Here is a 57,671-nt window from a genome sequence, read left to right as displayed (position 1 = left end):
CCCTTGAAGTGAAGGGGAACCAATTGGGACAATTGCTTCAAATACCAGGCGTAGTCAGTGTCTATCCTGACTATGAAGTGAAGCTTGCCCCAGATAAAGGCGAAGTGAATCCACACATGAAAGATACAGCTCCATTTATCGGAGCACCTGAAGTATGGGATTTAGGGTATAAAGGAAAAGGTGTAAAAGTTGGCGTTATTGATACCGGGATTGATTATACACACCCGAATCTTCGCGATGCTTATAAAGGCGGGTGGGATTTTGTAGATAACGATAATGATCCATATGAAGCCACCTACCAGGATTGGAAAGCATCGGGCCAGCCTGAGTTTGATGACAGAGGAAGCTCTTATTATACTTCTCATGGTACACATGTCTCAGGAACAGTAGCTGCTCGTGAAGCAGGGGACTATGGCATTGTGGGTATCGCTCCTGAAGCGGATATTTATGCTTACCGTGTTTTAGGGCCATATGGCAGTGGACAGACATCCTGGGTACTGGGCGGAATTGATCGTTCGGTAGCCGATGGAATGGATGTTATTAACCTGTCCCTTGGTGCTGCAAACAATGATCCTAGCTATGTCACTTCGGTTGCATTGAACAACGCGATGTTGTCTGGTGTAACTGCGGTTGTCTCCAGTGGTAACAGCGGTCCTAATCGTTATACCCTGGGTTCTCCGGGTGCTTCGGCTATGGCAATTACCGTAGGTAACTCTACAGGGCCTAGTCAGGTCATTACGGCGAATACACATTTCTGGATTGGTGAAATAGGTGAGGAAGCGGCGCCTGAGCAACAGCCAGCTCCAGAAAATGAGCAAACTCCAGAATTGGGAAATGCAACTGATACGCAGGAACCTGCCGTTACACCAGTAACCGCACCAGAAGGTGAAGCGGAAGCGACTACATCGGGAGACGAAGTGGGAGATGCTGCATCTGCACAGCCTGAATCTGATCAAGCTGAGACCCCAGTAGTCAATGCTGGCAATGAAACTGTGGACGAAGCGGCTGCTCCCGCAACAGGAGCTCCAGCGAATACAGAGCAAATACCTTTAGCTGTTACTGAATCTGTATACCGTCTGGATGTGATGGGATGGAGCCTTGCGGCTGATCCTGAAGTGGTTTTAACAGATCGGTATAACGTTCAATTTGCTGCTCTGGGTAAACCTGCTGATTTCGAAGGGAAAGATTTTACAGGCAAAGTCGCGTTGATTCAACGTGGAGAACTTGCTTTTGTCGAGAAAATTGCCAATGCCAAAGCGGCGGGAGTCGTGGCAGTTATTGTGTATAACAATATTCCTGGCCCGATTGGCGTAAGTCTTGGTGACAACTTCGACCTGATTCCGACACTGAGCATGTCGAAGGAAGATGGTGAAGTGGTTAAAGCTCAATTAGACGCAGGGCAACCTGTTGAAGTAAGCTTCAGTGATTTTGAGCGCAGTCAGACACCAGGGGATGAGATGAGTTCTTCCAGTTCCCGCGGGCCTGCAAAAGTAACGTTGGATATCAAACCGGATGTTGTTGCACCAGGCTCCAACATTTTATCCACCATTCCTGCTTATGGTAAAGATGAGCCAGGAGCCGACTATTCCCAAGCGTACGATCGCAAAAGTGGAACAAGTATGGCTGCACCGCACGTAGCGGGTCTGGCTGCACTGTTGCTTGAAAAGCACCCGGACTGGACACCTTTTGATGTCAAGGTTGCTTTGATGAATAATGCCAAGATCATGGATACAGCTAAATATGATGTGTTTGATCAAGGTGCAGGCCGGATTCAAGCGGTGAAATCCATTGATCCAGCCGTTTTCGTTAAAGTCATGGATGTGACCCAGTATACCGAGAGTGGAGCAATTGTCGAGAAAGAAAACATCACAGGAAGCATTAACTACGGTAACTTCTTAAGTACGGATGAGAAAACAGTAACCAAAACGATCCAGGTCCAGGCTTTGAACGGAAGTGGCGGCGAGTACACAGTGAATGTGAATCCGACTCGTACCGTTCCTGGAGTAACTGTTGCCGTTGATAAAACTTCATTCACACTGAATGGGGAAGAAGAGCTCGCTGTAACGGTTACGGTTCCTCGCGGTGTCACTGCACTAACCGAGGCACAGGGCTACATTGAAATTACAAATGGAACCAACACGTTTACTGTACCGTATGTGGCTCACTTTAATGTGACTTCAAGCGGCGTGAAATACATTGAAACGGTAAAAGGAACTGCAAAAAATCCGTTTTATTATCCGTTGAAGGCAGACGGTTCCCTGGATACGTTGAACGTTGCAATGGAATTCCATAATCCAATGACGTTTGCACTCATTGAGATTTATAACGGCCTTGATCCTGAAGGTGGTCACTATCAGGATGGATACATTGGCTCGATCTTTGGTAATTACTATAACTTCAACGCAAATGCCAGATACACGCTGGCCTGGGATGGTCAGTATTCGGATTACACAACGGAAGAAGTCACCGAACTTGCGGATGGTTTGTATACCGTAGATATCACAACCATTGGCACGGATGGCAAGACGTATAAGGAAGATACACCTCCATTTTTGGTTAAAAAGACAGCTCCGGCAGTAACTGCTCCGGAATCATTGGAGTTCAAGGCGGAGGATGCTGTTGTAATCGGTGGTACGGTAGATGATCTCTATTTCCGTGCTGCGCCTGCACTGGCTAAAGGGTGGAGCATTACGCTCGATCCGACGACAGCGCTTAAAGCATCCTACATGGTGAAAAAAGAAGATGGCTCAACGTTGAAAGAAGGTACGTTTAATGTTCAGGCGGACGGTAGCTTCCAATATCCATTGGAAGGTGTTGAAGGCGGCACGTACACGGTGGAAACAACGGTAAAAGACGAGCAAGGTCTTGTTGGTACGGCTAGCACAACGATTACAGTGGAATCTGCACAGACTGAACCTGAAACACCAGCTACGAAAGTGCCTGGAACACCTACGTTGTCCCACAATAACGGCTTTGTGAACGGTCTGTTAGGGGGCGATTATACGGTGTCCATGAACATGTGGTGGGGTGAGAATGCGACGAGTTACAAGTTGTATGAGGATGATGTATTGGTTGATACGCAAAAATTGACTTATAACGCACCTTGGGCTCAGTTTGCTCAAACGAAAATTAAAGGTAAAACCAATGGTACCTACACGTATGTTGCCGAGTTGGCCAATGACAAGGGCGTAACGCGCAGCCAGACGCTGACTGTACGGGTAACCGATGCTTTGCCTGGCAAAGCAGTACTCTCTCATGATAACTGGGATGTGGACGGCAACTACAAAGTGATGATGAACTTGTGGTGGGGAACCAACGCAACCGAATATCGTCTCTATGAGAATGATGAGTTGATTGATACACAGTCACTCAAAGCTACCACGCCGCTGCCTCAATTTGCGGTAACCGCAGTAAAAGGCAAAGCATCTGGTACGTATACGTACCGTGCCGAGCTGCTTAACGCTGCAGGAGTGACAACTACCAATACCATTACGGTGAAGGTGAAGTAAGGGCAGTACGCATTTATGGTAATCAGGTAAAAGTATTGGTTTTGAGCTAAAGCTGTTACTTCAAGCGGATAGTTTGGGAAAAGTAGTGCCTCGTCCCCTGACCGGCGTGAAGCCGGTAATCGGGACATAGGAAAAAAACGGCCTCCCCCTGTTAAGCGTACAGGGGGAGGCCGTTTTTTGTTGTTGCTTCCAGGGAAGGATAGGTATCCGATCTCCTGGTGAACTTTTTTTATAAAACTATGAAACGGTTCGGTCTTTGCTCGCCTGAAGTCCTGTCATAAGCAGTCCGATCGCAAGCAGTACCTGAATGAGCAATGGAAGTGTCCATCCTTTCGTCCAGTCGTGCATTAAACCGAACAGTAATGGGCCTCCTGCCGCAAGCATATAACCGAAGGATTGAGCCATTCCGGAAAGACTTGCAGCCTCTCGCGCATGTTTGGTGCGAAGTACAAAAAACATCGTTACCAAACCAAAGGAGGCCCCGGCACCAATACCGGCTAGAGCAACCCCGATGGTGACGAGTGCAGGTACTTCGCTGAAAAGTAACGCATATCCGATAATGAGGCACAAACACGTTATGGTGGTGAGCAACCGTTGATCTCGTGTTTTTCCAGCCAGAATCGGCACGATAAAGGTAGCGGGTACGCTAACCATTTGCATCAGAGACAACATCCAGCCAGCCGAAGCAGCACTGAAACCCTGATCCGCGAGAATCTCGGGAAGCCAGGTTATCGTTGTATAGAAGATCAACGATTGAATGCCCATGAACAACGTCACAAACCAGGCGAGAGAAGAAGTACGTAAACGTGTAGGTGCGTTCTTGCTCTGGAAAGTGACATAGAGCATCTGTTTGCGCCCTCTCCGTGCCTGCGGAAGCCATAGAAAGACAGCCAGTAGGGATAGCATGGCCCACACTCCTAATGAAGCCCGCCAACCAAGCGAGGAGGCTTCTGCCACGGGTACACTAAGACCGGAGGAGATCGAGGCAAACATATTCATCGAAACGGAATACAGTCCGGTGACAATGCCGACTCGTAACGGGAAATCACGTTTGATCAGACTTGGCAGGAGTACATTGCTAAGGGCAATACCGCATCCTAGAAGCGCTGTTCCCGCATAAAGAGCCAGAACGGAGGGGAGTAAGCGCAAGGTGATTCCGCTGGTAACAATAATGACAGCAAGCAGGAGGGCAGTCTCCAGCCCAAAACGTTTGGCAAGGCGCGGAGCAAAAGGGGAGACAGCTGCAAAAGCAATCAAAGGCAATGACGTTAGTAATCCAGCCATCGTATGTCCGATGCCGGTATCTGAACGAATTAAGTCCACGACGGGACCAGTGGCTGTAATGGGCGACCGCATCGTAGCGGCGATAACAATAATTCCAGTGAGTAACAGCCCGAATTTTTGAGATGTTTGTTCAGACTGTTGTTCCTTCCCGGAAGGGACAAAACGCTGTTGTTGTGTAGGTGAGGACATCATTAATCTCCTGATTCTGAATATATATTTAAAGCAAGTTATTGAACCAACAAAGTACAACTTCAGCTTCTAAGGAAGATGATATGTATGGATTGGTACAATGTTCATTAAGCAAGCATAACATTGTGTGTCATATCGGGCAATGGAGAGTAAAACTTAACAAAGAGTCGGTCTGCTCTTTCTGATCGTTTTAAATTAATATTACTAGTTGGATTAAGTGGTGTGATAGATGATTTTAGTATGATGTAAGTACTTGGCACGCCCTGTCCCTAGCATGACTTGAGTGATTGTGATGGAGCCGGAGTAGAATCGTAATTGGCTCAATATGGACACTTTATTCTAACGATTACGAGAACCCTTATTTGGAAGAACAAGACTTTCTCGAATTCTAACGATCCCTAGGAACGCTATTTAGACAATTTAGGGCGAAAAAACACAAAAAAAGCACGAAATCGATGAAATAAGCCCTCTGGTGACCGTTAGAAAATAAAAACGGTGAAAATGGGAGAAATAAGCTTCATGGTGATCGTTAGAGGTTTTGGTACGATGGCGAGGTGTTGATGTATTTGTTAAATGGTTTAATAGCTTTCAGGAACGGTTTGCTTCCTTGAGTCAGAGCCAGGAGGTAAGGGGTGACGAAGTGAATACCTTAGAAACAAGGCAACCGAACCTAATGCTCCGACGAACCATCTGGGGTTCTCATCCCCAGAACGCAAAAAAGCTTCCCGAAGGAAGCTTCCTTTTTGACGTCCCAGGAGGGATTCGAACCCCCGACCGACGGCTTAGAAGGCCGTTGCTCTATCCTGCTGAGCTACTGAGACATGAAATTTTTCAAGCAAAAATGATTTTATCATAAATAAAAAAATATATCAAATATTTTATTTTAGGCTTGTTTTCATATATGATATTTGGCGGCCGCAACGTTTTTTTCTTTCTAATTAAGGTTATGTTAGAATATCAGAAGAAATCAGAAAATAGATCCGTATTTCCTTGATATATATCTATTCACGGTCGATTCGGGCTGGAGATTCAGGAACAGAGGAGGTGCTCCTATCAAGGAATCCACAACCCCGGAAACCGAGCGCAACAACAAAATTGTGCTGTTTCCAAAAACGCTGGACTATTACCAGATACAGTTGACAGTTATGCTTGAAAATGAACGTTACGGTGAAGCAATGGACTTGCTTCGCTTTTTGTTGCAATGCCAAGGGCAGGAAGAACGTCACTATGACGAGTGGAGGGCGTTGCTGGAGTGGCTGCAGGCTGCTTTCCCTCAATATGAAGAAGCAGAATTGCAGACCATTCGAGAAGAAGAGGAAGACATCAGCGAGGAAGACATGGCAAGGCAACACGCCAAGTCGAAACTTGCTCAGGACGATGGTTACGCGGATAAATTGCTTCGGACAGTAATGGAAGGCCCGCTTTCTGAACAGACGATGCTAGCTCTCGAACAACTGGCATTTTTGGACGTTCCGAAAGTGGATGAAGAGCTGATTGGGTGGCTGCAAACAAAGGTGCTTCATCCACTATTACAGTTCAGAGTGATGCAAACCCTGCGTCGTAGAGGAGTACAAGACATCATTCATTTCACTAGAGGTGACGAAGAAGTAGAGGTTGATATCGCTAACGTTCCACTTAAACCGGAAGAATTTCCGCTTCAGATTGTGCAGATTCTGGAACGGGTGGCAGACCAGACGGAGGTTCATGAACCTACGCTGTTTTATTTTGCCCAGGAACTGTGGATACAATATGTTATGGCGGTTTATGGAACACGGGATTACCAGTCAATGCTCGAGCAAAATGATGCTATGGCGGACATTTGGGCGGCTGCGCTACATATGACGGTTGCAGACAGTCTGGGAGGCTCGCACGATGAGGAAAATACGCGTTCGATGTACGCTGTGACAGGTGCAATGAGGTTTCGACTGGAGCAGGCGTATCGTTCTATGAAACAGTTTGTTTCTGCCGGTTTGGACGGTCATTAAGAGCCGGAAACGTTTACCTTAAACCGTATCAAGGGATTCCCCTTGAAAAAGAATGTAAACTTGTTTATACTAAAATGGTTATTTTGTACGTGATCGCCTACGTGAACATGTGAATTTTGGAGGGGAAAGTATACAATGAAAGCAACTTGGGAAAAGATAGAGAAGAACCTTGGGGTTCTTGAGGTTGAAGTCGGTGCAGAGCGCGTAACAGAAGCACTCGACAAAGCTTTTAATAAAGTAGTGAAACAAGCAAACGTGCCTGGATTCCGTAAAGGTAAAGTGCCACGTCCAATCTTTGAAGCTCGTTTCGGAGTGGAAAGCCTTTATCAAGAAGCAATCGACATTTTGCTTCCAGAAGCTTATACAGAAGCAATCGATCAAACGGATATCTTCCCAGTGGATCGTCCAGACGTAGACATCGAGCAATTCGGTAAAGGACAATCCTTCAAATTTAAAGCGAAAGTAACTGTGAAACCAGAAGTTACCCTGGGTGACTATAAAGGAATCGAAGTTGCTGTAGCTAAAGGTGAAGTAACGGACGCAGAAGTTGCAGAAGAGCTTGAGCGTTTGCAACAGCGTCATGCTGAACTGGTTGTAGTTGACGAAGGTGCTGCGGCGAACGGCGATGTTGCTGTAATCGACTTCGACGGTTCTGTTGATGGTGTACCTTTCGAAGGTGGACAAGCTGAGCGTTATTCCTTGGAACTGGGTTCCAACACATTCATTCCAGGTTTTGAAGAGCAAGTAGTGGGTCTGTCCACTGGCGACTTCAAGGACGTGGAAGTAACTTTCCCAGAGAGCTACCATGCAACTGAGCTGGCTGGCAAACAAGCGGTATTCAAAGTGAAAGTTCATGAAATCAAACGCAAACAACTTCCAGAATTGGATGATGAGTTTGCCAAAGATGTTAGCGAATTTGATACTCTGGAAGAGTACAAAGCCGACCTCAAAACACAACTGGAATCCCGTAAAGCAGACGAGTTCAAAGCTGCACAGGAAAATGCAGTTGTAGAAAAAGTAGCTGAAAACGCTGAAGTGGACATCCCTGCAGCAATGGTTGACAGTGAAGTACAGAACATGATGCGCGATTTCGACAACCGTCTTCGCAGCCAAGGCATGAACCTTGAAATGTTCATGAGCTTCTCCGGTCAGACTCAAGCTGACTTGAGAGCACAAATGCAAGACGATGCTTCGAAACGTGTTCGCAACAACCTGGTGCTTGAAGCAGTAGGCAAAGCGGAAAACATCGAAGTTTCTGACGAAGAAGTGAACCAAGAACTCGAGAAAATGGCTGAATCTTACAAGCGTCCTGCTGATGAGATCCGTGGCATCCTCGAAGGTAACGGTTCCCTGGAAAGCCTTCGTGATGAAGTTAAATTGCGCAAAACAATCGAAGTTCTCGTTGAGAACAGCAAAGTTGTTGAGCCAGTTGAAGCTCCAGCCGAAGAAGCTACTGCAGAAGCTGACAAAAAATAAGACAAGCTGTGTGATTTTGACAGCAATATAAACGATAAGGCACGTGAGTCATTGCGTGCCTTATTTTTAAATTAAAGCATCCATTTTATAGAAAAATGAGTGTTGATATGGGATTCTCATTCGTTTATTTGCAAGGTGCCCATTTTCCGTTGATTTCAAACCTTTGTTCTTGGGTGGAAATAAAAAAACACCAAGACGGCATAGGATGGATGTAATTTGCACATACATAGAAAACATGGTTAAATATGATCAGGCTAAATCGTAAATATCCCTAAGATAACGTGTTTTCTGAAAAATGACATTGTCACAGGAACATGTTAAAATGATTTTGGGTTTGCTTTACAGTCAGCCTATGTCTAATTACATGTAGAAAAGAGGTTGGTCTCATGAGTCTGGTGCCAATGGTTGTTGAACAAACCAATCGAGGCGAGCGTTCTTACGATATATATTCACGTTTGCTGAAGGATCGCATTATTTTTCTGACCAGTGCGATTGATGACGATGTAGCCAATCTTGTCATAGCTCAGCTTTTGTTTTTGGCAGCTGACGATCCTGAAAAGGATATCAGCTTGTATATTAATTCACCTGGTGGTTCTGTTACGGCAGGGATGGGTATATACGATACGATGCAATTTATCAAGCCGGATGTATCGACCATTTGCGTAGGCATGGCAGCAAGCATGGGCTCTTTATTGCTGACCGCGGGCGCTCCAGGCAAAAGATATGCGCTTACGAACAGCGAAGTCATGATTCACCAGCCGCTTGGCGGCGTTCAAGGACAGGCTGCGGACATTAAAATTCACGCAGAATGGATCATTAAAACTCGTCAGAAACTGAATCAAATATATGTTGATCGTACAGGTCAGCCCCTTGATAAAATTGAGCGGGATACAGACCGTGACTTTTTCATGAGTGCGGAAGAAGCAAAAACGTACGGCATTATTGACCAGGTGCTCAGCAGACCGATCAATTCCTAAAGGGGTGGTTTCATGTTTAAATTTAACGATGAGAAAGGGCAACTGAAATGCTCTTTTTGCGGTAAATCTCAGGAGCAAGTTCGCAAGCTGGTCGCTGGACCAGGCGTATACATCTGTGATGAATGTATTGAACTTTGCACCGAAATCGTAGAGGAAGAACTCGGTCATGATGAAGAAGTAGACCTGAAAGATATTCCGAAACCAAAAGAAATCCGTGATATTCTTGATCAATATGTTATTGGTCAGGAACAAGCGAAAAAATCTTTGTCTGTAGCTGTGTACAACCACTACAAACGGATTAATACGCAAAGCAAGATTGAGGACGTAGAACTGTCGAAGAGTAACATTTTGCTGTTAGGACCTACGGGTTCCGGTAAAACGTTGCTTGCACAAACGATGGCGAAAATTCTGAACGTTCCTTTTGCTATTGCGGATGCAACTTCATTGACAGAAGCGGGATACGTGGGTGAGGATGTCGAGAACATTCTGCTTAAATTGATCCAAGCGGCTGACTATGATGTAGAAAAAGCAGAACGCGGCATTATCTATATCGATGAAATTGATAAAGTAGCACGTAAATCGGAGAACCCGTCCATCACTCGTGACGTATCCGGTGAAGGGGTTCAGCAAGCTTTGCTGAAAATTCTTGAAGGTACAGTTGCTTCGGTGCCGCCACAAGGTGGTCGCAAGCATCCACACCAAGAGTTCATTCAGATTGATACGACCAATATCTTGTTCATCTGCGGTGGTGCCTTTGATGGTCTGGAGCAAATGATCAAACGCCGGATCGGTAAAAAAGTGATTGGCTTTAACGCCGCAACGGAGCAAAAAGATCTGAAACCGGGTGAGTACCTCGGTATGGTATTGCCAGAAGATTTGCTGAAATTCGGTTTGATTCCCGAATTCGTAGGTCGTCTGCCAGTAATCTCTACTTTGGAGCCGCTGGATGAGGATACATTGGTACGGATTCTATCCGAACCGAAAAATGCGCTGACGAAGCAGTACCAAAAACTGCTTGAGCTTGACAATGTCAATCTGGTGTTTGAACCGGGTGCATTGCTTGCGATTGCCAAAGAAGCAATCAAGCGTAATACGGGTGCACGTGGTTTACGGGCGATCATCGAAGGTATCATGCTGGAAATTATGTATGAAGTGCCTTCACGTGAAGACGTAACCAGCTGTGTTATTACCGAAGAAGTTGTTGAGAAAAAAGTTGTGCCTGAACTTGGCCAATCAAAGGACGATAAGCAGGAAGAGAGTGCCTAATTGGTGCTACTTCAGCTGAGCTTTGAAATATAGACTTGTCAGTTCTCCACTTGGGCAGAAGGCGTATATATGGTCTTTTGTCAGAGTGGAGCTTTGACGTTGTGGGGAGAGAAATCACTCATGTATTTAAGACAGGACACCCGTCCCGTAAAAGTAGGGAATTTGACCATTGGTGGCAGTAACGAAGTTATTATTCAAAGCATGTGTACAACTAAAACAGCAGATGTCGAAGCGACAGTTGCAGAAATTTTGCGATTGGAAGAAGCCGGATGCCAAGTGGTACGTGTAACGGTGAATAATGAGGAAGCTGCGGCAGCGATTAAGGAAATCAAGAAGCGGATTCACATCCCGCTCGTGGCAGACATTCATTTTAACTACAAGCTTGCCTTGCTTGCTATCGAGAATGGCATTGATAAAGTTCGGATCAATCCAGGTAATATCGGTAAACGTGCTAAAGTCGAAGAGGTTGTCAAAGCATGCAAGGAAAAGGGGATTCCGATTCGAATCGGGGTAAACGCGGGTTCACTAGAGAACCATCTGCTTGAAAAGTACGGCTATCCTACAGCTGATGCTATGGTCGAAAGTGCGTTGTTCCACATTGGCATTTTGGAAGAACTGGATTTCCACGATATCATCGTGTCACTCAAAGCGTCGGATGTACCGATGGCCATTGAAGCTTATACGAAAGCAGCTCAGATTATTCCGTATCCGTTGCACCTTGGCATTACAGAAGCGGGTACATTGTTCTCAGGCACGATCAAAAGTTCCGCGGGCATGGGCGCACTGCTCTCCATGGGGATTGGCTCGACGATGCGTATCTCGCTTAGTGCCGATCCGGTAGAAGAGATTAAAGTTGCGCGTGATCTGCTCAAAACGTTTGGACTCATCTCCAATGCGGCTACACTGATCTCTTGCCCAACTTGCGGGCGTTTGGATATTGATCTCTTCTCCATCGCCAACGAAGTGGAAGAGTATATCTCCAAGCTTAAGGTGCCGATCAAAGTATCTGTACTGGGCTGTGCGGTAAACGGCCCAGGAGAAGCAAAAGAAGCGGATATTGGCATTGCCGGTGCCCGTGGAGAAGGTCTTTTATTCCGTCATGGACAAATGATCCGTAAAGTGCCGGAAGAGATCATGGTAGAGGAATTGAAAAAAGAAATCGACAAAATTGTTGAAGCGTATGAAGAAACAGGGGTTATCCCTGGGCGTTCGCACTAATTTTTTTGTACAAGTGTTCCCAAAAAGAAATGGCTCCTATCATCCAAGCGATAGTGATACGTTTAAATAGTTGTAATGTGAAAGCCTGCCATACGTGGGGGGCTTTTTGCTTGCTCATGAACAAATTATCAAGCACAAATTCGTCTTGTTCCGTTTACGTCTCGTCGAAAAGGCTATACTACCAAGTATTAGCATGATTACAGATGAGAAGAAGGACAGAACAGGAGGATGTTGAGATATGGGTGAGTTTGGCATGGTATTCATGTTGATACAGTTATTTTTTGGCGTGGTGATCGGATTATACTTCTGGAACTTGCTACGAGGCCAGAAAACGAATCGAACTGCTGTTGAGCGTGAATCGCGAAAAGAACTGGAGAAGCTGCGCAAGCTACGTTCGATATCACTGACGAAGCCACTGGCGGAGAAGACACGTCCAGCCACCATTAACGATATTGTTGGGCAAAAAGACGGACTACGTGCACTCAAGGCCGCTTTATGTAGTGCCAATCCGCAACATGTGATTATATATGGCCCGCCGGGAGTAGGGAAAACGGCAGCCGCAAGGGTAGTGCTGGAAGAAGCGAAAAAAAACCCGACTTCTCCCTTCAAAGCCGATGCTAAATTTACGGAGCTGGATGCCACAACGGCTCGTTTTGATGAGCGAGGTATTGCGGACCCACTCATTGGTTCCGTTCATGATCCGATCTATCAGGGAGCAGGAGCTATGGGCGTCGCGGGAATCCCTCAACCGAAGCCGGGTGCTGTGACCAAGGCACATGGTGGTATGCTTTTTATTGATGAAATTGGAGAATTACATTCCATTCAGATGAATAAACTGCTCAAAGTGCTGGAAGACCGTAAGGTCTTTTTGGAAAGTGCGTACTATAACTCCGAAGACACGCATACTCCTGCTTATATCCATGATATTTTTCAGAATGGGTTGCCTGCTGATTTTCGTCTGGTTGGAGCGACGACACGTTCCCCGCATGAGCTCCCTCCTGCCTTACGATCACGGTGTATGGAGGTCTATTTCCGTCCATTGTTACCAGAGGAGATTGGAAGGATTGCGGAAGATGCTGTACAGAAAATCGGGTTCAGTCCTTGTCCGGATGCCGTAGATGTGGTCAAGCGATATGCGACCAATGGGCGTGAAGCGGTCAATATCATTCAGCTAGCCGCTGGACTTGCACTCACTGAAAAGCGTGAGACACTTCAGGCTTCTGATGTCGAGTGGGTTGCCGGGAGCAGTCAGATCCAGCCAAGGCCGGATCGTAAGGTGCCTTCACAGCCGCAGGTCGGGTTTGTCAATGGGCTCGCTGTTTACGGACCGAATATGGGTACCATCTTGGAGATTGAGGTGTCAGCGGTTCCTGCACCGAAAGACCAGGGCCGCATCAATATCACAGGCGTCGTGGATGAGGAAGAGATTGGAGGCGGTTCCCGTACACTTCGGCGGAAAAGTATGGCTAAAGGTTCGGTTGAAAATGTGTTAACCGTCTTGAAAGCGATGGGCATCCGCACGAGTGATTATGATTTACATGTGAATTTCCCGGGAGGTACGCCGATTGATGGTCCATCGGCCGGAATTGCCATGGCTACAGCAATCGCTTCAGCCATTCAAGGACGCCCTGTAGACCACGAGATTGCTATGACAGGCGAGATTAGTATCCATGGCCGCGTTAAACCGATTGGCGGTGTACTGGCGAAGGTGGAGGCGGCTTTCCAGGCTGGGGCGAAGACGGTCATTATACCGGCGGAGAATTGGCAGTCCATTTTTGACAATCTGGATGGCTTGCGGGTGATCCCAGTAGATACGGTTCAGGATGTATTCCGTGAAGTCTTTGGTTGGGAACCGGGAGCGCAACAAGTGGAACAGCAGGTAGTTGCAGAAGAGACGGCATTACCTAAACCGGAGATCTTTCCTCCGGCATCCGCCTCCTTTTTAAGGGCAGAGTCACCTCGTCCAGGGCGAGTTACAGATTCGGGAAGCTGCTAAGCGCTTCCCTTCATTGGTTTTTTATGTGAACATTTGATAGAATAATGAATGACTACAACCTGAGAGCCATTGGAGGTGCGAAAGCGATGGGACCGAGCAAATCGAAAGGTCGTCGTTTTCCTTTACTGCCTTTAAGAGGACTTCTCGTCTACCCGAGTATGGTGCTGCATCTCGATGTGGGCCGGGAGAAATCGGTCAAGGCTTTAGAAAAAGCGATGGTAGAAGAACATTTGATTCTCCTATGTTCCCAAGCCGAGGTAAATATTGAGGAACCTACACGAGAGGATATTTTCCGCATTGGAACCGTAGCTAAGGTAAGACAGATGTTAAAGCTACCCAACGGAACGATCCGAGTACTTGTGGAAGGCTTGGAACGGGCTGAAATTATTGAATATACGGACAACGAAGAATACTACGAGGTGCTGGCGCTAGAACTGCCTGAGGAAGAGAACGCTCATCCCGAGACAGATGCCCTCATGCGTACCGTTCTGAACCAGTTCGAGAATTATATCAATCTGTCCAAAAAAGTAACCCCCGAGACACTCGCTGCCGTATCAGACATTGAAGAACCGGGGCGTCTTGCGGACGTTATTACAAGCCATTTGTCTCTGAAAATCAAGGACAAACAGGAAATTCTGGAGACCATCGACGTTCGGGAACGTCTGGAGAAACTGCTGGACATCCTGAATAATGAGCGTGAAGTGCTGGAGCTTGAACGCAAGATCAGCCAACGTGTAAAGAAACAGATGGAGAAAACCCAGAAAGAATACTATTTGCGTGAGCAGATGAAGGCGATTCAGAAGGAACTCGGTGAAAAAGAGGGCCGTGCGGGCGAAGTGGAAGAACTTCGTAATCAGATGGAAAGTCTGGGCCTGCCGGACAAGGTGAAGGAGAAGGTCGAGAAGGAAATTGATCGACTGGAGAAAATGCCTGCAAGTTCTGCCGAGGGTGGTGTCATCCGCAACTATGTGGATTGGCTACTTGCGTTACCTTGGAGCCAGGTGACGGATGATGATCTGGATATCCAGAAGGCCGAAGATGTGCTAAACGCCGACCATTACGGTCTGGAGAAACCCAAGGAACGTGTATTGGAGTATCTGGCCGTGCAGAAACTTGTCAAAAAACTCAAAGGTCCGATCCTTTGCCTAGTTGGCCCTCCAGGGGTAGGTAAAACTTCTCTGGCCCGTTCAATCGCAAGATCACTCGGTCGGGAATTTGTGCGTATCTCCCTCGGTGGCGTGCGGGATGAAGCAGAGATTCGTGGACACCGCCGTACCTACGTAGGTGCGATGCCTGGACGTATTATTCAGGGGATGAAAACAGCAGGATCACTTAACCCGGTATTTTTGCTGGATGAGATCGACAAAATGGCTTCAGACTTCCGTGGAGACCCTTCGTCTGCATTGCTGGAGGTGTTGGATCCGGAGCAGAACAATACGTTTAGTGATCACTTTGTGGAGTTGCCTTTTGACTTATCTAACGTTATGTTCATAACTACTGCGAACACGGTGCACAACATTCCGCGTCCATTATTGGATCGTATGGAAATGCTGAATATTCCGGGTTACACCGAGCTGGAGAAGTTGCAAATCTCCAAAAGCTATTTGTTGCCCAAACAGAAGAAGGATCACGGTCTCGAAGAAGACCAACTGGAAGTGCCAGAGGATAGCTTGCTAAAAGTCATTCGTGAGTATACGCGTGAATCGGGTGTGAGAAATCTGGAACAGCAAATGGCATCACTTTGCCGGAAGGCGGCTAAAAATATCGTATCCGGTGTAGAGGGTCAGATTGTGATCTTGCCGGATGATGTTAAGGACTATCTCGGTCCGGGCAAATTCCGCTATGGCATGGCTGAGCTGGAAGATCAGATTGGTACGGTAACCGGGCTTGCATGGACTGAGGTGGGCGGAGACACGCTTGTGATCGAAGTAACCGTGGTGCCGGGAACAGGCAAGCTGACGCTTACGGGTAAGCTCGGAGACGTTATGAAAGAATCTGCTCAGGCAGCTTTCAGTTATACACGTTCGAAAGCAGCACAGCTCGGCATTGCGTCTGATTTCCATGAGAAGAACGACATTCACATCCACGTACCAGAAGGTGCCATCCCTAAAGACGGCCCATCAGCCGGTATTACGATGGCAACAGCCTTGATCTCAGCTCTGACGAATAAACATGTGTCGAAAGACATTGCTATGACAGGTGAAATTACATTACGCGGACGGGTGTTGCCGATTGGCGGCTTGAAAGAAAAGTCACTTGCAGCCCACCGTGCGGGTTACAAAAAAATATTGTTACCAAAGGATAACGAAAGAGATCTGCGCGACATTCCGGATAGCATCAAGGAAGATGTGGAATTTGTGCCCGTAGCTCATATGGATCAGGTGTTGCAGCATGCTCTTGTGGAACAGGCAGGCATTCATCTGTAACCGACACTTATCCGCAAAGATTAAATGGAGAGTAGACCGTTCGGCGGGGGCTTCGGCGTCCGCTTGAACGGTTTTTTTCGTGATAATCTGATGTTTTTCGAGTACAAAAGTTGTTTTTTTGGGTACAGGAGAGGTTTTTTTTGATATGATAGAAGGAATGATGGCATAATACGGGATGAAAATGTGGAAATGTTATGCTTGCAAGACAGGAGTTCAAGAGAGGAAAGATGCAATTTGAAAGTCAATCAATCTGAATTTATAATTAGTGCCGTTCGGCCTGAACAATATCCAGATGACGGTCTGCCGGAGATTGCCCTGGCGGGGCGCTCCAATGTGGGCAAGTCATCACTGATCAACCGTTTGATCAATCGTAAAAATCTGGCGCGTACAAGTTCAACTCCGGGTAAAACCCAGCAACTGAACTATTATAAGATCAATCAGGATCTGTATTTCGTCGATTTTCCGGGTTACGGGTACGCCAAAGTATCCAAAGAGCAACGTTTTGCCTGGGGTAAAATGATGGAAAAGTACTTGCTACAACGGGATGAATTGAAGCTTGTCATGCAGATGGTGGACATGAGACATGAGCCATCCAAGGATGACAAAATGATGAATGAATGGCTACGCCATCATGGTCTGCCGCTGGTCGTTGTGGCTACGAAAATGGACAAGATTCCCAAGACACGCAGAGCCAAGCACATTAAAGTCATCAAGGAAGCACTCGGTCTTCGATCAGGCGACTTGTTTGTCCCTTTTTCATCCGAGGAAGGTCTGGGCAAGGAAGAACTGTGGGATATTATTACCCGCCACGCCCGCGTAGACAAGTACGCACCAGTTGAAGAAGAGACGGATCACGAGGCTGGAGAAACTGTTCAAACAGCTGGGGATGACAATTACTAACCTATAATATTTGAAAAACACATCATGTATCCCGCACCTAGATAGTCATGGAATGATTCCATGACTATTTGTTATAAGCAGTCTTGAACAGGTTTGCAGAAATCTCAGTTTTCTCAAATATTCACTATTCGTTCCATATAACGAATAAGGGTGTACATTCGTGAGACACTACAATATATCACAATGCATATGATAATCATCATGTTGATTTCATAAACATTTCATAAAAATGGGCGAGTGATGGACTTGATGTGTGATATAATTAACTATGTCAATCTGAACTGGATAGAGATATACAGTAAGCACTTTGATTGGAAATTTATTAGGCAGGTGAACTTGCAATGCACATCGTTGTTGTTGGTTTGAATTATCGCACGGCGCCTGTAGAGGTCAGAGAACGATTCACATTTGCAGAAAAGGACTTGTCTGAAGCGCTGCAGCAGCTCAAGCTGACCAAGAGTGTATTGGAAGGTGTAATCGTAGCCACTTGTAATCGTACGGAATTGTACGTTGTGGTTGACCGTCTTCACATGTGCGGTTATTTTATTCGAACATTCATGGAGCAATGGTTTAACGTTCCGCGGGAAGAATTTACGCAACACTTATATATATATGAGGATGATCAAGCCATGCGCCATCTGTTCCGGGTCATTTGCGGACTGGATTCGATGGTCATTGGAGAGACTCAGATTCTCGGCCAAGTGAAACAGGCTTTTTTCAAAGCACAGGAAGAGAAAACTACCGGAACTTGGTTTAACCAATTGTTTAAACAGGCGGTTACCTTGGGCAAGCGGGCACATTCGGAAACTTCCATCGGGGAGAGTGCCGTTTCTGTCAGCTATGCTGCGGTTGAACTGGGCAAGCGGATTTTTGGTATGTTTACAGACAAAAAGGTACTTATTTTGGGTGCCGGCAAAATGAGTGAACTTACCGTAAAACATCTGTATGCCAACGGTGCATCCGAAGTTATCGTGGCAAACCGGACGCTCGCCAGAGCCGAGGAACTTGCCAGCAAATTCCGGGGAACGCCGTGTACGATGGAGCAGGCACTCACGAGACTGGGTGAAGTAGACATCGTCATCAGCTCTACAGGAGCAGAACGTTATATTCTCGATGCAGGTATTGTCCGGGAGAGCATGAAGCGCCGGCAAGCACGTCCGCTGTTCCTGATTGATATTGCCGTACCACGCGATATTGATCCGGCAATTGGCGAAATCTCTAACGTATTTCTCTACGATATTGATGATCTGGAAGGCATTGTGGAGAGCAATCTGGAGATGCGTAAGGTCGAAGCTGCGAAGATTGAGAGAATGATTGAACTGGAGATGGAAGATTATTACCAGTGGCTCAGAACACTTGGCGTTCGCCCAGTTATTCGGGCGTTGCAAGAGAAAGGCGTATCCATTCATGAAGAAACAATGGATAGTCTGTTCAACAAGCTTCCGGAGCTGGATGAGCATCAGCGTAAAGTCATTCGTCGTTTGACCAAAAGCATTGTCAACCAAATGACAACCGATCCGATTAATCGGATTAAGGAAATGGCAGGTACGAAGCAAGGTGATGAAGCACTGCGCATGTTTACGCAGATTTTCGCGCTGGAGGATGCAGTGGAAGTGGCTGCAGAAAAAGTGAATCAGAGCGATGCAACAGCTCTGGGCAAACCAGCGATTCACCTGAACGAAAACCGGCAAGACCCCGTGCCGGCTTATGTCCCGGCAGGCGTATAAGGCAGGTGGGCAACTTGACCCTTGCTGAACAAGTCTATGAAGCTTTAATTTATATGTATGCCCTGAGCCTACTGTTCTATTTCTCGGACTGCATTCGACGCAATGCGGGGGCGAAGCGGACAGGCACAGGGTTTCTTGTTGTTGTTTGGGGACTGCAAGTGACCCATGTTATCATGCGAATGTGGGCTGAAGGTCACTTCCCGATCTATACTACATTTGATTTTTTGTTTATTTTTTCGTTCAGCATTGTGCTGATGTCATTGATTATGACCCGGGTTCAACGCTCAGAGTTTGTTATCCTGCTACTCAATATCGTTGGATTCTCGGTAACGGTTTTGAACCGGCTATGGTTTACAGCGGGCGAGATATCATTGCACAACTGGCAGACGGTTCACGGTTTGTTAATTATGCATATTACACTGGCTAATCTGGGCTTTGCAGCTCTAACGGTTGCTTCGGTGTTTGCACTGTTGTACCTGTTCTTACATCATAAGTTGAAAAACAAAAAATGGAATGATACGGTACGGCGTTTACCCAGCCTGGAGGTCATTGGAAAATATATGGATGGGGCCACCTTGATTGGTACTCCGCTTCTGGGAGTATCGGTTGTACTGGCTGTACTGTCCATCGTTGCGGAACGACGGTGGCATCTGTTGCTCGATCTGAAGGTGATTGCGACGGGGCTCGCGATTGCCATCTATGTTGGTTATTTTATAGTTAAAAAAAGAAAGCAATTTTCGATGATGATTATGTCGAGATGGACATTGATTGGATATGCGCTTGTCATCATCAGCTTTTTATCCAATGCGTATTCGGCGTTTCATCGCTGGACGGGAGAGTGAGGACATGGAACATTACACGCCGATTTATGTGAATACTTCAGACAAATCTGTTCTCGTGATCGGTGGAGGACGTGTTGCTGAGCGTAAAGTAAGAGGGTTGTTGCAGACTGAGGCCCGAATTACGGTCGTCAGTCCTCTGCTCACGCCCACTCTCGAACAATTGCATCAGGAATCCCGAATCGAGTGGATAGCCCGGTCCTACCGCAATGGAGATTTGCGGGGGGCCTTTCTCGTATATGCAGCAACGGACGACCTGCAAGTTAACGATGCAGTAGTTCAAGAAGCTGAAGCTGGGGCAATACTGGTGAACGATGCGATGTCTTCCGGTAATAGCAGTTTTATTACGCCGAGTGTGGTGAGGCGAGGTCGGTTAAGCATTGCCATCTCGACTGCCGGTGCAGGACCTGCGGCGGCGGCCGAGATTCGTGCTTTGCTTGAACAACAGTTTGGAGATGAATACGAGACGTATCTTGATTTTTTACATCAGATGAGAATGGAGATCAAATCTCGCGGCTTGCCTCCAGCTGTAAGAAGTACGCTGCTGCGCCGTTTAACGGAAATGGACATTTTGGATATGATCCGCACGGGTCAGTTTCAGTGGTGGAGCGAAGAAAAAATCGGGAACTGGATATCCCGTAATCAGGAGGAAATGTAGATATGCGTACAATTAAAGTGGGCAGCAGACAAAGTGCCCTGGCATTAACCCAGACCGGATATGTGATTCAAGATTTACGTGATATTTGTGAGCGGGAAGGTTTAGCTTTTGATTTTGAGGTACATAAGATCGTGACAAAGGGAGATCTCATTCTGGATGTAACCTTATCCAAAGTGGGTGGTAAAGGCTTGTTTGTTAAAGAGATTGAACAGGCGATGCTTGATCACACCATCGATATGGCCGTGCACAGTATGAAGGACATGCCTTCCGAGCTTCCTGAAGGACTTGTTAACGGTGCCGTTCCCCGCCGAGCTGATCCTCGGGATGCGTTAGTCTCTCGCGGCGGGCTTACGCTGGATCGACTGCCAGAGGGTGCACGGGTTGGAACAAGCAGTCTGCGGAGATCAAGTCAGTTGAAGGCGTACCGACCTGATCTTCAGCTGGAATCGATCCGTGGCAATATCGACTCACGTCTGCGGAAGCTCGAAACCGAAGGTCTGGACGCCATTATTTTGGCAGCAGCAGGCTTGTATCGGATGGGCTGGGAGGATCGAATTACCGAATATTTGTCTGAGGAAGCCTGCCTTCCGGCTGTGGGCCAAGGTGCTCTTGGCATTGAGTGCCGTGTGGATGACGAGGAGCTACTACATTTGCTCACCCTCTATAACGATCCAGCAACAGCTGCGCCGGTCATGGCAGAGCGTCGTTTCCTGAGTGTGTTAAACGGAGGGTGTCAGGTGCCGATCGGGGCACATGCGGTGTGGGTGCCGGAAGATGATTCCCTGAACAGTGAAAACAAGTTACAATTAACGGGAATGGTTGGGATGCCGGATGGCAGACTGATTTTAAAGGAAACATTGAGCGGTAAAGATCCGGTTCGCCTGGGAGAAGAAGTGGCTTGGAGATTAATTGATCGTGGGGCTGAACAGATACTGGCAGAAGTTAGGGGATGAAGGCATGGCGGGGAAAGTCTTTTTGGTAGGTGCGGGTCCTGGGGATGCAAGGCTGATTACGGTAAAAGGTTGGGAAAGCATAGGCAAGGCTGACGCCGTGGTTTACGATCGGCTCGCGAGTCCGCGATTGTTGAAACTGATGAAACCCGGTGCAGTCAAAATTTATGTGGGGAAACGACCGGATCGACATACGATGAAACAGGAAGAGATTAATCAGCTGCTTGTGGACTTGGCGCTTGAAGGCAAAGTGGTTGTACGTTTGAAAGGCGGAGACCCGACCATATTCGGACGGGTAGGGGAAGAAGCGGAGTTGCTGCACAAAAACGGCATTCCGTTTGAGATCGTACCTGGAGTAACCGCAGCAATCAGTGTACCTGCTTATGCGGGTATTCCGGTGACGCACCGGGATTATGCTTCCTCTATTTCGATCATTACCGGACATGAAAGTCCAGACAAGCTGGATCGCAGTATTCAATGGGATAAAGTAACCAACGCTACGGGCACACTGGTGTTTATGATGGGGGTTGCCAAGATCGGCTATATTAGCGAACAGCTCATTCGTCATGGCCGTCCGGCCAGCACACCTGTGGCGCTTGTACGTTGGGGAACTCGGGCAGAACAGGATACCATCACGGGTACGCTGGAAGATATCGAAGCCAAAGTCATTGCGGCGAATTTTCAGCCACCAGCTGTCATCGTTGTTGGAGATGTGGTCAACCAGCGGGAGCAATTGAAATGGGCAGAGGTGCTGCCGCTGTTCGGCAAACGAATTCTGGTTACCCGTGCCCGCAGTCAGGCGAGTGAACTGGTGAATCGTATTGAAGAACTCGGCGGTGAGCCCTATGAGTTCCCAGTCATTGAGACGGTTATGCCGTCCAGCGAATCTTCCAAACAAAGTGTCAAAGATGCGCTGCATGCGTTAAATACGTTTGATTGGGTCTTTTTCACAAGTGTCAATGGGGTGGAGTTTTTCTTCCGTCATCTGGAAAACGAAGGTAAGGACATTCGCTCGCTTCATCAGGCAAGAATTGCAGCAGTAGGACCATCTACGGCAGAGGCACTTCGCAAGCACGGTATTGCACCCGAAGTTGTCAAAGGGCCTTTTCAGGCAGAAGGCATGCTCGAAGCTTTTGAAAGTGAGTTGAAGGCAGGCCAGAATGTGCTGATTCCACACGGCGATCTCGCACGGTCGTGGTTGCCGGAGCAATTGTCAGAACGCGGACTTCACGTTACCGAGGCGATCATCTATGACACCATTCTTGCAGGTGAGGATGATGACGAATTACTTAAGCTTCTTGAAGAGGGCGGTATTCATGCAGTGACCTTTACAAGCTCATCCACCGTGAAAAACTTCATGAAGATGCTGAAACGAATGGGTGTGGAAGATCCGTTGCCGTTGCTGGAGGGAGTAGAGGTTGCTTGTATTGGTCCGGTTACCGCGAAGACTGCGGAGGCTGCTGGACTGGAGGTTACTCTTATGGCGAAAGAAGCCACAATGACTAGCCTGGTCGATGTTTTGTGTGAGTGGAAACGTGCTGGCAGTGTCGGTATTGTCAACAATTAGGGTGGATTAGCTTCGGCTGAACATATGAAGCGTGCTGAATTCGAGAAGAACCAGCGCGCTTCCCTTTTTACAAAATGGAATTTTAGGAGGTATAGGTTAAATGGGTTTTCCAATCGTACGTCATCGCCGTTTACGTCAATCGGCAGGCATTCGCAATATGGTGAGAGAGACACACTTGACTGTGGATGATTTTATTCAACCGATCTATGTCACATACGGTGAAAATGTAAAATCCGAGATCAAATCGATGCCGGGTGTATTCCGTTTCTCGCTGGATCGTCTGCAAGAAGAAGTCAAAGAAATCGCAGAGCTTGGCATTCCGGCTGTACTGCTGTTCGGGATTCCGGAAACAAAAGACAGTGTAGGTTCATCCGGTTTTGCAGACGATGGCATTGTGCAGGAAGCGACGAGATTGATCAAATCCTGGTATCCCGAATTGCTGGTGATTGCAGACACTTGTCTATGTGAATTCACCGATCATGGTCACTGCGGCATGGTGCATACTACGGAGATTGATGGACATATCTGCGGTGATGTTCTGAATGACGAGTCGTTGGAGTTGCTGGTGCAAACGGCCGTATCGCAAGCGAAGGCTGGCGCAGATATTATTGCACCTTCGAATATGATGGACGGTTTTGTACAAGCGATTCGTGCAGGGCTGGATGAGAATGGTTTTAACCATATTCCGATTATGTCTTATTCCGTCAAATACGCTTCGGCATTTTATGGTCCTTTCCGTGAAGCAGCAGATTCCACACCGCAATTCGGAGACCGGAAATCCTATCAGATGGACCCGGCGAATGCTCGAGAAGCGTTGCGCGAAGCGGAAACGGATGTGCTTGAGGGAGCGGACATGCTGATGGTGAAACCATCACTATCCTATCTCGATATTATGCGTACCATCAAGGATCAGTTTGATCTTCCGCTCGTGGCGTACAATGTGAGCGGGGAGTATGCAATGGTCAAGGCAGCCGCAATTCAAGGATGGATTGATGAGCAAAAAGTAGCCATGGAGATCTTGCTCAGCATGAAACGTGCCGGGGCAGATATGATTATTACGTATTACGCCAAAGATGCATCAAGGTGGCTGACTGAGAAGTAAACCAATGACTACCAACGAGTAACCATATATGTTGTTTATCTATGCCAATAAAACCTATAGACCTTGCTTTTTTAGAGAGTGGTGCGGCAGACTATATAAGTTGAACAGATCATTTACACTGAAACGGAGAGGACAGAAAAAACCTGTAAAAGCGGAGCTGAAAGCTTTCTGAAAGAAAGCTACTTCGGAAGCATTGGCTCAGTCTTTATCACCGGATTTTCCCCTTATGAAAAATAGAATCAAAAAATCTGGGGATAACCGCTACTCTCCAGGTTATTCTGTCATCGGAGTGTCTGTCTAAACATCTTTAGTTCAACTTATCTAGTCATTAAATGCATCAGTCTCTCTGCAAGCGAGGCCTTTACATTAAGGAGGATGTTCATGACTGCACAACAAGGCAATCGTCGCAATGATGAGCGCTCACGTAGCGCATTTGAGGAAGCCAAGCAGTACATACCTGGAGGGGTGAACAGCCCGGTTCGGGCGTTCAAATCCGTCGGACTCACGCCGATCTATGCCGAGCGAGGCGAGGGCTCCAAAATTTACGATATTGATGGCAATGTGTTCATTGACTACGTAGGTTCATGGGGTCCGCTGATTATGGGACATGCTCATCCTGAAGTTGTGGAAGCACTCCGGGAGACAGCCCTTAAAGGCACAAGCTTTGGTGCACCAACCCTGCTTGAGACAGAGATGGCAAAGCTGGTGTGTGAGCGTGTGCCTTCCATCGATATCGTGCGCATGGTGAATTCCGGAACGGAAGCAACCATGAGTGCTATTCGATTGGCACGTGGGGCAACCGGACGCAGTAAAATTTTGAAGTTTGAAGGCTCCTACCATGGTCATGCAGACAGTTTGCTGATCAAAGCTGGATCAGGAGTAGCCACCCTGGGACTGCCGGACAGTCCTGGAGTGCCTGAAGGTGTGGCCGTAAATACAATTACGGTTCCTTACAATGATTTGCAGTCCGTGCGTCTTGCCTTTGAACGATTTGGAGAAGAAATAGCGGGTGTAATCGTGGAGCCAGTTGCCGGGAATATGGGTGTCGTACCTCCCGCTACTGGTTTTCTGGAAGGATTGCGTAGTGTGACTACGGAGTATGGAAGCCTGCTCATCTTTGATGAAGTGATGACGGGGTTCCGTGTAGGACTTCACTGTGCACAAGGTCGTTTTGGCGTTACACCGGATTTAACGTGCCTAGGTAAAGTCATCGGCGGCGGATTACCTGTAGGAGCATATGGCGGTCGCCGGGATCTGATGGAACAGATTGCGCCGACAGGGCCAATCTATCAAGCTGGTACGCTAAGTGGTAATCCGCTGGCTATGGCTGCAGGTTATACGACGCTGAAACTTTTGACACCGGAAGTTTATGATCGTCTGGAGATGTTGTCTGCACGTTTGCAGGCTGGATTCGAGAAAAATGCAGCAGAAGCAGGTGTGGCGGTAACAATTAACCGTGTCGGTTCAATGGTGTGCCCATTCTTCAGTGCTGTACCGGTAACGAATTATGATATTGCCAAAGAAAGCAACCTGGATCAGTTCCGCCGTTATTTTGCAGCGATGATTGATCAAGGCGTTAGCGTGGCGCCGTCCCAGTATGAAGGGATGTTTGTGTCCGGTGTGCATACGGAGCAGGATATCGAGGATACCATTGAGGCCAACCGTAAGGCTTTGCAGTCGCTATGAGTATAAAAAGCTGGAAACGTCGCGGTCAATGGCTTGAGCTGATGCCAGGCAAGGCGGTGACTGGAAAAGAGGACAGACAAGCTGCTGCTGAACAGTGGCTCCTGTCTGAACTCAAGTTCCCGGAGAAGTTGCTGCGTCAGCTCAAGGCAACCCAGGGAGTACAGCTAGCAGGGGACCGGCTTCGGCTGGCCCTTTTTGCTGTGCAACCGCTGGGTGTGGAGACACGCTGGGCTGATCTGGATGTATTGTATGAGGATGATTTCTGTCTCGTCGTGCACAAACCGGCCGGTATGAAGCTTCATCCGGATGGAAGTCGTGAAGAACAGGTCGTTACGCTGGATCATGCGGTAGCTTCGTATTATGAGATCAATGGGATCGAGACCAGTGTACGTCATGTTCATCGTCTGGATGAAGATACGACCGGACCTGTTTTATATGCCAAAAATGCATTTTCGCTCGCCAAACTGGATGAAGCGATGCGTCTCAAAGCGATTGATCGTCAGTATGTTGCTATCACAGGCGGACAAGTACCCAGTGATCTCCGCAAGATTGATGCGCCGATTGGTAAGGACAGACATCACAAGCAACGCAGACGTGTCTCCGAAGGAGGCCAGGATGCAATTACTCATGTGGACATCGTGCATGCATGGGAGAGGGCAACGCTGGTACGTCTGAAGCTGGAAACGGGGCGTACACATCAGATTCGCGTGCATCTCAGCTATGCCGGCTACCCTCTTGTCGGTGACAAACTGTATGGGGGCCGTTCGGACATCATAGGCAGGCAAGCATTACATGGCGAGGTGCTGAGATTTAACCATCCTTTAACCGGAGCCTTAATTGAAGTACAAGACCCGTGGCCAGCGGATTTTGAACAATTGGCAACGAGGGAGAGTCATAGCGTAGAAAGGACAGACCTGATCTAGTGGGTCTGTTTTTTGTTTTCGGCTTCCTAAGGTGCTTAAAAAGTGTTGTGACTATATAAGATAGCTATATTTTTTACACAGAAACGGAGAGGACAGAAAAAAACCTGGAAAAGCGGAGCGCTCGCCTGAAAGCTTTCTGAAAGAAAGCTACATCGGAAGCCTACGCTTATCGCCGGATTTTTCCTTTTGGAAAAGCGAATTCAAAAAATCTGGAGATAACCGCTACTCTCCAGGTTTTTCTGTCATCGGAGTGGACTGTGTAAACTCTTAGTTCAACATATACAGAACGGGCTTTTTCAACAAAGGTGGCATGCCCACCCTAGTTCAGGCATATAGATGGGTAACGAAGGATTGGACCATGGATCAGTCCCATGAGAAGGATCATGGTGAACATATGCCGAAAGGAGGACGCCACCTTTGTTGAATCAACCATATGGTTTGCGGTTCGATATTTATGAGCGCGTTCATTTGTCTGAGGGAGTGCCTGCCATTGAGGAACTGGAGGAAATTGAACTCTATCCGCGTATTCAGGTGATTGGACAGGACGACCATGCCACCTTGAGGGGGCATCTGTTACTTACAGGAACGTACCGGGGGGAAAGCGAGGATTCGGAGGAGTTAAAGCATTTTATTCCTGTCGAAATTACCGTGCCCTTAAACCGCGTCAGATCCATTGATGATATTTCAATCGAGATTGAAAATTTTGATGTAGACCTGTTATCCAGCCGGAGTCTGAATATTACAGGTGTACTGTCCCTGCGTGGTATCGAAGGTTTCCCGGCAGAAGAGCCACAAGTGTGGTCGGCAGACGAATTCACGGTTGTTCATTCCCCCGAGACTCAGTCTGACAGCAGGGAGAGCGAATTGGGTCAGACAAAGCAGTTCGAGATATCGGAACAAGCCGAGTTGCATAACGAAGAGCAAGAGCTGGCGGACACGGCCGAGCTTGTTGCATATGGTTCACCAGAATCTGCTGATTTGTCTCCAAGAAGTGAACAGCAATCAGGGTATGAAGAACTATCGCAAGCTTACTGGAACCAGTCATCCACCGAGCCGTTAACATCTGATGTTGCCTCAACCGATGAATGGAATGAAAATAGATTGCCTGATTCGGATGCGGATATTGTACCATCACAGGCATCACATGAAATGCATGAAGTCCCTTCTCCAATCTCGTCATTCATGGCTGAAACGGCTGACAGATTAGCCTCTTATCCTGAAGCGGAGCCATTGCTTCCGATAGAGGACGAAAACTCGGCATGGTCCGAACCTTCGGTTAATCATGTATCCGAAAATTCAGGACCATGGAACTCAGAAGCTTCTGAGCAAACGCGTTCTGAAGCAGCCTGGAAACCACTTGAAGAGACCACGCCTGAAGTATGGCACTTTGAAGAAGCGCGGTCAGGTGGTTCGAAAGGAGAGCAGTTCATTTCAAATGCTTCGGCGCAGCCGCAGACCGAGAACTGGCAAGAAGTATTTGCTGTATCTGAAACGGATCAGCCCGAAGAAGATCGGCCTTCACTTGAAGTGGCAGAGGAAGCCTCTCTTTTACAGAATGAGGAATTCCTCCCTGAGGCAATAGCTGAGGCGGAAGACAAGCCAGAGCTTAAGGTTGCTTTTGGTAGCAAGAAAGAATCGTCACGAAGAGAAGAAGAAGGCGTGGGCATTTCTTCTCTGTTATCATCCGGCCGGGCAGTCCGTGGAGTTGAGGGTGAACGCAGTGAGGAGGTTTCAGATGGAGTTGTTTCGGAAGAGGATCGTCAGGCAGAAGATGTAGAATGGAAAAATCTGTTCCTGGGTACGATTGTGGATCAGACGCCTTTCCGCAAAGTCAAACTGTGCATCGTACAGCGCGAAGAAACACTGGATGCCATTGCAGATAGATATCAGCTTAGCACCAGAGAGCTTCAGTTATATAATCGATTGACTGAACAGGTTGTTGAAGAAGGACAGATTCTATATATTCCTTAGTCAATGATTACAGGATACCGTATCCTATTGAAACAGCCCGTAATTCCTTATAGGGATTGCGGGTTTTACTTGTTTTTCAATATTCCGGTTGTCTAATAACCTCGTTCCGCTGTTGTCAGGTTGACTATCACGCATGAGCAAGGTATGATGTGTTTAGGATTTTTGATTAATGACGTAGATCGGGAGTAGTAGACAGTATGACCTTTCAGAGAGTGGGATCGAATGCGCTGTGAGATTCCGCAGGAACCAACTGATCGAAGTCGCCCGGGAGTTGCCTGTTTGAGTACTGGAGGTGAATGTATTACATTCATTAGCCTCGGAGGTAGGATAGGCCGGTCGCAGCCGTTATCTGCTTGAAGTGTCACGCCGTCAGATTCAGAGCATGAACCATGATGTCTGTTATCAGCGTGAAACAAAGGTGGTACCGCGAAAGCTAACCTTTCGTCCTTTGATGGATGAAAGGTTTTTTGTTTTTTTTAGAGATGAAGATGACGTAACGGAGGAATGACACATGTCTGAACAAAAAAAAGCAACAACTGAAATGCCGACGACTTACGATCCGAAGGCGGCAGAAGATAAATGGTACTCCATCTGGACGGAGCGCGGGTATTTCCAAGCGGGTAAACGCATGGATGCCGAGCCATATACCATTGTAATTCCACCACCGAACGTAACAGGTATGCTTCACATTGGTCATGCACTTGACTTTACCCTGCAAGATATCCTTATTCGTACAAAACGGATGCAGGGTTATGATGCACTTTGGCTACCGGGTTCTGACCACGCAGGGATTGCGACTCAGACGAAAGTGGAACAGAAGCTGCGTGAAGATGGATTGACGCGTTATGATCTGGGACGTGAGAAATTTCTGGAGAAAGTCTGGGATTGGAAGGACCAGTACGCTACAACCATTCGTCAGCAATGGGGCAAAATGGGACTGTCTCTGGACTACTCCCGTGAACGTTTTACGCTGGATGAAGGTCTGTCCAAAGCGGTGCGCAAAGTATTTGTACAGTTATATGAGAAAGGTCTTATTTATCGCGGTAAACGCATCATTAACTGGGATCCGGTGAATCGTACGGCGCTCTCGGATATTGAGGTTGAATATAAGGAAGTTCAGGGTCATCTCTATCATCTGCGTTATCCACTCAAAGACGGGAGTGGTCACATTACTGTGGCAACGACACGTCCAGAAACGATGCTGGGTGATTCTGCTGTTGCCGTTCATCCTAAAGATGAACGTTATGCAGACATGATCGGTAAAACACTCGTATTGCCAATCATCGGTCGTGAGATTCCAGTCATTGCGGATGACTACGTAGACAAAGAGTTCGGTAGCGGTGCAGTGAAAATCACACCTGCGCATGATCCGAATGACTTTGAAGTAGGTTTACGTCATGACTTGCCTCAAATTACCGTTATGGATGAAAGTGGAACAATGAATGCGGAAGCTGGCAAATATCAGGGGCTGGATCGTAGCGAATGCCGCAAACAGATCGTGGCTGATCTGAAAGAACAAGGTGTCCTGATTAATATTGAAGATCATATGCACCAGGTTGGACACAGTGAGCGCACCGGAGCAGTAGTGGAGCCTTACTTGTCCACACAATGGTTCGTAGAGATGAAACCACTCGCGGAGAGAGCCATCAAAAAGCAGCAAAGCGGCGAAGGGGTTAACTTTGTTCCGGATCGTTTTGAGAAAACGTATCTGAACTGGATTGAAAACGTTCGTGACTGGTGTATTTCCCGTCAACTGTGGTGGGGACATCGTATTCCTGCTTGGTACGACGAAGAAACAGGTGAAGTGATTGTATCCGCAGAAGATCCAACAACATTGCCTGAATATGCAGGGCGCAAGCTGAAACAGGATGAGGACGTTCTGGATACGTGGTTTAGCTCGGCACTATGGCCGTTTTCTACATTGGGCTGGCCTGAAAATACAGATGATCTGAAGCGTTATTATCCAACCAATGTACTCGTTACAGGTTATGACATCATTTATTTCTGGGTGGCGCGTATGATCTTCACTGCCCTGGAATTTACGGATGAAATTCCGTTCAAGGATGTACTGATGCATGGTCTTGTACGTGACGCTGATGGACGTAAGATGTCCAAGTCTCTTGGGAACGGTGTAGACCCGCTGGATGTTATCGAGAAGTACGGTGCAGATGCGATGCGTTACATGATATCGACCAGCAGTACTCCGGGACAGGATTTGCGTTTCCGCTGGGAGCGGGTTGAGCAGGCTCGTAACTTCGCCAACAAAATCTGGAATGCTTCCCGCTTTGCGTTGATGAATCTGGAAGGTTTCACTTATGAAGATCGTGACATCAGCGGTGAGCTTGGAACAGCGGATTATTGGATTTTGCACCGCCTCAACGAAACTTCCCGAGATATTACGCGTCTAATCGATGCGTATGAGTTTGGGGAAACAGGGCGTGTATTGTACAACTTTATCTGGGATGATCTGTGTGACTGGTACATCGAATTCGCCAAGCTGTCATTCTACGGAGAAGATCCGGTTGCGAAAAAGAAAACACAATCGGTGCTGGCCTACGTGCTGGATCAGACCATGCGCCTGATTCATCCGTTCATGCCGTACATCTCGGAAGAGATCTGGCAACATCTGCCTCATGAGGGAGAGACCATTACACTTGCTTCCTGGCCAGTATACGACCCTGCGCTGGAGAATCCGGGAGCTGTTGCGGAGATGAACTTGCTGATGGATACCATTCGCGCTGTTCGGAACATCCGTGCCGAAGTGAATGTGCCGATGAGCAAAAAGATCGAATTAATGGTCAAAGCGAACAGTGAAGAAGCATCTAGTATTATCGAACGCAACAGTCATTACATCAAACGCTTCTGTAATACATCCGAATTCGAGAGCGGATTGGATCTGAGTTCACCAGACAAAGCCATGACAGCGATCATCACGGGAGCGGAATTGTACTTGCCGCTCGCAGGTCTGATTGATATTGAGCAGGAAGTAGCTCGTCTGGAGAAAGAACTTCAGAACCTTGAAGGTGAAGTACTCCGTGTAGAGAAAAAACTGGCGAATGAGGGATTCGTAGCGAAGGCTCCTGCTAAAGTTATCGAGGAAGAACGCGCTAAACAAGCGGATTATTCGGATAAACGGGATAAAGTCATCGCACGAATCAAAGAGCTCAAAGGTTAATATCAAAAAGGGTCGGATGGAACGCTTTTGGCGCCATCCGGCTGCTTTTTTCAATCTTCAATCAAACAGGAAACTGAAGGTGAATCAGATGACGGAATTAAACGGGACAGATAAAGCTACTCCTTTACAGACGTATGATGAGGCCGTGGATTGGATCAATGGCCTTATTCCTTTTGGTATCAGGCCTGGACTTGAACGTATTGAAAGCCTGATGTCACAGCTTGGTAATCCGCACCAACGGCTCAAATTCATTCATGTCGCGGGAACGAACGGTAAAGGTTCGACTTGCGCTTTTTTGACGTCAGTACTGCTTCAAGCGGGATATGACGTTGGAACGTTTACATCACCTTATATCACCAAGTTTACAAACCGTTTTCAATATAACGGTGAAGACATCCCAGAAGAGACATTGTTAAAGCTGTCGAATCGTTTGCTTCCTCTCGTAAAAGAAATGGCGTCAACACCGCTCGGATCACCTACGATGTTTGAAGTATCGACGGCACTGGCATTGCTATATTACGCGGAAGAGTGTTACCCCGATATTGTAGTATGGGAGACTGGGCTTGGGGGAAGGATGGACGTAACGAATATTGTTACTCCCGTTGTGTCCGTCATCACCAATATCGGTATGGATCATACGGATATCCTTGGAGATACCGTTGAGCAGATTGCACATGAAAAGGCGGGCATCATTAAGCCGGGTGTACCCGTTGTAACCTGTGCCGTACAACCTGAAGCCGTAAAGGTCATTCAGGAGAGAGCGAAGCGATTGCGATCAACGGTGTACTTGGCTGGGGACCAATTTTCATACCAAAGGCTTGAAAGTAGCAAGGATGGACAAACTCTTCAGTTCTCCGGTCCATTCCGTGATCTGAATATTCACATTCGTATGCAAGGTGTATATCAATGTGATAATGCTGTTGCTGCATTAATGTCTCTTGAATTACTAAGACAATATATGGCATTTATGCTGGATGAAGACGATATTAAACTTGGTTTTGAGAATGCCTTCTGGGCGGGAAGATTTGAGAAAGTCAGTGAAAATCCACTGATTGTACTCGATGGAGCGCATAATCCTGAAGGGGCAGAATCGCTTGCCAAGAGCATTATCGACGGTTATCCTCAAAAAAAGTTAATTTTGATGATGGGTATGCTGGCGAATAAGCATCACGAAGCATATTTGCAGCATATACTGCCACTAGTGGATACGCTGATCCTGACCGAGCCAGATTTCCGCCGTAAAATGTCTGCAACCGAATTGTTGCAGATTGTCGAACGGGTACGTCCCGCCATTGCGAAGCAGGAACTGGATATCATCGTCGAGCCGAACTGGGCAAAGGCACTTGATCTATTGAAGTCACGGACGGAAGCGGAGGATCTGGGGGTGGTTTCCGGCACGCTTTATCTGATTGCGGACGTGCGGGCGGCCCTTTTGCATCAAACCGATTCTGAAAAAGGTTGGTGAAAGTTTTGTTAAACACATCGGAACATGTTCATTTTATAGGGATTGGCGGTTATGGCATGAGTGCCATCGCCCGGGTTATGCTGGAGATGGGATATACCGTTACCGGATCGGATGTCGCTTCACAGGAGTTGACAGAGAAGTTGGCAGCCAAAGGGGCGAAAATATATATTGGACATACCGCGGAGCATGTGAACGGAGCGGATCTTGTCGTTTATTCTACAGCAGCTCCTGCGGATAATGTGGAACGTGTGGCTGCGGAGCAGCTAAACATACCTATTCTTCATCGCGCACAGATGCTGGCGCGTTTGTTAAATGAGCGCAAAGGCGTGGCTGTTGCAGGGGCGCATGGCAAAACGACAACATCTTCCATGATTGCACTGGTTATGGAGCAATGCGAAATCGATCCGACCTACATTATTGGTGGAGAGATCATGAATTTGGGCACGAATGCCAAAGCAGGTCAAGGTGAGTGGGTTGTCGCTGAAGCGGACGAGAGCGATGGATCTTTTTTACAGTACCATCCTTGGCTTGGCATCGTAACGAACATTGAAGCTGACCATCTAGAGAATTATAACAGTGACTTTGAGGAACTAAAGAAAGCCTATGTACAGTTCCTCAGTCAGATTCGCCCAGAGGGCACAGCCATTGTATGCGCTGATGATGAAAATGTGCAGGCTATTTTACCGCACCTCAAATCTCGCATCACAACTTATGGTATCGAGCAAGCTGCTGATTATACAGCTACAGATATCATACTCGGGGATCGCCGTATCTCTTTCACTATGAATCATCAAGGGGCAGCAATGGGAACAGTGGAGTTGTCTGTACCTGGCAAGCACAATGTCTACAATGCGATGGCTACAGTTATTACCTGTCTCGAAGCAGGTATTCCATTTGAGAAGATTACAGCAGCGATCGTGCAATTCCATGGGGCGAAGCGCAGATTTCAAGTGTTAGGCGAGAAACGTGATATGTTGATTATTGACGATTATGCTCACCACCCTACGGAAATCGAAGCTACAATCAGTGCGGCAAAAGCGACAGGTAAACGGATTATTGCCGTATTTCAGCCTCAACGTTATACACGGACATTTTTCCTGCTGGATGCGTTCAGTCGGGCATTTGCCGAGGCGGATGAGGTGCTAATTACCGATATCTATTCTCCTGCCGGTGAAAAGCAAATTGAAGGTGTCCATTCCGCTAGACTCGTTGAACTGATCGTACAGAACAGCAACGCATCAGCAAGATACCTGCCGACCAAAGAGGAAGTCGTGGCTGATCTAGAGCCGCGGTTACAGCCAGGAGATCTTGTGCTTACAATGGGTGCAGGGGATATTTGGAAAGTCGGCGATATACTCGCCAAAGGTTTGAAATAGCACTGTAATCTTTTGGGGAAATAATACAGGTTGAACTTAGGATCAAAGAAATCCGGAGAAAATTGCTAAAGATCCTGGTAATTTCTCATCGAGTGTATGTTCCTTGGACCGTTAATCAATGGGTATTGTACTTAAAACGTCTGTCTTCTACATGAAGCCAGACGTTTTTTGGCTTGATTTGAATAGGATCAATGAACCAGAAGATTTAACCATTTCGTGGTATGTTGCCCTCCATTTCAACATATAGATGATATAAATGGGACAAAGGAGAGGGTACGGGTGAGCAATGCCAGAATGACGTTTCGCTTCGGAGATCAGGAGTCGGACAAGCTGGGAAACCAGGAGATACAAGCATCTAGTACGCTGGTCACAATGCACGGAAACTTGTCTAATACAGTACAGAAGCTGCCGAATCCTGAACCGGACAAAAACAACAAGACAGTATCATCATGGGCAGCAGAGGACATACCTGTGGACTGGGGAGGAACGATTCTAGCAGACGCTTCCCGTTCTGAATCGGATCGTTTGAAACACGCGGATTCGCTAAACTACCGGATTTCTGATCAAGATATAGATTTTGATTCTCGTTCAACCAATGCAAACTACGCCTCAGATCGGAATATGCAGGATGATAAATATGAATTTGATTCGGAAAGAAGTCAAGATCTGGATCAAGGCCATAACTGGATGGTTGAATCAGAGAACTATTCATATAAACGAAATCGTCCTCCCAGAGGCTGGAAGATGATTGGGTCTGTTTCAGGGGCATTAGTAACAGGAGCTCTGTTCGGTATGGTTATTTTGTCCTTTTTTAATAAGGAGAGCGTGGTAAAGCCCGATGAAATGCTTCCTGTGAATCAGAGCATTTCTACTGTGTCAGGTCAGGAGGGAGAGGCCGGAACAGCAGGGCAACTTGAAATTTCTTCTTCAGGCGGTACATATTATGCCCTACAATATGGAGTGTTTAGTTCCCCGGAGCGAGCGGAACAAGCGAAGCTTGAACTCACCCAAACGGGCTTAGCTGCGAGTTCGGACCCAGAAGATGGAAATCGTGTCTATGCCGGCATCTCTGCGGATCGTGAGGAGGCCAAGCTCCTCAGCACCAGACTAAAGTCTCAGGGAGTCGAATTGTATGTCAAAGAGATCGTTAATCCGGCGGTGGATCCGGCGATCTTTGGGGATAAGCAGGAGGACGTTGCTCTTTTCTTCAAAAACAGCTCCGCTCTTGTCGATCAGTTATCCACACTCTCGATCCAGCAATTGGGTCAGTCGGTACAAGCAGCCATTTCACCGGATATGATGGCAGCACTACAGACTCAGCATCAAACATGGTTGACTGGTATAAAGAGCCTCGCGCCTGGAATGGCGGTAGATGTGCAGCCGGTTGTGTCCAGCATGGAAAAATCGATGAACAGCGCGATAACAGCCATTGCAGAGTATAATAAAAATCCGGACGCTGTTCATATGTGGGCGGTACAGTCTGATTTGATGGAGTATGTGCTCCAACAGAAAAAGTGGCTTGAGTCTATAAAGCAATAAAGCATCCATTCCCATAACAACGCTCCAAAACTCCTATCCGGCAAGGAACTGGAAATAGTTCCCCCTGCCGGATTTGTGTTTGTATTGACGTACAAAACCCCGTATAATAATGTGGGTGTCAAAAAATGGCGAGGGAAGATTAACCGATGAAAAAAAACTTCGGCGTGTTATTATTGTTTCTACTGCTTGGCTGGATGGCCGGAGCGTGGATCGCCAAGGCACTGCAGCCCGTTAAGGCTGTAGCCTTTCTAACCAAGGTCACGACGATTCGCTGGTCGCCCCAGGCTGATCTGGATATTTTCAGTTATGACCTTTCATTTCAATTTCAAATGAGCCTCCTGAGTCTAATTGGTATTATTGCGGCTGTGTGGCTGTATCGAAGACTGTAGGAGAATGACGAATGTTGACCAAAAAAATAAACTAGTGACATCTATTATTGTGATTCGGACAGGTGTTGCCGTAGTATAAGGAGCCGTTAATGTCGAATAACACAGAACAGCGCCCGATTATTCTGGCCTCCACATCGCCGCGGCGCAAGGAACTGATCGCGTCACTCCATTTAGCGTTTGAAGTTATACCGAGTTATGCCGATGAGAATACACCATCAGACTGGACCCCAGAACAGACCGTGCAAGAATTGGCTCTTCGCAAGGCGCTTGCTGTGTATCGTGGACTAGAAGGTAGCAGTAAGGATGCCATTATCGTAGGCAGTGATACTGTTGTTGTTCTTGACAACGAGATTTTGGGCAAGCCTGTGGATGAGTCTGATGCTGAGCAGATGTTGTCACGTCTGCAAGGAAGGGAACATCGTGTGTTTACGGGTGTCGCTTGTATTGATGCAGCTACCGGACATTCAGTGGTGCATTATCGTCAGACGGATGTAACGATGAAGGAACTGTCTGAAGCTACAATCCGCGCTTACGTGAAGACGGGAGAACCTTCAGACAAAGCAGGATCATATGCTATTCAAGGTATTGGCGCTTCACTGATCGACCGCATTGAAGGATGTTATTTTAATGTGGTAGGTTTGCCACTATCTCTGCTCAGTGACATGCTGGAGGGATTTGGCGTGTACGTGTTGCCACAAACATAATCAAAACGGATGCTGTGAAAAGAGGGAACGTATGGAGTCGCCTCAATACATGATGCGCGACATCCCCCAGGAAGATCGCCCGAGAGAACGCATGATGGAGTATGGGGCGGGCGCCTTGAGTCATACCGAATTGCTTGCTATATTACTTCGAACAGGAACGAGACAGGAATCCGCGATGCATATGGCACAGCGGATACTGAACCAAGCAGGTGGCATCCGTTCGTTGATGGATCTGAGCCTTGAAGAGATGACAGCTATGAAGGGCATCGGACAAGCCAAAGCTGTGCAACTTAAAGCAGGCATAGAACTGGGCCATCGGATAGCCAAGAGTCGGCTTGCTCCATCGACATCGATCCGTAGGCCACGTGATGCTGCGGATATTCTAATGGAACAACTGCGTTATTTGCAGAAAGAACATTTTGTATGTCTTTTCTTGAATAGCAAAAATCATATCATAGCTCAGGAAACACTCTCCATGGGCAGCCTTAATGCTTCAATTGTTCATCCGCGTGAAGTATTTCGTGCCGCCATCAAATGCAGCAGTGCCTCAATTGTGTGCGCACATAACCATCCCAGCGGTGATCCAACGCCTAGTCCGGAAGATATTCAGATAACCAAAAGACTGATTGAAGCCGGCGCAATCGTGGGCATTGACGTTCTGGACCACCTTGTTATTGGTGATGGAACATACGTAAGTTTGAAGGAGAAGGGCTTGGTATAATATAATGGTTGGCGTTGATGTTTTCCTATGAATGATAACGGACGTGTCCGTCAAAGATAGGTTCACTTTACTTTGCAGATTCAAAATACTACATGCGAATATTAGCTCCACGGTTTCGTGGGAATGAAAGTTATGCTCTTGTAATGAAACAGGAGCAGCAATATGAGGCAGAAAAGGAGAATACGTCATGTTTGGTGGTTTTACGAAAGATTTGGGTATTGATTTGGGGACAGCGAATACGCTGGTTTATGTACGTGGAAAAGGAATTGTGGTGCGCGAGCCTTCGGTTGTTGCACTGCGTACGGATACAAAAAGTATCGAGGCTGTGGGTGAGTCCGCTAAAAAAATGATCGGACGTACACCTGGCAACATTCGCGCAATTCGTCCAATGAAAGATGGCGTAATTGCTGATTTCGATACTACTGCAACGATGATCAAATACTTTATTCGTCAGGCTCAGAAACAGCGCTCTATGTTTCAGCGTCATCCCAACGTGATGGTATGTGTACCATCCGGAATTACGGCAGTGGAGCAACGTGCAGTTGAAGATGCGACGAAACAGGCGGGAGCACGTGAGGCTTACACGATCGAAGAACCATTTGCAGCCGCTATTGGTGCAGATCTGCCCGTATGGGAACCGACAGGCAGCATGGTCGTTGATATTGGCGGCGGCACAACGGAAGTGGCTGTCATTTCTCTAGGTGGTATCGTAACTAGCCGTTCAGTGCGTGTAGCAGGCGACGAGATGGATGAATCCGTAATTCAATACATCAAACGCCAATACAATCTGATGATCGGTGAACGTACATCCGAACAGTTGAAGATGGATATCGGTTCAGCTATGCCGCTGGAACAAGTGGAAACGATGGAAATCCGTGGACGTGATCTGGTAACAGGTCTGCCGAAGACCATTACCATTACTTCTGATGAGATCAGCGAAGCTCTTGCAGATACCGTGAATGCTATCGTTGAAGCGGTAAAAGTAACACTCGAGAAATGCCCTCCTGAGCTTGCAGCAGACATTATGGATCGTGGAATTGTCCTGACAGGCGGCGGAGCTCTGCTTCGCAATCTGGATAAGCTGCTTGCTGGAGAGACAGGAATGCCTGTCATTGTTGCTGAGAATCCGCTGGATTGCGTAGCGATCGGCACAGGTAAAGCACTGGAAAATATTCATATGTTTAAAAGCAGAAGCAGTTCAGCAGTTCGTTCCAAGCGTTAATGGATTGCTTGCCGTCTGATCCTTGATTGGCCGGCAACACTTTAATGTAGATTACCCGGATAATCCCGGGAGAGCTATAACCCGCTTAACAGGGGAGGATCGATTGATATTCTCGCAAGAACTTCAGGTCTGATATCTCCCCGCCGGGCTGGGCTCGGAAGAGAATAATGGATGTTAGAGGGTGTTGGAACTGTTTAAACTGCTTGGCAACAAAAGACTTTTTGTTTTGCTGGTGGGCCTTGTTACATTTATCGCGCTGATGGGCTTTACGCTTAGTCCGCGAGCCAATTTATCCTGGCCGGAGAAATTCCTTAAGGATTCAGTTGGATTTGTACAATACGTATTTTACAAGCCCGCTTCTTATGTAGCGGGCTTTTTCAAAGATGTAGCGAACATGCGTGCGGTATACCAGGAAAATGAAGAGCTTCGCATCGCGATGGGACACTATACGCGTGACCGATTGAAATACAATGATCTGGAGCAGACAAACTTGCAGCTTCAGAAGGCACTTAATTTTACAAAAGAACAACAAAATCGATACAACTATGGTTCTCGAATAGCCCAAGTGATAAGTGCCAACTCCGATCCGAACAGTAGAACGATTAACATAGACATCGGGGAGAACGCCGGCATTAAACCGGGTATGGCCGTTACTTCACAGGAAGGACTGGTTGGGGTAATCAGCCATGTCAGTTCGTATACATCAACGGTGAACTTGCTAACTTCGATGGATGCCAATGATCCAACATCAAATGCGATTGCAGCTACGGCTGTAGGTAAAGAGAAAGTGTTTGGCATGATCGAGAGTTATGATCCGAAGAGCGGTATGTTGAAGATGACCAAGATTGCAGAGGATTCTAATATTGCAAAAGATGATGAAATCATCTCTTCCGGCATAATCAACAATTTTCCGAAGTATATGCGCATTGGTAAAGTGAAGAGTATCGAGAAAAGCGAGTATGGTTTAACGAAGACGGCTACGATCGAGCCATATGCGAATTTTCTGGACTGGAAAGAGCTAATTGTAATCATTCCGCCTGAGGTTAAAGAATAATGGTCACGCGCAAACAGGTTCTGTTTCTGCTACTGTTCGTTCTGTTTATTGCCGAAGATACGATTCTGCCGCAGATCATTCCTTCGGCTTGGCAAATGCGTATATCAGCCAACCTGGTTTATATCGTAATTTTGTTTTTTGCTGTGTATTATCACAGGCACACAGCCCTTGTGCTCGGCATATTATTTGGACTTTTGCATGATGTCGTTTTTTACGGGGAGATGATTGGGCCTTACGGATTCTCCATGGGATTGTCTGCTTATATGATGGGACTCATATTTCAGGCGCCGCGTGCACCGATGCCTATCATGGTTTCGGTTGTCCTGCTTGGAAGTTTGCTGAACGATACGATGTTATTTTTCTTATACAAGCTCTTCCAACTCAATCATGTGACCTTTGACTGGGCACTGATTGAATACATGATCCCTAATCTGTTTGTTCATTTTGTGTTTACCCTGATCATTTATGTACCTCTACGCAAACAGTTGGAGAAGATCGGCACACCTAAAAGTAAAGCAGATGAAGCTTCCTGATGACATTTATGGAGCAAGAAGCAGGAACTTAGGAACCAGGGCACGAAATGTAATGAGATGGGAGGGACAGGCTTATGACGGTAAAATCGAATCACGTAACGATTAAAGGCATCCGAGACGGCTTGGTTTTCCTGTTGGACGATCAATGTGAATTCGAGGAATTGCTCTATGAGCTCCGCTATAAGCTGGAACACAGCCATCAAAACATTTTGACCGGACCGATTGTTCATGTGGATATCAAGCTGGGGGCGCGCGAAGTTACGGAAGATCAGAAAGAAGAGATTCTAGATACATTGAAGCAAAAAGGGAATCTATTGATCCGATCCATTGACTCGCCTGCACTTGTACAAGAGGTCAAGGGTCCCCCGCCGATTGTGACGATGTGCGGTATGGTACGATCAGGTCAGGTGCTTCATCATGAGGGGAATCTCCTGTTTCTCGGAGATATCAATCCAGGAGGCACGGTGACGTGCACTGGGGATATATATGTTTTGGGTTCACTCAGAGGTATGGCTCATGCCGGAATCAGCGGGGACGAAGAGGCTATTATCGCAGCATCAGTTTTTGCACCCACACAGTTGCGGATTGCCGATGTGATTAGTCGCCCTCCGGATGAATGGGAGAGTCATGAAACCGGAATGGAATTTGCTTATTTGCAGGACAATCAGATGCAGATCGACAAGATGAGCAATATCGTTCGGTTGCGCCGAGATTTTAATGTGTTTAAAGGAGTGTAGCTCATGGGAGAGGCGATCGTGATCACTTCGGGTAAAGGCGGTGTGGGTAAGACGACCACCTCGGCAAACATCGGGACAGCCTTAGCGCTGCTTGGTAAAAAGGTTTGTCTGGTCGATACCGATATCGGCCTTCGTAATCTGGATGTTGTGATGGGACTCGAGAACCGCATTATTTACGATCTGTGCGATGTTGCGGACGGCCGTTGCCGTCTGAATCAGGCTTTAGTAAAAGACAAGCGTTTCGAAGAATTATACATGTTGCCTGCAGCGCAGACGAGAGACAAAAACTCTGTATCGCCAGAACAGGTGAAGGATATCATCCTGGAACTTAAAAAAGATTTTGAATACGTCATTATTGACTGCCCGGCAGGAATTGAACAGGGATTCAAAAATGCGGTAGCGGGAGCAGATCAGGCCATCGTGGTCACTACACCAGAAAATGCGGCAGTGCGTGATGCGGATCGTGTCATCGGATTGCTGGAGAGTTCACACATTCAGTCTCCTAAGCTGGTGGTGAATCGGATTCGCAACAATATGGTGAAGTCAGGTGACATGCTTGATATCGATGGTATTTTACAAGTACTTAATATCGACCTGATTGGTATCGTCCCTGATGATGAACTTGTCATCAAGGCGGCCAATTCAGGCGAACCTACAGTGATGAACCCAGATTCACTTGCAGCCATTGCTTATCGCAATATTGCAAGACGAATCTTGGGAGATACCGTGCCATTAATGCAGATGGAGCAGAAGAAGGGTGCTTTTTCCCGTTTCAAGAAATTTTTTGGGATGGGTTAAAGGTATGTATAGCTTGAAACAAGTGTAATTAAATAGATTTCCAAGTAACAGCCGGGGCAGCGTGTCCGGCTGTTTTTTTGTTTTCGCCTCGTTTACTCACCCTCTACTCACTACTCATAGGCTTTTCTTTGGTTTATTACGTGTGATTACGTGCGTCAGCTATTTGGTAAACTGCCGTAGTGACACTCCCGCACATAACATTCGTAATTTAAAGCTAAAGCTTATTTTCGGTTCAGTTAGTATGGAGGCTTGTTCATATTCTTTGCCGTTGATTCATAGGATGTAGTAAACAAGCCTCAGTGGGAGGACATGGCATGAATACAAAACAGAGAATCAAACAGAGAAGAGAAGAACGGATTCGGCGGCTTATGGAGGGGGCAGTGCATGAAGTGTTGCAAGAACAAAAGCCGGCTTTTCGATGGGATCGTGGAAGAGAAAGAGATCAGGGCAGTGAGAGAGAGAAAAATGCAGACTCAAGTATAGATAGAAGTAAAGATCAGGGTAGAAATAGCGAGCATGACGAAACCAACCGGCAGAAGCCGTTTGCTTTTGTAGAGGAACCAGCGGAAAGAGACCCGGAATGGCTGTGGAAGAAGGAGAATGGACATTTCGGCCCTACGGGGCGTTCTGGTCTTCAGTTGTTCCGATCGTTACTACGGCGTACGGTAGTCAGTGCAGTACTATTTGCAGGCGTGTGGGGACTGTTTCAATTGAATGCATCATGGACAATAGCACCCAAAACCGTTATTGCTGATGTACTTCATAACGATATGGATTTTGCTGCGGCTACGGCATGGTATGAACGGAATTTCGGTGGGACACCTTCTTTCCTGCCGGTACTTGGACATACCACCGATGTAGTAAACGGCTCAGGAATCCGGCAGCTTCTCGGAAAACCGATCTCAGGTACGGTCGTTCAGCCATTTGCTTTAAGTATGAAGGGGATTGAGATTGTTCCAGATGCCGCTACTACAGGAGGGCTTGTGCAAGTCGTCAGCTCAGGTGCCGGGCGCGTGCTTGAGGTTCTGGGGGATGCAACCAGCGGATATACCGTCGTTATCCAGCACGCTGGCAAGGTGACTGCCATATACGGCCGAATGAACGAGAGTGACGTCCAGGTGAACGATTGGGTCGAGGCGGGGAATGTAGTGGGAAGTTTAAAAGGTGGAAGTACGGATCAACCTGCTACGCTATATTTTGCGATAAAAGAAGGAGAAGAGTACGTAGACCCTGCGGAAGTCGTTGCCCTTGATTAGGGTGTGGGGAGTGCGAATCTCGCTTCACCCGTTTTTTGTCATCATCATGATGACCTCTCTGCTAACCGGACACTTTATTGAATTAATCACGCTGTTTGCCATCGTGTTTATTCATGAATGCGGACATGCTGCGGCGGCGGCCCTTCTGGGCTGCCGTGTACTGTCTATACAGATGCTTCCGTTTGGGGGAGTGGCTGTGATTGAAGATGGAGGCAAACTGACGGCTTACCGCGAGGTTGTCATAGCCTTGGCAGGACCATTGCAGAACATTCTGATGGTTGGCATCGTACTGATTCTAAGGCGATTTCAGTTGGGGGACCCACTCTTTTTGGATTATATCATCGAAGCCAATCTGCTCATTGCTTTGTTTAATCTGTTGCCTGTACTGCCACTAGATGGGGGGAAAATCGTTCAGGCGATCGTCAGCCTGTGGGCTCCTTACTATACTACGCTCATGTGGACTTATCGCATCAGTCTCCTGTGTAGCGCAGGGGTTATTTTGGTTGCCATTAGCCAGTGGCTTTCCGGTGATTACGGGCTTCCGTTGAACCTTTTATTAATAGGCCTTTTTTTGTTTTACTCTAATTTTACGGATTATCGGAACGTGCCTTATCGTTTTATCCGTTTTCTGATGAACCGGGAAGCTGTTTTTGTCCGGTATGCAGCTACAGGTGGCTTGGCCCAACCAATAATCTCGTTCCCAGCGAAACCTTTGGACACTATTTTGCGTCTATTAAAAAGGGAAAGGTACCATATGGTATACGTGATGAATAAGCAGGGACGTATCCTAGCAGTTTTGCCTGAACAGCGTGTGATCGGTTCTTATTTTCGACAAAATACCGATAAATTGTAAAGTCTGCTGATGAACCTGCTCTCAAACGGGGTAATACATTTTGGATAGTTATTGCCCATAATATGAAATGGATGTGGATGAATTGAAAGGTCTTCTTGAGGTGAAGCCATGAAACAAATGATTGTACATAATGAACATAACCTCATGCAAATGGCGCTTCTGGAAGAAGGCAAAGCTGTGGAATTCACGGCAGAGCGTACACGTGCGCGCGGACTGCTGGGTTCCTTTTTCAAGGGAAGGGTAGTGAATGTGTTACCGGGTATGCAGGCTGCCTTTGTGGATATTGGTCAGAGAAAAAATGCGTTTCTGTATGTGGATGATGTGCTTCATCCACATCTGGAGAAACAGCCCAAAATAAAACCTTCCATCTCGGAGCTGTTGCGTCCGGGTCAGGAATTAATAGTACAGGTTCTGAAGGAACCGGTAGGAAGCAAAGGAGCCCGGGTGACAACTCATTATTCACTTCCGGGCCGCTGGCTTGTCTACATGCCTGTAGCGGGTTACGTAGCTGTTTCCAAGAAGATTGCCCGGGAGGGAGATCGCTCCCGCCTCAAAGCGATGGGAGAGCGGTTGCTCAGGGAAGAAGAAGGGCTAATTATTCGTACCGTATCTGCGGAAGAAGCGAATGAGGCGATTCAGACTGATTTGGAGGCATTACGAGCTCAGTGGCTTCTGATTCGAGAAAAAGCAGACAGTTTGCCTTCTCCAAGCTTGTTGCACCAGGACCAAAGCATGATTCAGCGAGTGATTAGAGATGTGTATACTCCTGGTAGTGACGAGGTGATCACGGATAGTGAAGGACAGGCTCGCGTAATACGGACGTTGCTTGAAGAGATCTGTCCAGGGCATGAGCCTCGAGTTCAAGTGTATTCCGGAACGGAATCTATCTTTGATGCGTACGGCGTACAGGAACAGCTCAACAAAGATTTTGCCCGCAAAGTTTGGCTGCCCGGAGGTGGGTATATCGTTATTGATCATACCGAAGCGCTGACCGTGATTGATGTGAATACAGGCAAGTATACCGGAGCAGGTGGAGATAGCCTGGAAGAGACGGTAACCGAAACCAACATGCAGGCTGCAGTTGAGATTGCCCGGTTAATGCGACTACGGGACATTGGCGGCATGATTATCGTTGACTTCATCGATATGGAAGAGGCATCGAATCGGCATGATGTAGCGTCTGTGCTGGAGCAGGAGCTACGTAAGGATCGAACCAAAGCTTTTGTAATGGGATGGACGAAACTCGGGTTGCTTGAACTGACTCGGAAAAAAGTAAGAGAAGAGAGTACCTTGCCCTACGTGGAAGCTTGTTCTTCCTGTCATGGCACGGGGAAAAGATATATTTCACCTTTGCATTGATTTTTAACAAACTGCGTGATATAATCATCAAGTATGTGTTTAAGCCTATTGGTCTTGCACATGCTGTAACCGCACTGACCAGGTTTAAGAACAGTTCCGCAAAGTACTGTCACCTGAGAACGGGCGAGTCTGAGACATGAGGAGGTGCAAGGCAAATGTACGCAATTATTGAAACAGGCGGCAAACAGTACAAAGTCCAAGAGGGCGATGTTCTGTTCATCGAGAAATTGAATGCGAACGACGGCGAAAGCGTAACGTTCGACCGTGTCCTGGCTGTATCTAACGATCAAGGTTTGACAGCAGGTACACCATTGGTTTCCGGAGCTACTGTAACGGCTAAGGTTGAGAAACATGGCAAAGGTCAAAAGGTTGTTGTATACAAATACAAACCGAAAAAGAACTACCATGTGAAGCAAGGTCACCGTCAACCGTACACTAAAGTAACTATCGAAAAAATCAAAGCGTAAGAAGGTGCGATAAGTGATTATCGTTCAAATCTTTCGTGATGAGGACGGGAACATCGAACGCTTTTCTATTGAAGGGCATGCCAATTTTGCCAAGCGTGGAGAAGATATCGTATGTGCCGGGGTATCTGCTGTTACAGTAGGTACAGTGAACTCGATTGAAGCATTAACTGGTGTCGAGATGGATGCCAAGATGAAGAATGGTTTTTTAAGCGGTTCTTTACCGGTGCTTGCAAAAGGGGAAACTTTTTCTCAGGTACAGTTGTTGCTCGAATCCATGGTAGTTATGCTCTCTAATATTGCAGAGTCATACGGGAAGTATATTCAAATACAGCAACATAAATAAGTAAAGAAGGAGGAAAACCAATCATGTTGAAATTAAATCTTCAGTTGTTCGCATCGAAAAAAGGTGTAGGTTCCACGAAGAACGGACGTGACAGTAATGCACAACGTCTGGGTGTTAAACGTGCAGATGGCCAAACTGTAACCGGTGGTAGCATTCTCGTTCGCCAACGCGGAACGAAAATTCACCCAGGAACAAACGTGGGTATCGGTAAAGATGACACTTTGTTCGCGAAAATCGACGGCGTTGTTAAATTCGAACGTTGGGGTCGCGATCGCAAAAAAGTAAGCATCTACCCTGTAGACGTTGCTCCAGTAGCAGCTGCAGTAGAAGCTTAATATCGGCATTCCGCCTAAGGAGCCTTCGGCATTTTTGCCGGAGGTTTTTTTGCATTCTGCGACTATTCGATAATGAACTGGCAGAAAAGACATGTTATACTTGGTTACGGTGGGTTGAAACCAACCGAGTTTGGTAGAACGGGGAGAAGCCATGAAATCCTGGAAAAGAGTGCCGTGGATTGCGGCATGTTCACTTGTGATTCCTTTGGTTTTCGTTATGTTGTATCCGGCGCCTTTTGCGAGCGCTGTGTGCGCATTTTGGTCCGTCGCAGTGATGTTAGTATCAGGATATGCGATGAAAAAGCAGGCGGAGGCGGAACGCAGAATCATCATTCAATCCATGGAAAAAACAGCAATAGCTTCATTAAATCATCATCGGCATGACTGGATGAACGATCTCCAAGTGTTATATGGATATCTTAGGCTGGGCAAACTTGATAAATCCCTGCAATGTGTGGAAAGAATAAAAGAGCGGGTAACGGAAGAAAGCCGGATATCTAAATTAGGTATACCTTCTCTCGTCTTTTATTTGCAATCTTTTCGGGCCAGTGGAGCTGCACTGGAATTGCATGTGGAAGTAGAAGAAGAGTTGCAGCTCAGTGCTCTGGTCTCTCCCGAGGATGGCGAGTCGCTTACGGGGGCGATTGCTGATGCAATTCGGGCCTATCAGTATGGCGGTGGCCGGTCGTCTTGGGGAGAGGTGCGCAAACTGACCTTGAACTTCGGACAGGATCATGGAGATGTCGTCGTCCGTTTGGACGGAGATCAGACCCCGGATCCAGAAACGCTGCGGCAATTAACAGCTGTACTCAAAGGTAAAAAAGTCAGAACGGAGCAGCTTCCGTCCGGGGATACGTTTGTACAATTCAGAATGCCTTGTGGAATATAGGAAGAAGGGGTAACCAATGTTTGTTGATAAAGCGAAGATTTATGTAAAAGCAGGAGATGGAGGAGACGGCATCGTCTCTTTCCGTCGTGAGAAATATGTACCGGAGGGTGGCCCTGCCGGCGGCGATGGCGGCCGGGGAGCCGATATTATTTTCAGGGTAGATGAAGGTCTGCGGACATTGATGGACTTTCGTTATCAGCGTCACTTCAAAGCCCCACGTGGTGAGAAGGGGCGTAATAAAAGCCAGCATGGTGCGAATGCAGAGAACATGATTGTGCGTATCCCGCCGGGCACGACTATTGTGGATGAAGACAGTGGCGAAGTGTTAGCTGATCTAACGCGTCATGGTCAGCAAGTGGTTGTAGCCAAAGGTGGCCGTGGCGGGCGTGGTAACATCCGCTTTGCAACGCCAAGAAACCCGGCACCTGAGCTTGCCGAGAACGGTGAGGAAGGCGAAGAGCGTTATATTGTGCTTGAGCTTAAAGTCATGGCGGATGTGGGACTAGTCGGGTTCCCGAGTGTGGGTAAATCTACGTTACTGTCTGTTGTATCTGCTGCCAAGCCGAAGATTGGGGCATACCACTTTACAACCATTACACCTAACTTGGGTGTCGTTGATGTGGGTGAGGGCCGCGGCTTTGTTATGGCCGATTTGCCGGGGCTGATTGAAGGGGCACATGAGGGTGTCGGACTGGGACATGAGTTCCTGCGACATGTTGAGCGAACACGAGTTATTATTCATGTGGTGGATATGTCGGGTTCTGAAGGGCGCGATCCTTTCGAAGACTGGCAGAAAATTAATGATGAGCTGAGACTGTACAATCCTGCCCTAGCCGAGAGACCGCAGGTTGTAGCTGCGAACAAAATGGATATGCCGGATTCCGAAGCTAATTTGGAGCAGTTCTTGCAACAGGTTCGTGAAGTGAAGCCAGATATCGAAGTGATGCCTATTTCCTCTCTGACCCGTCAAGGTATTCAAGAACTGTTGTACCGAGCGGCTGATCTGCTGGATCAGATTCCGGATGAGCCTGAGGTAGAAGAAGTAGCCGAACTTTCCGAGCGTAAAGTATACAGTTTGGAGAAAAAAGAGGACGAAGGTTTCCGTATTGTGCGTGAGAACGATACATTCATTGTGGAGAGTGCCAAGATTGATCGCATGATGAAACGGATGCAGTTGAATTCACACGAGGCTATTCTGAAGTTGGCGCGTACACTTCGTCACATGGGTGTGGATGATGAGCTTCGTAAACGCGGTGCCGTGGAAGGTACGATTGTGCGTATTGGAGATTTCGAGTTTGAATTTGTGGAAAGCAGCAGTTACTACTAAGCCGCTAGGCCAAAAAAATTCTGTAAACATCATCGGCTGATGATTGCTAAATAAAAAATGAGAAACGCAGTGAAGCGGGAAGTTACCGTGATGCTGCGTTTTTTGTTTGTTTTCTGACATGAGAGTGAGAGAAGCCTGTATAATGTGAGAAACAGTTTTTGAAAAATAGACAGGTCACGTATTGCCCTTTTATGATTCATCCTATATAATGTCCACTATATGAATACATGAGTCTTTGAGGAGAGGACGTTCTGTGAATGAACGCTATTACTTAGTACGGGAAGATATTTTGCCTGAAGCTGTGGTAAAAACGATGCAGGTGAAAGAGCTGCTTGCTTCCGGTGATGTCAAAACAGTGCATGAGGCCGTCGAGCAGGTCGGTTTAAGCCGAAGTGCCTTTTACAAGTACAAAGATGGAATCCATCTAATCAATCAGCTGGAGCGTGAACGAATCGTAACGATCTCGATTGACCTGGAGCATCAGTCTGGTATTCTGTCTCGTGTGCTTGGACATTTCGCAGGTTATGGAGCCAACGTGCTTACGATTAATCAGAGTATTCCACTTCAGGGCAGAGCCAATGTTGTCATCTCCGTGGAAACGACGCATTTGCATGGAGAGATTGGAGAAATGCTGGATCGAATGCAAGATATGCCTGGGGTGAAGCGTACACGGATCGTAGGCCAAGGTTAATCGGGCTTAGAGAATATAGGATTAGACAATAGGGGGTAGGTCGTTAGTGAAACCGGTAAAAGTCGGATTGTTGGGCCTGGGCACGGTTGGAACGGGCGTTGTCCGAATTGTGGAAGGAAATCAGGAGGATCTAAGCAGCCAGGTGGGGTCGCCAATTATCATTGAAAAGATTGCGGTGAAGAACACGGAGAAGGATCGTGTTATTCCCATTGACCGGGCGAAGCTGACAGAGGACCCTTGGGAGGTCATTCGTCACCCGGACATTGATGTTATCGTTGAAGTGATGGGTGGCATCGATCAGACCAAAGAATATATTCTTGAAGCACTGGAACGTGGGAAACATATCGTAACAGCGAACAAGGATCTTATGGCATTGCATGGTTCAGAGATTCTAGCTAAAGCGCAGGAAAAGCAATGCGATGTGTTTTATGAGGCCAGTGTGGCTGGGGGCATCCCGATCATTCGCACGCTGATTGAAGGTTTCTCTTCGGACCGGATCACTCGAATTATGGGGATTGTGAACGGCACAACGAACTATATTTTGACGAAAATGAGTCAGGAAGGCGCATCCTATGAAGAGGTGCTAGCGGAAGCACAAGCTTTAGGGTACGCGGAAACGGACCCGACCTCAGATGTGGAAGGACTCGATGCTGCTCGTAAAATGGCAATCTTGGGTACCCTTGGTTTCCGTACGAATGTGGAATTGAAGGATGTTGCCGTTAAGGGGATCTCCGCTGTCACGCGTGAAGATATCATGTATGCTAAAAGATTAGGGTATGAGTTGAAGCTGCTTGGTATCGCAGATCGTATCGATGACGAGATTACGATTAGTGTGCAACCAACGATGGTGAGAAAGAACCACCCAATCGCATCGGTAAACGGTGTGTTCAACGCAGTGTATGTACACGGTGAGGCGGTAGGCGAGACGATGTTTTACGGAGCAGGGGCGGGTGAAATGCCAACAGCGACTTCCGTAGTTGCTGACATTGTTGCTGTAACGAAAAACCTCAAGCTAGGTGTAAACGGAGTAAAAGCGATCGTACCTTACAAAAAGAAGAGACTTCAGAGTGATGAACAGATTTTTTCGAAAAATTTTATATTACTGCACGTGGACGACAAAGCAGGGGTGCTGGCGCAGATTACGCAGATTTTTGCCGAATATGAAGTAAGTCTCGCGTCCGTTGTGCAACAGCCGAATGAGCACAATCCAGATGCTGAGATTATTATCGTTACACATAATGCAAGTAAGGCGAGCATGGACAAAGTACTCAAGCATTTTGAATCACTCAACGTGATTCGCCGGATTAAGAGTGTTTATCGCGTAGAAGGTTAGTTGCTAAGTCATTTAAAATATAATTAGTTTAATATTCACGTTTTTAAAATAAACCATCATTTAATCATTTAAGATTAATTAAACCTAAAGGAGTCTAACCACAATGAGATATCAAGGATTATTGCAAACATACAAAGAACACCTTCCAGTCAATGAAAATACGCCACAGCTTACACTTCAAGAAGGAAATACGCCACTGATTCATGCAGAGAATTTGTCGAAGGAACTCGGTTTGAATCTGTATTTCAAATATGAAGGTTTGAATCCTACAGGTTCTTTCAAGGACCGCGGAATGGTTATGGCTGTTGCCAAAGCAATGGAAGAAGGCAGCCGTACAATTATGTGTGCATCTACTGGTAATACGTCCGCAGCTGCTGCAGCCTATGCCGCACGTGGCGGGTTGAATTGTATCGTGTTGATTCCCAATAACAATATCGCACTGGGTAAACTCGCTCAAGCGATGATCTATGGTGCTAAAGTCATCGCGATCAATGGTAACTTTGACCGTGCCCTTGAGATTGTACGTGAAATTACGGCTAAACACCCGATTACACTTGTAAACTCTGTGAATCCATACCGCATTGAAGGGCAGAAGACAGCTGCTTTTGAATTGGTTGAGCAATTGGGAGATGCACCGGACGTTCTGGCTATTCCGGTTGGTAACGCGGGTAATATTTCGGCATACTGGAAAGGCTTTAAAGAGTATAACGAGGCAGGGAAATCGAACACATTGCCGCGTATGGTTGGGTTCGAGGCAGAAGGAGCCATGGCAATTGTTAAGGGAGAACCCATTCTTGAGCCAGAAACTGTAGCTACAGCGATTCGAATCGGTAACCCTGCGAGCTGGAAAACAGCAGTGGCTGCAGCCGAGGAGTCCGGTGGTCAGATTAACTATGTTACGGATGACGAGATTTTGGCGGCGTACCGCACCATTGCGGCACGTGAAGGAGTATTTGCTGAACCGGCTTCTGCCGCATCTGTGGCTGGTGTGTACAAATTGCATAGTGAAGGCTACTTTAAAGGCGGAGAAACGGTTGTATGCGTGTTAACAGGTAACGGCCTGAAAGATCCGAATGTAGCAATTAAAACGGCAGCTGTGGAGCCGCTTGTCGTTGAAGATACAGAAGAGGCAGTTATGGCAGCTATTGCCAAGCTGGAGCAGCAGTCTGTATGAGCTTGCGTGAAAAAGTAACCGTACAAATCCCGGCAAGCACCGCCAATCTGGGTCCGGGGTTTGATACCCTGGGCATGGCCTTGTCTTTGTATGCCTGGCTTGAGATCAAACCGGCATCTGAGACCGCATTTCATCTCTATGGCGACCATCTGACGGGCTTGCCTTCGGATAAATCAAATCTGATTTACCAAGTGGCGCAGATGATATTTGATGAGGCTGGGGTCTCTGTACCTGAGCTTGAAGTTTCGATGTATTCGGATATCCCCCTCACTCGGGGACTTGGAAGCAGTGCTTCGGCAATTGTTGGTGCGCTAGCTGGTGCCAATGCATTAATCGGCAGTCCATTATCTAATGATAAATTACTGGATATGGCAACAGCTCTGGAGAAACATCCGGACAATGTCGGTGCATCATTATATGGCGGAATCATTACAGCAGCTTGGGATGGCCGACGCGTTGACTACCTTCGTATCGAGCCTCACCAGGATTTGCAGGCTTTGGTTATCGTACCTGACTTCCAGCTATCTACTTCCAAAGCACGGATTGTTATTCCACAGCAATTTGGTATGCCTGATGTTGTACACAACGTGAGCCGTTCTTCATTGCTTGTTGCTGCATTAGCCAGTGGGAGACTGGATATGATCCAAAAGGCAATGTCGGATCGGATTCACCAGCCGTATCGTGCATCACTGGTACCTGGCATGACGGAGATTTTGGAACATGCTACAGAACATGGTGCGCTGGGTGCTGCGCTAAGCGGAGCTGGGCCAACCGTGCTTACACTGGTAGAGCGACATGATACCCGCAAAGTTGAGCTGGAGCAATATTTAATGGGTATTATGGAGCAGGAGGGGATCACGGCCACTGCCTTGTGGCTGGATCCGGATCTGGACGGTGTCCTCATATTGCCGGATCAAGATGAACGTCCTTTTTTGGACAGGATCAAAGGGGAAGTTAACGCATGAAACGAATTGCAGTTTTACCAGAAGGTTCAGTCTCACACGAAGCAATTGATTTTCTTTTCGACGGAGAAGCACTCGATTTGAAGCATTCCAAACTCATATCGGACATTTTTCGTGCAGTGGATAACGGAAGTGTACAGTACAGTGTGATTCCGTTTGAGAATACAATTGAAGGCTCTGTTAGCCTGCATATGGACTGGCTTGTTAATGAAGTGGATATCCCGATGCAAGCGGAGTGGGTATACCCCTCCATTCAGAATGTCATCGGACATGGGAATGAATTTGTCATGGGCGATGGCACATATGATTTTGGTAAAATCACCAAGATTCTATCCCATCCTGTGGCGATCCCGCAGTGTCAGAATTTTATTCGGCAACATTCACCTGATGCAGATCTTGAAGGCGTGAACAGCACAGCTGAAGCAGTAGAGATTGTGAAGAAAAATCCAGGAAAGGGCTGGGTTGCAATCGGTACGAAGCTTGCGGCTAAGAAGCATGGTCTCGATATCATGGCTGAACGTGTGACGGATCATGACAATAACTATACCCGTTTTGTACTAATTGGCCATGAACCGGTCGACATTCCGCGTGAGCCGGATCATGTGAAGACAAGCTTGCTTGTTACTTTGCCTGAGGATGCACCGGGAGCACTCCATCAGGTGTTGTCGGCTTTTGCCTGGAGAAAGCTGAACTTGACTCGTCTTGAATCTCGTCCAACGAAGAAACGTTTGGGCAGTTACTACTTTTACATTGATGTCATTGAATCGGTTGATTCCGTGTTGCTCACGGCAGCTATGGCTGAAATCGAGGCATTGAATTGTCAGGTACGTGTTCTTGGAAGTTATCCATGTTATACATACCCTTCACTGAGTTAAGCGGATAGTGGCTGGATAATGTAAAAAGATCATTTGGCGTTTATGTATAATAAGAGAGTTTTCCGTTCGTTACGATGGTAAAATGGACAGGCTCATTAGGCTTCGGAAATATAGGAAATGTATATTTAATGGAGGTGCAGTTAGTCATGGCAGAACAATGGATCTATTTGGATGGTCAGTATGTAACCAAGGAGAATGCTAAGGTTTCGGTATATGACCATGGATTTTTGTACGGAGATGGAATTTTCGAAGGGATTCGGATTTACAACGGCAATATTTTCAGATGTAAGGCTCACTTGGATCGCTTGTATGATTCGGCAAAATCCATCAGTTTGAACATTCCGCTGTCTTACGATGAGATGCTTGAAGTGATGGCTGAAACGGTGCGCCGCAACGATATGCGTAACGGGTATATCCGTCTAATCGTTTCACGTGGACCAGGGAACCTGGGCCTTGACCCGACGCGTTGTCCCAAAGCTTCCGTGATCATCATTGTGGAACAGCTAGCGATTTATCCGGAAGAAGCGTATCTTACTGGGTTGAAGGCCGTTTCCGTATCCCAGCGTCGTAACATCCCGGATGCGTTGAATCCGAAGATTAAATCCCTCAACTATCTGAACAACATCCTTGTCAAGTTGCAATCGAACTTTTCGGGTGCAGGTGAGGCTATTATGCTGAACTCCCAAGGCTACGTAACCGAGGGTTCAAGCGATAACATTTTCATTATCAAAAACGGTGTGGTGTATACTCCTCCTTGTTACCTTGGAGCACTTGAAGGCATTACACGTCAAGCGATTATTGATTTGTGCGTAGAGCTAGATATTGAATTAAAAGAAGTACCTTTTACGCTTCATGATGTGTATATTGCAGATGAGGTTTTCTTCACGGGAACAGCTGCGGAAGTTATTGCGGCGTGCGAAGTGGATGGCAGAACGATTGGTTCGGGTGTAGCGGGTCCAGTTACATTGCAGCTACTTGAAGCTTTCCGCCAGATTGTCGACAAAGACGGCTACAAGGTGTGGGAGTAATCACTACGTCGAATTGAATAAATAAGAGGAATTCTCCTTGTCCGATAAAATATAGCATGCCTAGAGCATGTGGGATTTTAGAAGGCAGGAGGATTTTTTTTGTTCAAATGATGTCATTAGCCCGGTTGCTGCATAGGATGTAGTAACGGTATGGGCGAATGTACTGCCCAAGTATGACGTCTAGGAGGTTAGTTCCCTGTGAAAATACACATGGTGAAAAAAGGCGACACTTTATATCTGCTGTCCCAAAAATACAATGTTGCACTGGACAAATTGATTGCGGCCAACCCGCAGATCGCAGATCCCGACAAGTTGGAGATTGGGATGAAGGTCAAAATTCCTGCACAGCCGGTAACACCAAAGCCAGAGGGTGTACTGCACAGTCACAAGGTAGTACAAGGAGATTCGTTATGGAAGTTGTCACAAGCTTGGGGAGTTCCGTTGAAAGACATGATCAATGCGAATCCGCAATTGAAGAATCCAAATGCTCTTCTGGTTGGAGAGACCGTCTATATTCCTTCTATGCATACACAAGGTAATCAGGCTGCGAATACCCAAATGGGAAGTATGGGCGCGCAAGAAAAATTATCACCTGAAGGCAAAGAGTATACGGGAGTAAAAGAAGAAACGGCACCTGTTGTACCAGCTCCTCCACCGCAGGCGGTTGAAACGCCAGTACCTGTTCCGGCACCAGTGCCTGTTGCACCGGCTAAGCCTAATATCATGCCTGAATTGGAGGCTTTGCCGCAATTACCTGTAATGCCCGAAATGAAGCCGGAGAAGAAACCAGACAAGAAAGAGGAGATGAAGCCTGAAGTTCAAGTCCAACCTCTAACCGAAGCAAAAAAACCTCAAATGCCTAATCTTTCACCTGAAGTGATGCCTCTGCCTGTAATGCCTAACATCGAACCGGCTGTGAATGTCGAGCCATCGGTTAAGGAGCCGTGTGGCTGTGGCCAAAAAATGCTCCATGCTCCGATGGAACATCCTTATATGCAGGTGCCAGTAGCTGCACAAGAGGTATACGCTGTTCAGCAAAACAACATGTATACGGCAGGTATGGCTAACAACTCTCCATTCCCTGGTGTTCAGGATGTTGGTGGTTATAGTATGGGGAGCATGCCAAATAGCCCGTGGACGGGAGCAGAACCCACTTATAATCATAATAACGTCATGCCTAATCTACCTACTGTATCTCCAGATATGGCGAACAATGCATTTCCGATTTCACCAGCCGGTCAGGTGAACAGCCCTTTCCCGAGTATTGCAGCTGCAACGAACCAGATGAATAATCAACCGCCATTTATGTCCCCGTACTCGATGCTCCCGTATCCACCATGCGGATGTGGACCACATACACATGCACCTCAGTATACTTACCCTACATTCGGTTATCAGGAACCGGTTTGGGGCATGTATGGTCATGCGAATGGTATGCCGCCTGAAATGTCTACATCTGTTATGCCAAATCATCCTATGGAATATGCTTACCAAAATCCGTATCCGGCTCAAAATATGGTTCCTCCATCTCCGCTTGGAGCTTTTGGAGAGATGTACCCTTCTCAGGTCCATGGCGAAAATAGTGGGAAAAAGGGAGGACGTGACAATGCGAACTTAAGTCAGGCCTCTTTTGAAGAGACGGGAGCAGAACTTGAGGCGAAACCAAAGTCAACTCCAACTAAAAATGGAACGGCAAAACGGAGAACAAGCAAAACACCTGCGAAAAGTAAATCCAAGGTGTCTGTATCTGGAAACCCCACTAGAGAGAACAAGACGTCAACTAATTCACAAAAACTGGCCAAGAAACGTCGTAATCCCTGGATTCAACATTAAGAGTTTATCGGAGCAGAATGTGATATAGAGTGATGGCTGTTGCGAAAAGGTCAGTTCAACATACTAGAACTGACCTTTTCGCTCTCGTAACTATAGAGAGAATAATGATGTTTTTAGAATGCCGAAGGTGTCGAATAAACAAAAATATTGCAAATAACGTTTGAAAGCCAGTTTGAGAATATGTTACAATATGAATGCGCTTTAATTTTAGGTTGAAATTAAATTTTAATTGAAGTGTACATGCAAATTAATATTAAAGTTAAAACTATTATTAAAAAACTCTTGCATTAAATTTGGCCGTGTGTTACATTATTTAAGTCGCCGCTGAAACGCGGGTTGACGAAGAAACAAGTTTGATCTTTGAAAACTGAACAACGAGTGAGTAACGATCTTGCTTGCAAGATCGACGCTGGAAAAATTGGTGCGTGTCTTCGGAACGTATGGTTTTGAAAGCAACAATGAGATTTTAATCTCGTCAGATTCAAAATGAGCTTATCGCTCTTTTCAATAACTTTATTGGAGAGTTTGATCCTGGCTCAGGACGAACGCTGGCGGCATGCCTAATACATGCAAGTCGAGCGGAC

Annotated in this window: 46 protein-coding genes, 1 tRNA gene, 1 rRNA gene and 2 other annotated features (1 of these 50 running past the window's edge); of the genes, 46 read left to right on the top strand and 2 right to left on the bottom strand. The window is 47.0% G+C overall.

All coding sequences use genetic code 11. From position 1 onward, the window contains the following. Positions 1 to 3,509 carry the 3' portion of a S8 family serine peptidase gene (locus tag M3629_RS17220; RefSeq protein WP_285888890.1) on the top strand. Its footprint begins 430 nt before the window's first position, so only the last 3,509 of its 3,939 coding nucleotides appear in the window; its start codon lies beyond the left edge, outside the window; the stop codon is at positions 3,507 to 3,509. A gap of 237 nt (positions 3,510 to 3,746) precedes the next feature. Here M3629_RS17220 and M3629_RS17215 read toward each other — a convergent pair whose 3' ends face one another. Both M3629_RS17215 and M3629_RS17210 read right to left on the bottom strand, forming a co-directional pair. Then, a complete protein-coding gene (locus M3629_RS17215) occupies positions 3,747 to 4,985 on the bottom strand; it encodes a CynX/NimT family MFS transporter (RefSeq protein WP_251508704.1) in 1,239 nt (412 codons plus the stop codon). A 744-nt stretch (positions 4,986 to 5,729) separates the two neighbouring features. Continuing rightward, positions 5,730 to 5,803, bottom strand: a tRNA-Arg gene (locus M3629_RS17210). 276 nt (positions 5,804 to 6,079) lie between these two features. Here M3629_RS17210 and M3629_RS17205 point away from each other — a divergent pair. The 45 genes from M3629_RS17205 to M3629_RS16985 form a co-directional block, all read left to right on the top strand. Continuing rightward, on the top strand, positions 6,080 to 6,967 hold the full coding sequence (locus tag M3629_RS17205) for a hypothetical protein (protein ID WP_435368240.1): 888 nt from the start codon (positions 6,080 to 6,082) through the stop codon (positions 6,965 to 6,967). 135 nt (positions 6,968 to 7,102) lie between these two features. Further along, positions 7,103 to 8,443, top strand: a complete 1,341-nt coding sequence (gene tig, locus M3629_RS17200; RefSeq protein WP_251508701.1) for a trigger factor — start codon at positions 7,103 to 7,105, stop codon at positions 8,441 to 8,443. A gap of 386 nt (positions 8,444 to 8,829) precedes the next feature. Continuing rightward, complete coding sequence (gene clpP, locus M3629_RS17195; protein WP_090919143.1) at positions 8,830 to 9,420, top strand: ATP-dependent Clp endopeptidase proteolytic subunit ClpP; 591 nt, start codon at positions 8,830 to 8,832, stop codon at positions 9,418 to 9,420. 12 nt (positions 9,421 to 9,432) lie between these two features. Continuing rightward, positions 9,433 to 10,686 (top strand): ATP-dependent protease ATP-binding subunit ClpX, encoded by a 1,254-nt coding sequence (clpX, locus tag M3629_RS17190; RefSeq protein WP_090919142.1) that lies wholly within the window; start codon positions 9,433 to 9,435, stop codon positions 10,684 to 10,686. Between the two features lie 120 nt (positions 10,687 to 10,806). Further along, positions 10,807 to 11,904, top strand: coding sequence for a flavodoxin-dependent (E)-4-hydroxy-3-methylbut-2-enyl-diphosphate synthase (gene ispG / locus M3629_RS17185; RefSeq protein WP_090919140.1), 1,098 nt, complete (start codon positions 10,807 to 10,809; stop codon positions 11,902 to 11,904). 238 nt (positions 11,905 to 12,142) lie between these two features. Beyond that, positions 12,143 to 13,900, top strand: coding sequence for an ATP-dependent protease LonB (gene lonB, locus M3629_RS17180; protein WP_090919138.1), 1,758 nt, complete (start codon positions 12,143 to 12,145; stop codon positions 13,898 to 13,900). A gap of 86 nt (positions 13,901 to 13,986) precedes the next feature. After that, complete coding sequence (gene lon, locus M3629_RS17175; protein ID WP_251508699.1) at positions 13,987 to 16,326, top strand: endopeptidase La; 2,340 nt, start codon at positions 13,987 to 13,989, stop codon at positions 16,324 to 16,326. A 234-nt stretch (positions 16,327 to 16,560) separates the two neighbouring features. Beyond that, positions 16,561 to 17,226 carry a ribosome biogenesis GTP-binding protein YihA/YsxC gene (gene yihA, locus M3629_RS17170; protein WP_251508697.1) on the top strand — a complete coding sequence of 222 codons (666 nt, stop codon included), beginning with the start codon at positions 16,561 to 16,563 and terminating at the stop codon, positions 17,224 to 17,226. A gap of 341 nt (positions 17,227 to 17,567) precedes the next feature. After that, positions 17,568 to 18,953, top strand: a complete 1,386-nt coding sequence (hemA, locus tag M3629_RS17165) for a glutamyl-tRNA reductase (protein WP_251508695.1) — start codon at positions 17,568 to 17,570, stop codon at positions 18,951 to 18,953. Between the two features lie 14 nt (positions 18,954 to 18,967). Further along, positions 18,968 to 19,795, top strand: coding sequence for a cytochrome c biogenesis protein CcsA (gene ccsA, locus M3629_RS17160; RefSeq protein ID WP_435368243.1), 828 nt, complete (start codon positions 18,968 to 18,970; stop codon positions 19,793 to 19,795). Positions 19,796 to 19,799: 4 nt separating this feature from the next. Next, positions 19,800 to 20,450 (top strand): precorrin-2 dehydrogenase/sirohydrochlorin ferrochelatase family protein, encoded by a 651-nt coding sequence (locus M3629_RS17155; protein WP_251508693.1) that lies wholly within the window; start codon positions 19,800 to 19,802, stop codon positions 20,448 to 20,450. A 2-nt stretch (positions 20,451 to 20,452) separates the two neighbouring features. Next, positions 20,453 to 21,403 (top strand): hydroxymethylbilane synthase, encoded by a 951-nt coding sequence (gene hemC / locus M3629_RS17150; protein WP_251508691.1) that lies wholly within the window; start codon positions 20,453 to 20,455, stop codon positions 21,401 to 21,403. 4 nt (positions 21,404 to 21,407) lie between these two features. Then, positions 21,408 to 22,967: a uroporphyrinogen-III C-methyltransferase gene (gene cobA, locus M3629_RS17145; protein ID WP_251509249.1), complete on the top strand. Its 1,560-nt coding sequence runs from the start codon at positions 21,408 to 21,410 to the stop codon at positions 22,965 to 22,967. A 100-nt stretch (positions 22,968 to 23,067) separates the two neighbouring features. Beyond that, complete coding sequence (gene hemB / locus M3629_RS17140) at positions 23,068 to 24,069, top strand: porphobilinogen synthase (protein WP_251508689.1); 1,002 nt, start codon at positions 23,068 to 23,070, stop codon at positions 24,067 to 24,069. Positions 24,070 to 24,450: 381 nt separating this feature from the next. Next, positions 24,451 to 25,755, top strand: coding sequence for a glutamate-1-semialdehyde 2,1-aminomutase (hemL, locus tag M3629_RS17135; RefSeq protein ID WP_251508687.1), 1,305 nt, complete (start codon positions 24,451 to 24,453; stop codon positions 25,753 to 25,755). Further along, on the top strand, positions 25,752 to 26,678 hold the full coding sequence (locus tag M3629_RS17130) for an RluA family pseudouridine synthase (RefSeq protein ID WP_251508685.1): 927 nt from the start codon (positions 25,752 to 25,754) through the stop codon (positions 26,676 to 26,678). The genes hemL and M3629_RS17130 overlap by 4 nt, the downstream gene beginning before the upstream one ends. Before the next feature lie 417 nt (positions 26,679 to 27,095). Further along, positions 27,096 to 28,649, top strand: a complete 1,554-nt coding sequence (locus tag M3629_RS17125) for a LysM peptidoglycan-binding domain-containing protein (RefSeq protein ID WP_251508683.1) — start codon at positions 27,096 to 27,098, stop codon at positions 28,647 to 28,649. 166 nt (positions 28,650 to 28,815) lie between these two features. Further along, positions 28,816 to 29,101 (top strand) — a binding site (T-box leader). Between the two features lie 59 nt (positions 29,102 to 29,160). Then, a complete protein-coding gene (locus M3629_RS17120; RefSeq protein WP_251508681.1) occupies positions 29,161 to 31,824 on the top strand; it encodes a valine--tRNA ligase in 2,664 nt (887 codons plus the stop codon). Positions 31,825 to 31,912: 88 nt separating this feature from the next. Then, positions 31,913 to 33,289: a bifunctional folylpolyglutamate synthase/dihydrofolate synthase gene (locus tag M3629_RS17115; protein WP_251509247.1), complete on the top strand. Its 1,377-nt coding sequence runs from the start codon at positions 31,913 to 31,915 to the stop codon at positions 33,287 to 33,289. Positions 33,290 to 33,345: 56 nt separating this feature from the next. Next, complete coding sequence (gene murC, locus M3629_RS17110; protein WP_251509245.1) at positions 33,346 to 34,665, top strand: UDP-N-acetylmuramate--L-alanine ligase; 1,320 nt, start codon at positions 33,346 to 33,348, stop codon at positions 34,663 to 34,665. Positions 34,666 to 34,944: 279 nt separating this feature from the next. Beyond that, the gene (locus tag M3629_RS28685; RefSeq protein WP_251508679.1) at positions 34,945 to 36,204 is read left to right on the top strand and encodes an SPOR domain-containing protein; all 1,260 of its coding nucleotides are present in this window, start codon (positions 34,945 to 34,947) and stop codon (positions 36,202 to 36,204) included. Between the two features lie 146 nt (positions 36,205 to 36,350). Further along, entirely contained in the window at positions 36,351 to 36,593 is a 243-nt protein-coding gene (locus M3629_RS17100; RefSeq protein WP_090919108.1) for a DUF4321 domain-containing protein, read from the top strand. Between the two features lie 89 nt (positions 36,594 to 36,682). After that, the gene (locus tag M3629_RS17095; RefSeq protein ID WP_123064555.1) at positions 36,683 to 37,297 is read left to right on the top strand and encodes a Maf family protein; all 615 of its coding nucleotides are present in this window, start codon (positions 36,683 to 36,685) and stop codon (positions 37,295 to 37,297) included. A 31-nt stretch (positions 37,298 to 37,328) separates the two neighbouring features. Next, entirely contained in the window at positions 37,329 to 38,018 is a 690-nt protein-coding gene (gene radC, locus M3629_RS17090; protein ID WP_251508677.1) for a RadC family protein, read from the top strand. 187 nt (positions 38,019 to 38,205) lie between these two features. Further along, entirely contained in the window at positions 38,206 to 39,240 is a 1,035-nt protein-coding gene (locus M3629_RS17085; RefSeq protein ID WP_090919103.1) for a rod shape-determining protein, read from the top strand. A 181-nt stretch (positions 39,241 to 39,421) separates the two neighbouring features. Next, positions 39,422 to 40,294, top strand: a complete 873-nt coding sequence (mreC, locus tag M3629_RS17080) for a rod shape-determining protein MreC (RefSeq protein WP_251508675.1) — start codon at positions 39,422 to 39,424, stop codon at positions 40,292 to 40,294. Further along, a complete protein-coding gene (locus M3629_RS17075) occupies positions 40,294 to 40,827 on the top strand; it encodes a rod shape-determining protein MreD (protein WP_251508673.1) in 534 nt (177 codons plus the stop codon). The genes mreC and M3629_RS17075 overlap by 1 nt, the downstream gene beginning before the upstream one ends. A gap of 74 nt (positions 40,828 to 40,901) precedes the next feature. Continuing rightward, positions 40,902 to 41,564 carry a septum site-determining protein MinC gene (gene minC / locus M3629_RS17070; protein ID WP_251508670.1) on the top strand — a complete coding sequence of 221 codons (663 nt, stop codon included), beginning with the start codon at positions 40,902 to 40,904 and terminating at the stop codon, positions 41,562 to 41,564. A gap of 3 nt (positions 41,565 to 41,567) precedes the next feature. After that, the gene (gene minD / locus M3629_RS17065; protein WP_090919093.1) at positions 41,568 to 42,362 is read left to right on the top strand and encodes a septum site-determining protein MinD; all 795 of its coding nucleotides are present in this window, start codon (positions 41,568 to 41,570) and stop codon (positions 42,360 to 42,362) included. A 314-nt stretch (positions 42,363 to 42,676) separates the two neighbouring features. Beyond that, on the top strand, positions 42,677 to 43,618 hold the full coding sequence (locus M3629_RS17060; protein ID WP_251508668.1) for a M23 family metallopeptidase: 942 nt from the start codon (positions 42,677 to 42,679) through the stop codon (positions 43,616 to 43,618). Then, on the top strand, positions 43,611 to 44,471 hold the full coding sequence (locus M3629_RS17055) for a M50 family metallopeptidase (protein ID WP_251508666.1): 861 nt from the start codon (positions 43,611 to 43,613) through the stop codon (positions 44,469 to 44,471). Before M3629_RS17060 ends, M3629_RS17055 begins: the two co-directional genes overlap by 8 nt. Before the next feature lie 108 nt (positions 44,472 to 44,579). Continuing rightward, positions 44,580 to 45,830 (top strand): Rne/Rng family ribonuclease, encoded by a 1,251-nt coding sequence (locus tag M3629_RS17050; RefSeq protein WP_251508664.1) that lies wholly within the window; start codon positions 44,580 to 44,582, stop codon positions 45,828 to 45,830. A 57-nt stretch (positions 45,831 to 45,887) separates the two neighbouring features. Continuing rightward, positions 45,888 to 45,971: a sequence feature (ribosomal protein L21 leader region), on the top strand. A 14-nt stretch (positions 45,972 to 45,985) separates the two neighbouring features. Further along, a complete protein-coding gene (gene rplU, locus M3629_RS17045; RefSeq protein WP_090919085.1) occupies positions 45,986 to 46,297 on the top strand; it encodes a 50S ribosomal protein L21 in 312 nt (103 codons plus the stop codon). 13 nt (positions 46,298 to 46,310) lie between these two features. Further along, positions 46,311 to 46,640 (top strand): ribosomal-processing cysteine protease Prp, encoded by a 330-nt coding sequence (locus M3629_RS17040; RefSeq protein WP_251508663.1) that lies wholly within the window; start codon positions 46,311 to 46,313, stop codon positions 46,638 to 46,640. A gap of 23 nt (positions 46,641 to 46,663) precedes the next feature. Beyond that, complete coding sequence (gene rpmA, locus M3629_RS17035; protein WP_110898889.1) at positions 46,664 to 46,975, top strand: 50S ribosomal protein L27; 312 nt, start codon at positions 46,664 to 46,666, stop codon at positions 46,973 to 46,975. 151 nt (positions 46,976 to 47,126) lie between these two features. Further along, a complete protein-coding gene (locus tag M3629_RS17030; RefSeq protein ID WP_123064546.1) occupies positions 47,127 to 47,864 on the top strand; it encodes a Spo0B domain-containing protein in 738 nt (245 codons plus the stop codon). Positions 47,865 to 47,880: 16 nt separating this feature from the next. Next, entirely contained in the window at positions 47,881 to 49,191 is a 1,311-nt protein-coding gene (gene obgE / locus M3629_RS17025) for a GTPase ObgE (RefSeq protein WP_251508661.1), read from the top strand. Positions 49,192 to 49,444: 253 nt separating this feature from the next. Next, on the top strand, positions 49,445 to 49,882 hold the full coding sequence (locus tag M3629_RS17020) for an ACT domain-containing protein (protein WP_110898886.1): 438 nt from the start codon (positions 49,445 to 49,447) through the stop codon (positions 49,880 to 49,882). A gap of 46 nt (positions 49,883 to 49,928) precedes the next feature. After that, the gene (locus M3629_RS17015; protein ID WP_251508659.1) at positions 49,929 to 51,215 is read left to right on the top strand and encodes a homoserine dehydrogenase; all 1,287 of its coding nucleotides are present in this window, start codon (positions 49,929 to 49,931) and stop codon (positions 51,213 to 51,215) included. 103 nt (positions 51,216 to 51,318) lie between these two features. Then, on the top strand, positions 51,319 to 52,389 hold the full coding sequence (gene thrC / locus M3629_RS17010) for a threonine synthase (RefSeq protein ID WP_251508657.1): 1,071 nt from the start codon (positions 51,319 to 51,321) through the stop codon (positions 52,387 to 52,389). Beyond that, positions 52,386 to 53,354: a homoserine kinase gene (gene thrB / locus M3629_RS17005; protein WP_251508655.1), complete on the top strand. Its 969-nt coding sequence runs from the start codon at positions 52,386 to 52,388 to the stop codon at positions 53,352 to 53,354. Before thrC ends, thrB begins: the two co-directional genes overlap by 4 nt. Continuing rightward, positions 53,351 to 54,226 carry a prephenate dehydratase gene (gene pheA, locus M3629_RS17000; RefSeq protein ID WP_251508653.1) on the top strand — a complete coding sequence of 292 codons (876 nt, stop codon included), beginning with the start codon at positions 53,351 to 53,353 and terminating at the stop codon, positions 54,224 to 54,226. Before thrB ends, pheA begins: the two co-directional genes overlap by 4 nt. Before the next feature lie 146 nt (positions 54,227 to 54,372). Continuing rightward, complete coding sequence (gene ilvE / locus M3629_RS16995) at positions 54,373 to 55,254, top strand: branched-chain-amino-acid transaminase (protein WP_251508651.1); 882 nt, start codon at positions 54,373 to 54,375, stop codon at positions 55,252 to 55,254. 198 nt (positions 55,255 to 55,452) lie between these two features. Further along, on the top strand, positions 55,453 to 57,087 hold the full coding sequence (locus M3629_RS16990; RefSeq protein WP_251508649.1) for a LysM peptidoglycan-binding domain-containing protein: 1,635 nt from the start codon (positions 55,453 to 55,455) through the stop codon (positions 57,085 to 57,087). 513 nt (positions 57,088 to 57,600) lie between these two features. Next, positions 57,601 to 57,671, top strand: a 16S ribosomal RNA gene (locus M3629_RS16985); the annotation flags it as partial.

The sequence above is a fragment of the Paenibacillus polysaccharolyticus genome (genome assembly GCF_023714295.1).
GTDB lineage: Bacteria > Bacillota > Bacilli > Paenibacillales > Paenibacillaceae > Paenibacillus > Paenibacillus polysaccharolyticus_A.
The sequence above is the reverse complement of the archived record's forward strand: the minus strand, read 5'-3'. Positions and strand labels throughout refer to the sequence as shown.

Bases quoted from the DNA above. Each gene is read 5' to 3' on its own strand.
- M3629_RS17215 (WP_251508704.1), bottom strand. From the start codon at position 4,985: ATGATGTCCTCACCTACACAACAACAGCGTTTTGTCCCTTCCGGGAAG.
- tig (WP_251508701.1), top strand. From the start codon at position 7,103: ATGAAAGCAACTTGGGAAAAGATAGAGAAGAACCTTGGGGTTCTTGAG.
- clpP (WP_090919143.1), top strand. From the start codon at position 8,830: ATGAGTCTGGTGCCAATGGTTGTTGAACAAACCAATCGAGGCGAGCGT.
- clpX (WP_090919142.1), top strand. From the start codon at position 9,433: ATGTTTAAATTTAACGATGAGAAAGGGCAACTGAAATGCTCTTTTTGC.
- ispG (WP_090919140.1), top strand. From the start codon at position 10,807: ATGTATTTAAGACAGGACACCCGTCCCGTAAAAGTAGGGAATTTGACC.
- lonB (WP_090919138.1), top strand. From the start codon at position 12,143: ATGGGTGAGTTTGGCATGGTATTCATGTTGATACAGTTATTTTTTGGC.
- lon (WP_251508699.1), top strand. From the start codon at position 13,987: ATGGGACCGAGCAAATCGAAAGGTCGTCGTTTTCCTTTACTGCCTTTA.
- hemA (WP_251508695.1), top strand. From the start codon at position 17,568: ATGCACATCGTTGTTGTTGGTTTGAATTATCGCACGGCGCCTGTAGAG.
- M3629_RS17155 (WP_251508693.1), top strand. From the start codon at position 19,800: ATGGAACATTACACGCCGATTTATGTGAATACTTCAGACAAATCTGTT.
- hemC (WP_251508691.1), top strand. From the start codon at position 20,453: ATGCGTACAATTAAAGTGGGCAGCAGACAAAGTGCCCTGGCATTAACC.
- cobA (WP_251509249.1), top strand. From the start codon at position 21,408: ATGGCGGGGAAAGTCTTTTTGGTAGGTGCGGGTCCTGGGGATGCAAGG.
- hemB (WP_251508689.1), top strand. From the start codon at position 23,068: ATGGGTTTTCCAATCGTACGTCATCGCCGTTTACGTCAATCGGCAGGC.
- hemL (WP_251508687.1), top strand. From the start codon at position 24,451: ATGACTGCACAACAAGGCAATCGTCGCAATGATGAGCGCTCACGTAGC.
- M3629_RS17130 (WP_251508685.1), top strand. From the start codon at position 25,752: ATGAGTATAAAAAGCTGGAAACGTCGCGGTCAATGGCTTGAGCTGATG.
- M3629_RS17120 (WP_251508681.1), top strand. From the start codon at position 29,161: ATGTCTGAACAAAAAAAAGCAACAACTGAAATGCCGACGACTTACGAT.
- M3629_RS17115 (WP_251509247.1), top strand. From the start codon at position 31,913: ATGACGGAATTAAACGGGACAGATAAAGCTACTCCTTTACAGACGTAT.
- murC (WP_251509245.1), top strand. From the start codon at position 33,346: ATGAGTGCCATCGCCCGGGTTATGCTGGAGATGGGATATACCGTTACC.
- M3629_RS17100 (WP_090919108.1), top strand. From the start codon at position 36,351: ATGAAAAAAAACTTCGGCGTGTTATTATTGTTTCTACTGCTTGGCTGG.
- M3629_RS17095 (WP_123064555.1), top strand. From the start codon at position 36,683: ATGTCGAATAACACAGAACAGCGCCCGATTATTCTGGCCTCCACATCG.
- radC (WP_251508677.1), top strand. From the start codon at position 37,329: ATGGAGTCGCCTCAATACATGATGCGCGACATCCCCCAGGAAGATCGC.
- M3629_RS17085 (WP_090919103.1), top strand. From the start codon at position 38,206: ATGTTTGGTGGTTTTACGAAAGATTTGGGTATTGATTTGGGGACAGCG.
- M3629_RS17075 (WP_251508673.1), top strand. From the start codon at position 40,294: ATGGTCACGCGCAAACAGGTTCTGTTTCTGCTACTGTTCGTTCTGTTT.
- minC (WP_251508670.1), top strand. From the start codon at position 40,902: ATGACGGTAAAATCGAATCACGTAACGATTAAAGGCATCCGAGACGGC.
- minD (WP_090919093.1), top strand. From the start codon at position 41,568: ATGGGAGAGGCGATCGTGATCACTTCGGGTAAAGGCGGTGTGGGTAAG.
- M3629_RS17060 (WP_251508668.1), top strand. From the start codon at position 42,677: ATGAATACAAAACAGAGAATCAAACAGAGAAGAGAAGAACGGATTCGG.
- M3629_RS17050 (WP_251508664.1), top strand. From the start codon at position 44,580: ATGAAACAAATGATTGTACATAATGAACATAACCTCATGCAAATGGCG.
- rplU (WP_090919085.1), top strand. From the start codon at position 45,986: ATGTACGCAATTATTGAAACAGGCGGCAAACAGTACAAAGTCCAAGAG.
- rpmA (WP_110898889.1), top strand. From the start codon at position 46,664: ATGTTGAAATTAAATCTTCAGTTGTTCGCATCGAAAAAAGGTGTAGGT.
- M3629_RS17030 (WP_123064546.1), top strand. From the start codon at position 47,127: ATGAAATCCTGGAAAAGAGTGCCGTGGATTGCGGCATGTTCACTTGTG.
- obgE (WP_251508661.1), top strand. From the start codon at position 47,881: ATGTTTGTTGATAAAGCGAAGATTTATGTAAAAGCAGGAGATGGAGGA.
- thrC (WP_251508657.1), top strand. From the start codon at position 51,319: ATGAGATATCAAGGATTATTGCAAACATACAAAGAACACCTTCCAGTC.
- thrB (WP_251508655.1), top strand. From the start codon at position 52,386: ATGAGCTTGCGTGAAAAAGTAACCGTACAAATCCCGGCAAGCACCGCC.
- pheA (WP_251508653.1), top strand. From the start codon at position 53,351: ATGAAACGAATTGCAGTTTTACCAGAAGGTTCAGTCTCACACGAAGCA.
- ilvE (WP_251508651.1), top strand. From the start codon at position 54,373: ATGGCAGAACAATGGATCTATTTGGATGGTCAGTATGTAACCAAGGAG.